Genomic DNA, 56652 nt, shown 5'->3' with positions numbered 1-56652 from the left:
CGTCTTGCGTCCATGCTTGCCGGCATGCTGCACGCAGACCTCGAAGCGATTCGCGAAAGCGGTGCTGACCCGGATGCGGAGCGTAACGGTGCGCGTAAGGGTGCGCGCGGCTATCTGCGCTCGCTCATTGAAGCGGTGCGGCAGCGGCCCGCCGCCATCGAGCCGCCCGTGCACGATCCGGCCGCCTACGACGTCGTGATCGTCGGCTCGCCCGTCTGGGCGCGCAGCGTGAGTTCGCCGGTGCGCGCGTGGCTCGTGGCGCACCGCGCGTCGCTGAAGCACGTGGCGTTCTTCTGCAGCCTGGGCGGCAGCGGCGCGGCGAACGCGCTCGACCAGATGCGTGTACTCGCGGGCAAACCGCCCGTCGCGCAGTGCGAAGTGACGGCAAGCGACCTGCATGCCGGCAAAGATCAACGGCTGATCGCGGAATTCGCCCAGCGCATCGGCCAGCGCCTGACCGTGCTCGACACGGTTGAATGGACCTTGTGACGAACTGAGGAGAACGCTCATGAAAGTCGAGGAATGCCACAGCGAGGGGACGGTTCACATCCCCATGTCGTGCAACCTTCAGGAAGCAGCCACACAGATGCGCGCGCAGCACGTGGGCGCGCTCATCGTGACCGACCCTGAGGGCGAGCGCATCGTGGGCATCGTGACGGATCGCGACATCGTGATCGAGTCCGTTGCCAAAGGCACATCGCCTACGGACACGCTAGTGGGCGAGGTGATGACGCCGCGCGTCGCGACGATCGACGAAAAGGCCGACCTTGCCGACGCGATGCAGACCATGGCGAGCCAGGGCGTTCGGCGGCTCGCCGTGACACGCGAAGGCGCGAGCATTGTCGGCGTGCTTTCGCTCGACGACGTGGTGGAAGCACTGGGCCGCGACTGGACGCTGCTTGCCAGCATCGTGCGCCACGAGCAGAACCGCGAGCGCACGGCGAGCGTGCAAACGCCGTTGCCGATGTGAGTGCCGCCTGTGAACCTGTTTATGTGAACGCTATTTCTGCGCCCTGAAGAAAGACCCGCTCCGGCGGGTCGTTTTTTGCCCGCGCCCGCTCATGCGTTCGCGCCTGTATCGCTTTCTGCTTTTTGCGCTGCTCTTTGCCGTGACCCCCAACCCGTTTCCGATCCGAGCCACGCACGCATCATGCAAAAAACCGAAGCCGTCGACGCCATGGGGCAGCGCAGTCTGTTGCTGCCCGCCTGGATTCAGCAGGCCCTCGCCGCCAACGAGCGCCTGAAGCTCTATCTGAGCGTGTTGCAGGCCGCGGCCTCGCACGCGGATCATCCCGAGCGCGAGGCGCTCGATTTCTCGGCCGAAATGGCCGCGGCGCAAACCGATGCAGCATGGCTGCGCAATCTGCCGGCCACCGCCTCGCGCGTGGACGACGCGTTGCTGCTGCCCGAACTGCCGCGCCTCGTGAAACGCCTGGCCGAAGAACTCGCGACGATGGCGCGCCCGCTGATCGAGACCGAGCCGGAACGCGAAAGCGCAGCAAACGCGTTCCGCGCGCGCGTCGCGCACTGGAGCGCATGGCTCGGCGCGCTGGAGGGGGACCAGCTCACCACGGCCCAATTGCGTGCGCTCACAAGCGGCGAACGTGGAGGCGAGCGCGACAGGCAGCACGGCGGCCCACACCACAACCAGCACGACAGCCAGCACGACAGCCAGCGCGACAGCGAAGACAGCCTGCACCTGCTCGTCATGGACCTGCACCGCCAGCTCAACCAGCTGGCCGCAGCGCTCGCGACCGAAGACGTCGATGGCGCGCACGTCTGGCAGGTGCTGCCCGACGACAAGCTGCGCATTGCCGCGTTCATGCGCGGCCTGAACCGCACGGCGCCGCTGCGCTTCGACCACCCCGGCCTCGGCACGGCGGCCACGCGCGACGGCACGCGGCTGCTGCTGCAAAACGACATCGGCGAAAACGACGTGCACGTGCTCGTCGTGCAGGTGGAGGGCCGCACCATCACGCTGCGCTATTCGGACCTGCATCGCGTGCGCTTCGAGTTCTTCCAGTCGCTGTTGCAGCCGTACGGGGCGCGCTGGGGCAATCTCGAATCGAAGATCGAGGCACGTTTGAACGAGGGCGACGCGTTCACCTTCGGCACCGCCTGGTTCGAATGCGCCGACGACGCCGCGCTCGACGCCACGCTCGAAGGCATCGGTTCGCGCATCGTGTTCTTGATCGACTGGAATCGCGCGCGCAAGCGGCTCTTGCCGTTCGTCGGCAAGGCCGGCGCGATCGCGGTGTTGAAAGAGGCCGCGCGGCTCGATGCGGGGCACATGGCGTGGCTCAAATGCGGCGGCGAAGCGCTCGTGTACGCAGCCATGCAGGACGTGGGGCAGGGCGCGTTCCGCACGTTTCGCATCGGCGACCGGCTCGACACCGTGCTGGGCGACGAAGACGCGCAAGCGTTTCTCGTCGAAGTGCTGCGACTCGCGAGCGCGGCGCTGCTCGCGGGGCAACCCGCTGCGCTCGTGGCCGACGAAACGCGTCTTTTGCTCGCGCGCAGCGTGCGGCATCGCAGCGAGGAGTTCGAGCTGCTCGAAGAGCACGCGGCGTATTGCCATGCGTTGGCACAGGCCGTGAGCGACGGGCTGGAACACGACGTGATGCAGCCGGTGGCCAGCGGTGCGGGCGCTGGCTCGTCATCTGCGCCGGCCAGCGCCGCGCAGGACCTCGCCGCACGCGCGAAGCGCTGGGAGCGTCAGGCCGACCACCTCGTCATGCGCGCCCGCGAAGAAGCGCAGCGTCAGCCGCGCTGGCAGCCCTTTGCGCGCGTAGCCGAACTTTCCGACGACATCGCCGACGCCCTCGAAGAAGCGGCGTTCCTGATGAGCCTGATTGCAGACGGCCACCAGCAAGGCTTTACGGGCGACGTGCGCGAGACGCTGTTGCAACTGGCGCGCACGGTGCTTTCGGCCATGCAGGAGCACATCAAGGCGCTCGCCATTGCGCGCGACCTCGGCTCCGGCGCGGACATGACCGACAGCGACGCCTTTCTCGCCGCTACCTGGAACGTGCTGCGTTCGGAGCGGCAATGCGACGAACTGCTGCGCCACGCCCGGCGCGCGATGCTTGCAAGCCTGCGCGACGCGCCCGCGCTGATGCTCGCCAACGATCTGGCGCAGGCGCTGGAACTCGCGTCGGACCGCTTGCTCGCCGCGGGCTATGCCTTGCGCGACGTCGTGTTCGGACAAACCGGAGAGCGCCGATGAGCGTGCAGACAATCATGCAAACCGCAGCACAGACCGTCGCTGCCGCGGACGAACGCAACGGCAACGGCAACGGCCAGTGGCCCGAGGACGTGCATCTGATTGGCTGCGGCGGGCCGCAACGTGGCGGCTTGAAAGCCGCGGGCCATGCACGCGCGCAACTGGGCGACGAACGCGCCGCAGCCCTTCGCACACCCGGACACACCGACACCGCGCTCGTCGCGCAGATCGGTTTCAAGGCTTATGGTCTCTCGCGCATGGCGGCGCTCGGCTTGCCGGTGCCGCCGGCCTTCGTGCTGGGCACGCGCTATTGCAGCGACGACAACGCCCGCCGTCGCGCCGTCGAACGCACGGTGTGGGGGCCGCCGCTGCAACAAGTGGAACAAGCCTGCGGTCAACGTTTCGGCGACCCGCGTAGGCCGCTTCTCGTTGCCGTGCGCTCGGGCGCGCCGGTTTCGATGCCGGGCATGCTCGACACGCTGCTCGATATCGGCCTGTGCGATGCCACGGTGCCGGGCTTCCTGCGGCAGACCGGCAATCCGCGGCTGGTGTGGGACACCTACCGCAGGCTGGTGGCGAGCTACGGCGAGTTGATCGACGGTATTTCGCCCCAGGTCTTCGCCGACGAATACGCCGCGCTCGCCAACGTGGCAGGAATGGCTGGCGGCAGCAGCGACGAACGCGACGCCCTGGACTTCGCGCAGTTGCGCCAGCTCACGCGGCGGTATCTCGCCGCCTACGAGCGCGCGGCGGGTCGTCCGTTTCCGCAGGCGCCGGAGGCGCAACTGGCCGGCGCCATCGGCGCCGTGCTGGCGAGCTGGCAGTCGGAGAAGGCCGCCGCGTTCCGGCGCCAGTGCGCAATCAGCGAGGACGTGGGCACCGCCGTCACCGTGCAGGCGATGGTGTTCGGCAACGGAGGCGGGCGTTCGGGCGCGGGCGTCGGTTTCACGCGCGACCCGTCCACCGGCGAGCGGGCGCCCTGGGTGGATTTCCTCTTCAACGCGCAGGGCGAAGACGTGGTGTCGGGGCGCCGCGAAGCGTTCGGCCACGATGAACTGGCGCGCGTGATGCCGGCCGTATGGGACGCGCTGCGCGATGCGGCGAGCCGGCTCGAACAGGCGTTCGGCGACATGCAGGACTTCGAGTTCACCGTGCAGGACGGGCGCCTTTTCCTGCTGCAGACGCGCAGCGGCAAGCGCACGCCGCAAGCGGCGGCGCAGATCGCGCTGGATCTGCTCGACGAAGGCGTGATCGACGCAGGCACCGCGCGCGAGCGTACCGCGGCGATCGCCGAGTCTGCTCTCGCGCGCACGCGCGTGGTGTCGGCGTGCAACGCAGGGCGCCATGCAGCGGGTGACGATGCGGGCGGCGCGCAGCCGCTCGGGCCGCTGGTGCCGCTGGTGTCGCTAGCCCGCGCGGCAAGCGCGACAAGCGGCGTGGCCACGGGCGAGATCGCGCTCGACGAACCCTCGGCGCGCGAGCGGCACGCCGCGGGGCGTCCCGTGATTCTCGTGCGACGCGACGCGGACACGCACGACCTCGTCGCTTTGCAGGCCGCGGCGGGGCTGCTGACGCGCCGCGGTGCCCGCACCTCGCACGCCGCGGTGGTCGCGCGGCAACTCGGCAAAGTTTGCCTGACCGGTTGCGAGGCGCTCCAGATCGACGACGCGGCCCGCACGGTGCAGATCGGCGGCCGCACGTTCAACGAAGGCGACACGCTGACGCTGGACGGCAACGAAGGCGCGATCTACGCCGGCGAGACGCGCACGGTAACGGAACCGCTGACGGAACTGAGAGCGCGGTTGGCGCGGCTGCGGTCGGCGTGAACGGGGTTCAGGCCGGACGACTGTTCTGTAGGCACGCGCCTACACGCCGTGCCTCGCGATTACGTGAATTTCCGCCGGCGCTGATTTAAGCCTTGGCCGTTGCTGCCGATACTGTAGTCATGGACGCGCACGCGACGGGGATGTCCCGATTCCCCGCCGCGAAGGCACGAATGAAGGAGCGGACCATGAACGGCAATGCACTCTCCCTGCGCGCACTGGCGAACAAGTGGGTAGCGTCCACGGCTCACTCGGCCCACGTGACGCACGGCAGACTGAGCGCGAGCCGGCGCCGCTACGTCTGCGTCGAGTACGGTTCGCAGAAGGGCCGGCTCGCCATCCTGTTCTTCCGTCACGACGACGGCTCGTGGAACGTTTTTCCGCCCACGAGCGACCTGCTCGCGACACGTTGCGCACCAACACACGCTTTGGCCGCCTAACCGGGAGCCCGCCATGAACGCGATTACCCGACACCTCAGACGCGCCCGCCGCGACAGCCGGACGTTCCGTTTCGCCATGCCGCGTGGGGCGGGCACGTCGTCCTGCCGCCGTCTGCGGCTCACCGGTTTTTCGCACGGCGCGCTCTGCCTGCTCGGCGCGCCGCTTGCGCGCCAGGCTTCGCGATGAGTTGTCTTCTCGCCCGCTCGATTGCGATGGCCTTGCGGCGCGGCATCGCGATGCCTCACGCGTGGCCAATGCGCGTGATGCACCTCGGGCACCTGAGGCCCCTGACGCTGGCTGCCGCGCTGGCGAGCCTCACCGCCTGCGCCAGTAACGCGGACGTCACCGCGTTGCGCCGCAACGAAATCCAGTTGCAGCAGGCGCGCGCCCAGGCGTCGGTGACCTGCGCGAGCGAGGCGCAATGCATTGCCGCCTGGCGGCTCACCCAGGACTACATTGCGAGCCACTCGGTAACGGACATGACGCGTGCCGACGCCAACGTGATCGAGACCGCGCAGCCGCACGGTTTCGGCAAGGTGTGGCTCGCTGCGTCGAAAGCCCCTGCGGATGGCGGCGGCTCGCTCATTCGCCTCAAGGCGATGTGCGACGGCATGTATCGCAGCGACGGCACGCCGGGGTGGTTCTATCAAACCTGCTCGGATGCGATCCGGCGCATCGACGAAGGGTTTCGCAGTTTTGTGGAAGCGGGCTTGAAGCAGAAATAACGCGCCTCAAGCGCACGAACTAAAGGTCCGCCCAGAACTGCTCCAGCATCGGATGCACTTCTTCCCGCCAGCGCGGGCCGAGAAACAGGTCGTAGTGGTCCGCGCCCGCAATCGTGCGCTGCATGCGCCGCGCTGCGGGTATCGCGGTGCACAGCGCCGCAGCCGCGTGCGTTTGTCCCGCGCCTACGATGTCGTCGCGGTCGCCCTCCACCGTGCAGAGCGCCGTCGACGTCAGCGCTTCCAGCGCGACGCGACGCCCCGCGACGTGCCAGGTGCCGTGCGGCAGCAACCGTTCCTGAAAGATCACGCGAATCGTGTCGAGGAAATAGCGCTCGGTCATGTCGAGCACGGACGCGTACTCGCTCAATTCGCGCAGCCGGCGCGTCATTGCGACCAGATCGCCGGTCATGCAACTCGCCCAGTAATGCGCCTGCAACTCGAGGTAACGGTGCGGATGCGCGGCCACGAGCGCGGCGTGCTGGATGAAGCCCGGATACACGCGCCGCCCTTTGCCCGCATACGGCGGCGGCACGACGTCGATGACGTGGCGCTTGAACCAGTCGATCTCGTGATCGTGCGCGAAGCGGTCGATGGGCGTGGGGTGCAGGCTCGCATCGATGGGGCCGCCCATGAGCGTCACGCTCAACGGCGCAAAACCGTTGCCCGCCTGCGCATCCGCGGCGATCAGCGCCACGGCGGCGAGCGCGGGCACGGTGGCCTGGCACACCGAGAGCACATGGACGGCGCCCGCCGCGCGAATGAAGCGTTCGAGCGTAAGCACGTAGTCGTCGAGTCCGAACGGACCGGCTTCGGCGGGCACGTCGCGCGCGTTGGCCCAGTCGGGCACATAGACGTCGTGCTGTTCCAGCAGCGTTTCTACTGTTTCGCGCAGCATGACCGCATGGTGGCCGGCGAGCGGCGGGCAGAGAAACACGGCGGGCGAGCCGGACACCGCGCGCGGCGCTTCGGCCGCGGCGTGGCGGGGGGCGGCAGGGGCGGCAGCAGAGGAGGCAGCGTCGGCCGTGTCCTCGTGGGCGGCGGAAGCGGTGTCAGGATCAACCGCATCGGACGCCACGCGACGGAAGCGGCGCAGCGTGCAGAACGGCACGCGCGCCACCACGTCCTCGACGACAGCGACCGGCGTGCCGTCCACCATCACGTGTTCGATGCCGAAAGGCGGCGGCTCGGGTGACGTGTAGCCCACGGCGGTGAGCCAGTCGATGCCTTCTGAAGCGTCCGTCGGCTCGGCTGGTGGTGCGTCGTGCAGCGTATCCGACGGTGCGCGCGAAGCGCTTCCTGCACCCGATGCGCCGCATGGCTCTCGTTGCGCGTTCGCATTTCGCGATGCGCGCGAGGGTGGTTGTGCCCACGGCTGCATCGTGCGTGCCATACCTCGCTGGGCTTCAAGCCACGCGTACCACATCCTGTCTCCCGTCAGTCCCTAGAACGCCACCTGGAGCACGTAATCGAAGGCAAGCACGCCGGCCGACACCAGCAGCCCCAACGTGAGATTGCCGAGCCGGTGTTCCAGGTCCGGATGCCGGCCCAGCCAGGTCCACGCGAGGAACGCGGCCTGCACGGCAAGCTGGATCGCGAAGGCCGTGAGCATCAGCAGATACTCGTAGCCCATTTCCTTGAAGGCGGCGAAGTGAAAACCCTGCATCGCGATCCATTCGCCCACACGATATATCTCGTAGAGCACGAAGAGAGCCGGAAAGACGTAGCTGACGATATAGGTCGGAATCGTCGCGTGGCGCAGTTCCAGATGGAAGGGGTGAGCGATTTGCATGACAGTCTCCTCACAGGGCGCCGAAGCGGCACCCCTGTCAGATTAGAGCTTAGATAGCGCGCTAAGGTCCGGCTTGATGCGTATCAAGCCGCGCATTGGGCAGAGCGGACTGAAGGGACAGAAAGAACGGAAGGGACAGAAGAAGGCCGTAGCACCAGAAGGGCCGTTGATGCCGAACACCGCAATGTGGCTTTTGATCGCACTGATTCGGACGATCGTCCTTCGTCGCGCGGCAACGTGCCTGCGATAGACTCGAACCGATCGTCTGCGGGTGCCGGCGCGTGGTTTGCGACGGCGCTTGTCCTGGCAAGGCGACAACGGCGACATCGGTTACGAAAGAGATACCGCTGCCGGCATCCGACCCGCGGACTCCACGCAAGAGGAACGAGCAAATGAAAGACGCATATGAACGACGCGCGCTGCTGCTTCATCTGGGCAGCGTGCTGCATGCCGCGAGCCAGATCGCGCAACGCAAACCCGGCGCCGTGTCCGCAAGCCATTGGCGTACCGCGGGCGACCTCGCGCAAGTGCTGCCCTGGCTCGAACATCTCTCGCCGCGCATCAGCGGTCCCGAGTTCGTGACGCGTGCATTGCAGGCGTTCCGCACGTGGCCCGAAGCGCTGCTCGCGCTGCCGCTCGATCACGCGAAGCTAGCCGAGCCGGTGCGCGAGCATCTGTTCGCGGGCAATCCGCGCGGATGGCAAGCCTATGTCGCGACGCTGCGCGCCGACGTGCCGTGGTTCGGCGAGGGCATAGGCGCTGAAACGTCGGGCGAATCCGGATCCGCGGCGCAAACACTCGATGAAGCGGATACGGGTGAGCGCGAAGACGAAGCCAACGAAGCCCCCGACAGCGGTGAAACCGAAGCCGCCGACGACGGCGCGGGCGGCGTGGAAGGTGCGGGCGGCGTGGGGTCGAAACGCGAAAGCATGGAAGGGACCGGTGAAGATGGCCAGAACGTAGAGCGCCAAAGCCCGGAAGGGCAGGCCCCGATCTATCCCTCCTGGCCGTGGAAGCCGGGCGTCTGAGGTGAATGAGGGGGCGAGGTCGCGGGCACCCGCAGCGCGCTCCGACCTTTGATCCCCGTCAAGCCCCGACCTGCCTGCAATGGCACGCTTGTCTGCACATTCGTAAGACAGGAGCGCGCCATGGCCACGCATACCACGCAGGTCGTCTGGTTCGAAGATCTGCGGCGCAGCGACGTACCGACCGTAGGCGGCAAGAACGCATCGCTTGGCGAAATGGTGGCTACGCTCGCCCCAAGCGGCGTGAAGGTGCCGCCGGGTTTTGCGACCACCGCCGACGCGTACTGGCATTTCGTCGAGGCGAACGGCCTGCGGCAGACGCTTGCCGTCACGCTGCGCGAACTCGCCGAAGGCAAGCTCACCCTTGCGGAGGCGGGCGACGCCATTCGCCGTGCGATTTTGCGCGGCGAATGGCCCCAGCAAACCGCCGATGCCATTCGCGCCGGCTACCGCGCACTGTGTGCGCGTGCCCATCGTGACGATCTCGACGTGGCCGTGCGCTCCAGCGCCACCGCCGAAGACCTGCCCGACGCCAGCTTCGCGGGCCAGCAGGAAACCTACCTCAACATCCGTGGCGAACGGGCGCTGCTCGACGCGTGCCGCCGCTGCTACGCGTCGCTGTTTACGGACCGCGCCATCGCCTATCGCGAAGCCAAAGGGTTCGACCATCTGAAGGTGGCGCTCTCGGTGGGTATCCAGCAGATGGTGCGCTCCGACGTGGGCGGCGCGGGCGTGATGTTCTCCATCGACACCGAAACCGGTTTCGACAAGGTCGTGCTCATCAACGCCGCGTGGGGCCTGGGCGAAAACGTCGTGCAGGGCGCGGTGGATCCGGACGAATACGAGGTGTTCAAGCCGCTGCTGGAAGACGAGGCGCACGTGCCGATCATCGGCAAGAAGCGCGGCGAGAAAGCGCAGAAGATGATCTACGCGAAGGCCGATACTTCTTCCCCGCTCGCCACGGCGCCCACCAAAAACGTGCCGGCGTCGAAGGCCGAGCGTGCCGCGTTCGTGCTCACCGACGGCGAAATTCTCACGCTCTCGCGCTGGGCCTGCATCATCGAAGGTCACTACGGCCAGCCGATGGACATCGAATGGGCCAAAGACGGCCTGACGGGCGAGATGTTCATCGTCCAGGCGCGGCCGGAGACCGTGCAGTCGCGGCGCGAGGCAAGTGCCGTGAAGACCTACCGCATCACGCAGGCGGGGCGCAAGCTGGTGGCGGGCGTGAGCATCGGCGAAGCGGTGGCGGCGGGCACGGTGTGCGTGATCGAGAGCCCGCGCGACATCGACCGCTTCGTGGACGGCTCAGTGCTCGTCACCGAGACCACGGACCCCGACTGGGTGCCCATCATGCGCCGCGCGGCGGCCATCATCACCGACCACGGCGGACGCACCTCGCACGCGGCCATCGTGAGCCGCGAGCTGGGATTGCCGGCCATTGTCGGCACGGGCAATGCCACGCATCTGCTGCACGACGAGCAGGAAGTGACGGTCTCGTGCGCCGAAGGCAGCGACGGCTTCGTCTACGAAGGCATCGCGCAATACGAAGTCGAGGAGATCGACTTCGGCAGCATTCCCGCCACGCAGACGAAGATCATGCTGAACCTCGCGAATCCCGCCGCGGCGTTCCGCTGGTGGCGCATTCCGGCCGACGGCGTGGGCCTCGCGCGCATGGAGTTCGTCGTGAGCAACCACATCAAGATTCATCCGATGGCGCTTGCGCGCTACGACACGCTCACGGACGAAGCCGCGAAAGCCACCATCGCGGCGCTCACCGAAGGCTACGAAGACAAGACCGAGTACTTCGTGGAGCGCCTCGCGCGCGGCCTCGGGCGCATCGCGGCGGCGCATTATCCACGGCCCGTCATCGTGCGCATGAGCGACTTCAAGACCAACGAATACGCGCATTTGATCGGCGGCGCCGAGTTCGAGCCCGCCGAAGAAAACCCGATGCTCGGTTTTCGCGGCGCGTCGCGCTATTACTCGCCGCGCTACCGCGACGGCTTCGCGCTGGAGTGTCGCGCCATCGAGCGGCTGCGCAACGAAATGGGCTTTGCCAACGTGATCGTGATGATCCCGTTTTGCCGCTCCACCAAAGAGGCCGACCGCGTGTTGCAGGTGATGGCAGAGAACGGACTCAAGCGCGGCCAGGACGGCTTGCAGGTCTACGTGATGTGCGAGATTCCGTCGAACGTGATTCTCGCGAAGGCCTTCGCGCAACGCTTCGACGGCTTTTCGATCGGCAGCAACGACCTGACGCAACTCACGCTCGGCGTGGATCGCGATTCGGCGGACCTGGCCGGCCTCTTCGACGAGCAGGACGAAGCGGTGAAGTGGATGATCGGCAGCGTCATCGCGCAGGCGCACGAGGCCGGCGCGAAGGTGGGGCTCTGCGGCCAGGCGCCCAGCGACCACCCCGAGTTCGCGGAATTCCTCGTAGCCTGCGGCATCGACTCGATTTCCGTGAGTCCGGACAGCTTCATCGCCGTGAAGCGCCGCGTGGCGGCCGCTGAATCGGCTGCTTCAAAGAAAACCACTCAATGACGCCAACGACGCCTCAATCGATGCAGACCACCTTCCACGCAGACCCATCGCCCACACGCGGGATTCTCACGGTCACGCTGAATCCCGCCGTCGATGTCGCGACCTCCGTGGAGCGGCTCGTGGAGTCGCACAAAATGCGCTGCACGCACGCGCAGCGCGACCCGGGCGGCGGTGGCATCAACGTGGCGCGCGTGATCCAGCGGCTATCCAGTGGTAGCGGCGACAGCGACAACAGCCGCAACTGTGTCGCGCTCTACCTCGCGGGCGGCGCAACGGGGCAGATGCTGCGCGAACTGCTGGACGCGGAGCACGTGAGCGGCGTGTGTATCGAGATTGCCGGCGAGACGCGCGAGAACTTCTCGGTGCGCGAAACATCGACGGGCCGCGAGTACCGCTTCGTGTTGCCGGGGCCCACGGTCACGGCGCACGAATGGCAAGCCTGTGCGGACTATCTGGCTTCTCTCGATCCGCCGCCGCGCTACCTCGTGCTGAGCGGCAGCCTGCCGCCAGGCCTGCCCGCCGATGCCTGGGCGCAACTCGCCAGAACAGCAAAGGCACGGGGCACGCGCGTGGTGGTCGATACGTCGGGGCCCGCGCTGGCGGCCGCGCTCGACGCCGGCGTGTATCTCGTCAAGCCGAGCCTGGGCGAATTGCGCGCACTCACGGGGCGGCCGCTCGACACGGAGCCCGAATGGCGCGAGGCAGCGCGGCAACTGGTGCGCGAAGGCCGCGCGCAGAGGGTGGCGCTCACGCTGGGCGAGCGCGGCGCGCTGCTGGTCAGCGAGGACCGCACGCTGAGCGCACCGGCGCTCGACGTGCCGGTTTCGAGTTCGATCGGCGCGGGCGACAGCTTTCTGGGCGCGATGGTCTGGGCGCTGAACCGGCAAGCCGACCTCGACGAGGCGTTCCGCTACGCGCTTGCAGCGGCCAGCGCCACGCTGCTCACCTCGGGCACGCGGCTTTGCAGTGCGGAAGAAGTGGCGCGGATGGTGGGGGAAATGGCGAAGGGGGGAGCGTCGGTAGGCTGATTACGCCGCCCGTTCCGCCGCATACACCGCCGCCTGCACGCGCGAGGTCAGATTGAGCTTGCGCAGGATGTGCTGCACGTGAATCTTCACCGTGGTCTCGGCAATCGCCAGCGAGCGCGCGATTTCCTTGTTCGTGGCGCCGCGTGCGATGTGCTGAAGAATTTCGGCCTCGCGGGCGGAGAGCGTATCGATCGGGTCGCGCTCCACTTCGGTCGCGGGCGCTGCGGGCGCAGCCTGCAACTGCTGGAACGCGCTCACGAGCTTGCCCGTCATCTCGGGACTGATCGTCGATTCGCCCGCCACGGCGCGCACGATGGCGTCGGCCATCACGTCGCTGTCCACCGTCTTGAGCAGATAACCGCGTGCGCCGCCGCGCAGGGCGGCCGCGAGATCGCGTTCGTCTTCGCTCACCGTGAGCATCAGCACGCCGGCGCGCGGCGCCGCTTCCTTGAGGCCCGCGAGCGCATCCACGCCGTTCACGCCGGGCAGGTGATTGTCGAGCAGGATGATGTCGGGCTGCGTATCCGCGGCGCGGCGGTAGGCTTCGCCCGCGTCGCCGGCTTCGGCCACCACCTCGAAGCGTTCGTCGGAGGCGAGCAGCGCGATCAGGCCGCGGCGAAAGAGCGTGTGATCGTCCACCACGAGCAGGCGCGCAGGCTTGCTCGCTGTAGTGGCCGGCAGGGTTGGCGTGTTCATGCGGCGAGCCTCCGCGGTTCGGGCAAGGTGAGCACAACGCGCGTGCCGGCGCCTCGCGCGGAAGTCACCGTGACGGTTGCGCCCACGCGCTCGGCGCGCTCGTGCATGATGCGCAGCCCCACGTGTGTCTGGTTGCCGGCGTGCTCTTCGGCGGCGAAGCCGCAGCCGTCGTCGCAGACTTCGACGCTCCACTGCGGCGCCTGCTTGACCTTCACCCACACCTGCGTGGCGTGCGCGTGCTTGCGCACGTTCGAGAGCGCTTCCTGCACCACGTGCAGCACCTGGACCTGAACGTCGGCGGGCAGCGGCACGCCGTCGTCGTTCACCGAAAGATGGGTGGCAAGGCCCGTCTGATGCTCGAACTTTTGCAGCGTGATGCGCAGCGCGGCCGCGATGTCCTCTTCGTTCGTGCGGGTGCGGAAGTGCACGAGCAGTTCGCGCACGTCGGAAAGGCTTTCGTGAATGCCTGCTTCGAGCTCGCCCACGGTGCGCGTCACTTGCGCGTCGTCGTCGCGGCGCAGCGCCGCGCGCAGCAGCGCGATCTGGATCTTCATGAACGCGAGGCTCTGCGCAATCGAATCGTGCAGTTCGCGGGCGAGCAGCCCGCGTTCCGCGGCCACCGCGGCTTCGCGCTCCAGTGCGCTCGCGCGCAAACCTTCGATCGCCACGGCCAGATGGTTCGCGAGCGTGTCGAGCAGGCCGCGGTCTTCGTCCGTGAGGGCGGCCTGGGTTTGATAGAACAGGTCCATTTCGCCGACCAGGCGGTCCTGCAAGCGCACGGGCACGCTGACTACGGTCCGGTAGCCGGCGCGCTCGCAATGGCCGAGCATCGCTTCGGCGCTTTCGGAGTGGATCGGGATGACGCGTGTGAGCGCCTCTTCCTGCGGCTGCGCGCAGAGGCAGTCGCCCGTCATCACGCAGTGTTCGTTGGCGGCCACCTCGGCGGGCAGGCCGTCGGAGGCCAGCATCACATAGCGGCGGTTCGCTTCGTCGGACCAGCGGATGGCGGCGGCATCGGCGTGGGCCGCGCGCCGCACGCGCTGGGCGAAGCCCTGGGCCAGTTCGTCGAGCGTCGCGGCGTGCGCGGCGAACGCGGTGGCCTGGTAGAGCGTGCTCAACCGTTCGTGCTGGGCGGCAAGGCGCACCGTCTTTTCCTCGACCTTGACTTCGAGGTTCTGGTAGAGCCCTTGCAGCGTTTCCGCCATGCGGTTGAAGCCCTCGGAGAGTTGGCCGAACTCGTCGCTCGAATCCACGGCGACGCGCGCCGAGAGGTCGCCTTCGCGGGCGCGGGCGAGCCCTGTTTGCAGCCGTTCGAGCGGATTGAACACGAACAGGTAGGCCGAGTAGAGCAGCGTGACGGCGCTTGCCACGGTCAAGGCCACCATGAAGAGTTGCAAGGCATTGAGAATGCCGGTGAGCGACGAAAGCCGTGTTTCCACCGAAGACACCAGCACGTCGATGTGTTCGACGAACGCCTCGGCCTGCCGCGCGGCCTCGGCGGCGCTGGGCGCCGCGGGGCCGGTCCATTGCGCGCGCAGCGTTTGCCAGTCGCGCTGGACGTCGAGAAAGGCTTGTGTGGAGCGGGCATCGTGGGGCAGGAACAACGGCCGGGCGGGGTCGCCGCTTTGCAGCAGCACAACGCTGCGGTCGAACTGCGCGACCTGTTGCGCGAGCTGTGCGGCATCGCCGCGGCCGAGCGTCTGGGCGATGCGCCAGGTTTGCATCCGCATGCGCCCGGCCTCGTTGACGGCCGCGGCGCCACCTTCGAGCTGCCAGCTCGCCCACAGCGTAAAGCTGATGGAGGAGAGGGCGACCAGCAGCAGCGTGCCGCCGATCAGGCCGAGTTTGGCCGAGAGGGTACGAAACCGGCTCATTGAAGTCCTTCTATTGCGCTTTCCAGGGTGCCTGGGTGCAGCAGGGTGTTGTGCTCGTGCCGCGAGTGCCACCGCGGGTGCCATATACCGCGTTTTTTGCCGGTGGTTCGCCCGTCGTCCGCCTGCCGCTGCTCCTGATGCCCTCGCGACCGGTCAGCCGGTGAAGGCGAGAGCGCGTCTCAGGACTCGGGCGGCCAGCGCACGCTGCGTCGCTTCGCCATCTCGCGGCCCATTTCGGTGCGGACGGTTTCGTCCATAGCGGCCTGCACGGCGGGATACGCCCCGCTTTCCTCCGCCTCGATGTGGGCGCGGTACAGCGTTGCAAAACCGGCCCAATCGGCAAAGGCGTCTGGTTCGGCATCGCGGCCTGCGGCACGTTGTGTTTTTACCGTCCCCTGGCCGTTGATCACTTGATCGAGGTCAAGCTTGATGGCCTGCCAGCGTCTGGACATCTCGACGTGATCCTGCTTCAGGCGCTCCACCAGGTGCTTCTGTTCGGGCGTCCCGTGGGCGGCCAGGGCGGGAAAGACGTGCCGTTCCTCGTCCTCGTGATGGGCGGGCGCCGCGATGTCGAAATATCGGACCACATCGCGGGCGGCTTGCTGCGCGGCTTCATCGCCCCCCGTTTCGGCAAGTCTTGCCGCGAGGCGTTCGAGCAGACGCAGCATGCGTTCGGCGTTGCCGTGGCAGGCGGCGAGCATCTCGAACGGCTCGTCGAAGCTGGCGGCGGGTCGGGAACCGGGAACGAGTAAGGGCGGCATGGCGGGGCTCGGTCAAAGGCGGCGTTGAAGGGGTGTGCAGTGTTGCGCGGAGGTCCGCTCGCTATGAACCAGTCCTTCCCGAACCTTCAACGCGCCCACAGGTAACTGAAGATCCCCGCCGGACTGTGCGTAATCGCGACGGAGGCGATGAACAGGTAGAGCGCAAGCGCGGTGCCATAGGCGGCGCCGCGCGCGGTGAGCGTTTTGCCGCGCTTGAGCGCGACCGACCCCGCCAGGATGTACGCCACCAGCACCAGCAGCTTGGTGCCGAGCCACGCGTCGTGTACGGGGTTCAAACGCAGCGTGGCCCACAAGGTGATGCCGGCCGCGAGCAGCAGCGTATCGATCACGTAGCTGGCCATGCGCCAATGGCGGCGCATGGGCCACGGCCGCTGCAGCAGCACGGCCGCGCCGCGCGTGGCGAAGAGGGCGCCGCTGCACGCGGCGAGTGTCATGTGCGCGTGCCGTAGCGCGGGCCACATTTCGATCAGGGACATGGTGCGGGAGAAAAGCGTCCGGTTGCGTCAGCGAGGAATCCACCCACGCAACCTTCGACGGAACCGCTATTGGACCAGCGGCGTAGGCACGCTGTCGAGATCCACGCCCGTGACGTCCGCCTCGCCTGCCAGCACGGTCACGTACTGGCGCAGCGCGGTGACGAACGCCTGCTGCCGCAGCGACTGCGCGGCGGCCTGGCTCACCGCCTCGAAGGGCGGCACGGTGCCCGGCTCGCGCGCCTGCACGTCCACCACGTGCAGGCCGAAGCGGCTGTGCACGAGTTGCGGCAGCACGCCTGTGTCGCGAATGCCGAAGATGGCGCGCGCGAACTCCGGCGCACATTCCTCGGCGCGCAGCCAGCCCAGCTGTCCGCCTTCGGCGGCGCTCGGGCAGTTCGACAGTTCGGCCGCGGCGCGGGCGAAGCTCTCGTCGGCACTGCTCGCGGAATCGGTGTCGTGGCAGCGCAGCTGGAGCAGGCACGCTTCCGCGCGCTGGCGCAGCAAGGTGATGTCCACGCCCGGCGTCACCGCGAACAGGATGTGCCGCGCGAGCAGCCGTTCGCCAATGGCGTAGCGGTTCGGGTTGGCGTCGTAGTAACGGCGGCACGCTTCGTCCGACGGCTCGGGCACCTTGAGCGCGGTTTCCAGCAGTGCCTCGATGGCCGCCGACGCGGCCGCGCTCGTGGCGCCCTGTACGGGCGCCGGGTCGTCGGCGGGGAGCAGGCCGGCGGCGATCGCGGCCTGGCGCAGCAGTTCGGTGCAGGCGCGCTGGCGCAGTTCGTCGGGGCTCAGCGCTTCGTCGGCCTGATGCAGCGGCACGCCGTTGACGGTAGCGACATCGACGAGGTCAGCGGGAGCCGCGACGGGCGAGTCCAGGGTGTTCATGGTGTTGTCTCCTTGCTGGGCGTTATGCCTTGCGGCGCGCCGAGGGCAAATTCATGCGGCGCGAGCGCACCAGCTGATAGGGGCGGAACAGATAGCCGACCGAGGCGAATCCGCTCCAGATATGCACGAGCCGGCTGAACGGAAACAGCAGGAAGATCGTCATGCCCAGCACGATGTGCACCTTGAACGGCCATTCGACAGCGGCGAGGAAAGCCGCATCGGGACGGAACGTGACGACGTGCTGCGCCCATTCGGCAAGCGAAAGCATGGTTGCGGCGTCGCCGCGGTCCGCGTACGAAAACGGCAGCGTGACGAGACCGAGGCACAGCTGGAACCAGAGGATCGCGAGAATCGCGAGGTCGGTGCGATGGCTCGTCAGGCGAATGCGCGGGTCGAACATGCGCCGGTGCAGCAGCAGCGTGAGGCCGATGAAGCAGATCACGCCGGCCGTGCCGCCCGAGAGAATGGCGAGCATCTGCTTGTGCTGCGCGCTGATGAACGGCGAGTAGATGAAGTGCGGCGTGAGCAGGCCCACCGTGTGCCCGAACAGCAGGAACAGGATGCCGATGTGGAACAGGTTGCTGCCCCAGCGCAGTTGCCCCGCGCGCAGCAGTTGCGACGAGTCGCTCTTCCACGTGTACTGGTCGCGGTCGAAGCGGGCGAGGCTGCCCATCAGGAACACCGCGAGGCAGATGTAGGGGTAGACGCTGAACAGGAAGGTATTGAGGGCGGAGTTCATGCGGACGCTCCCTGCGAAGAAGAAGGACTGGACGACGAGCGATGCGACGCCGCGGCGCCGCGCACGATGCGAATGGGTTGAGGCGCGCCGGCCTGCGCCGCCGCTGCTGCCTGGGTATCCGGCGAGATGCTCGCCGACGCGCAGGCGCCGAACGCCTCCGGCTCGCTCCAGCTTTCGTCGAGCGCGGGCTCGGCGGGCACGGCCACGGGCTGCGCCGGTTGTCCGGCCAGATCGAGCAGGGCGCCCAGCACGCTTGCGTAGTCGCTCTCGCGCTTGGTGAGCGCGCTGAAGATGGTCTGCACGATGTGCGCGACTTCGCCCAGCAGGCCCACCGCCGATTGCGCCGGCTGCGTCGACGCGTATTCGAGCAGCACGGTCAGGTGGTCGGGCAGTTCGTTCGAGGCGAGGTACATGCCCGCGGCCTCGTAGGTCTGGATGAGGTCGATCATCGCGGGACCGCGGTCGCGCGAATCGCCGTGCACGTGCTCAAAGAGATGCAGCGCCGTGCCGCGGCCGCGATCGAACAGGTCCACGTAGACCGCTTCGGATTCGAGGCCCGGGCGCGTGGTCAACGTGTCGATCAGCGTGTCGAGCGCCGCAAGCCGCGCCGCGCCGAGCACGGCCTGCGCATGCAGCGCTTCGCGCACGTCGGGTAGATCGGCGCGCATGGCGGCGTCCGGGTAGTCGAGCAGGCGCGCCAGCGCGCGCAGCGTCACCGGCAGGCCGTGGGAAGAAAGGGTGCGGGACGTCATGCTCAGATCTCCACCTTGATCGGAATGGTGCGTTTCTTTTCGCTGCCGAAGAGGCTCGTTTCCGTCGTGCCTTCCGAGCAGCCGTTGCCGAAGCTGAAGCCGCAGCCGCCGCGCACGTTGAACGCGTTCTCGGCGTACTCGCGGTGCGTGGTCGGAATCACGAAGCGGTCTTCGTAGTTCGCAATGGCCATCACGCGATACATCTCTTCCACCTGTGCGGGCGTCAGGCCCGTTTGCGTGAGCGCTGCGTGGTTTTCCACGCCGTCCACGTGCTTGCCGCGCTGCCAGGCGCGCATGGCGAGCATGCGTTCGAGCGCGCGCACCACCGGCGCCGTGTCGCCCGCCGTCAGCAGGTTGGCCAGGTACTTCACGGGAATGCGCAACTGGCGCACGTCCGGAATCTCGCCGTTCGCGCTCACGTGGCCCGCCTGCGCGGCGGACGTGATGGGCGAGAGCGGCGGCACGTACCAGACCATCGGCAGCGTGCGGTATTCCGGGTGCAGCGGCAGCGCCACCTTCCAGTCCACGGCCATGCGGTAGACGGGGCTCGAACGCGCGGCTTCCAGCCAGTTTTCGGGCACGCCGTCGCGACGGGCCTGCTCGATCACTTCCGGGTCGTTCGGGTCGAGGAAGATGCCGAGCTGCGCCTCATAGAGGTTGCGGTCTTCGGCCACGCTTGCCGCTTCTTCGATGCGGTCCGCGTCGTAGAGCATCACGCCCAGGTAGCGGATGCGGCCCACGCAGGTTTCCGAGCACACCGTGGGCTGGCCCGCTTCGATACGCGGATAGCAGAAGATGCACTTCTCGGCCTTGCCGCTCTTCCAGTTGTAATAGATCTTCTTGTACGGGCAGCCCGACACGCACATGCGCCAGCCGCGGCACTTGTCCTGGTCGATCAGCACGATGCCGTCTTCCTCGCGCTTGTAGATGGAGCCCGAGGGGCACGACGCCACGCATGCCGGGTTCAGGCAGTGCTCGCACAGGCGCGGCAGATACATCATGAAGGTGTTCTCGAACTGGCCGTAGATGTCCTTCTGGATGTCGTCGAAGTTGCGGTCCTTGCTGCGCTTCGAAAATTCACCGCCCAGAATTTCTTCCCAGTTCGGGCCCCACACGATCTTCTCCATGCGCTGGCCCGTAATCAGGCTGCGCGGGCGCGCGGTGGGCGCGGCCTTCATTTCGGGCGCGCTGTGCAGATGCTCGTAGTCGAACGTGAAGGGCTCGTAGTAGTCGTCGATCTGCGGCAGGTTCGGGTTCGCGAAGATGCGCATCAGGAGCTTCCACTTCGCGCCCTGGCGCGGGACGATGGAGCCGTCGGCCTGACGAATCCAGCCGCCGTTCCACTTGTCCTGGTTCTCCCATTCCTTCGGGTAGCCGATACCCGGCTTCGTTTCCACGTTGTTGAACCACGCGTATTCCACGCCTGGGCGGCTCGTCCACACGTTCTTGCAGGTCACGCTGCAGGTGTGGCAGCCAATGCACTTGTCGAGATTCAGCACCATGCCGATCTGTGCGCGTACTTTCATGTCTGGCTCCTTGTGATCGACGATGCTTCAGGGGTTCTCGCCCTGCGACTGGAAGGCTTTCGCGAGCTCGTCGCCGCGCGGCGTGTCGAGCCAGTCCACTTGTTTCATCTTGCGGACCACGACGAACTCGTCGCGGTTGGTGCCGATCGTTCCGTAATAGTTGAATCCGTAGGCAAGCTGCGCGTAGCCGCCAATCATGTGAGTGGGCTTGAGCACGATGCGCGTGACGGAGTTGTGAATGCCGCCGCGCACGCCCGTGATCTCCGAGCCCGGTGTGTTGATGATCTTTTCCTGCGCGTGGTACATGAGCACCATGCCCTGATTCACGCGCTGGCTCACCACCGCCCGCGCCGCAATGGCGCCGTTGATGTTGAAGAGTTCCACCCAGTCGTTGTCTTCGATGCCGGCGCGCTTCGCGTCGTCTTCCGAAAGCCATACGACGGGGCCGCCGCGGTTGAGCGTGAGCATCAGCAGGTTGTCGCTGTAGGTGCTGTGAATGCCCCACTTCTGGTGCGGCGTGATGAAATTCAGCACGATCTCGGGCTCGCCGTTCGAGCGGATGTTGTGAATCTCGCTCGTCGCTTTCAGGTCCACGGGCGGCCGGTAGCTCGAAAAACCTTCGCCGAACGCGATCATCCACGGGTGGTCCTGGTAGAACTGCTGCCGCCCGGTGAGGGTGCGCCAGGGGATCAGTTCATGCACGTTGGTGTAGCCCGCGTTGTAGCTCACCGTCTCGCTTTCGATGCCGCTCCACGTAGGCGAGCTGATGATCTTGCGCGGCTGCGCCTGCACGTCGCGATAACGGATCTTCTCGTCTTCGCGATAGAGCGCAAGGTGCCGGTGCTCGCGGCCCGTCGCCTTCGAGAGCGCGTCCCACGCCTTCACGGCGACGTGGCCGTTGGTTTCGGGTGCGAGTTGCAGAATCACCTCGCAGGCGTCGATGTCGGTGACGATCTTCGGCATGCCTTGCGTCACGCCGGGTTCACGCGTCACGCCATTGAGTTCGCCCAGTTGCCGCACTTCGGTTTCGGTCTGCCACGCAATGCCCTTGCCGCCGTTGCCCACGCGGTTCATGAGCGGCCCGAGCGCCGTAAAGCGCTTGTAGAGGTTCGGGTAGTCGCGTTCCACCACGTTGATCTGCGGCGCGGTCTTGCCCGGCACCACGGGGCATTCGCCCTTGTGCCACTCCTCTACGCCGAACGGTTGCGCAAGCTCGCCCGGCGAGTCGTGCATGAGCGGCGTGAGCACGACGTCTTTCTCGACGCCCAGATGCCCCACGCTCACTTCGCTTACGGCCTTGGCGAAACCCTTGTAGATCTCCCAGTCGGAGCGCGCTTGCCAGACCGGGTCCACCGCTGCGGAAAGCGGGTGGATGAACGGGTGCATGTCGCTCGTGTTGAGGTCGTTCTTCTCGTACCAGCTTGCGGTAGGCAGCACGATGTCCGAATAGAGGCACGTGGTGCTCATGCGGAAGTCGAGCGTGACGAGCAGGTCGAGCTTGCCTTGCGGCGCATGCTCGTGCCATTTCACTTCGGCGGGCTTCGCGTCGTCGCGGCCCAGGTCCTTGCCTTGCACGCCGTTTTCGGTGCCGAGCAGGTGCTTGCAGAAATACTCGTGACCCTTGCCCGACGAACCCAGCAGGTTCGAACGCCACACGAACATGTTGCGCGGCCAGTTCTGCGGCGCGTCCGGGTCTTCGCAGCTCATGCGCAGACTGCCGTCGGTGAGGCCTTGCACCACGTAGTCCTTCGGCTCCATGCCTTTCGCCGCTGCTGCTGCCGCGATATGCAGCGGGTTGGTTTCCAGCTGCGGCGCGCTGGGCAGCCAGCCCATGCGTTCGGCGCGCACGTTGTAGTCGATCATGCTGCCGCCGTACTGCTTGCGGTCGGCGAGCGGCGAGACGATTTCGTCGACGTTGAGCTTCTCGTAGCGCCACTGGTCGGTGTGCGCGTAGAAGAAGCTCGTGCTGTTGGTCTGGCGCGGCGGACGGATCCAGTCGAGCGCGAAGGCGAGCGCGGTCCAGCCCGTTTGCGGACGCAGCTTTTCCTGGCCCACGTAGTGCGCCCAGCCGCCGCCGCTCTTGCCGATGCAGCCGCACATCATGAGCAGGTTGATCACGCCGCGGTAGTTCATGTCGGCGTGGTACCAGTGGTTCATGGCGGCGCCGATGATGACCATCGAGCGGCCCTGCGTCTTGTCCGCGTTGGCGGCGAATTCGCGCGCCACGGTGACGATCTGCTCGCGCGGCACGCCGGTGATGCTCTCGGCCCAGGCGGGCGTGTAGGGCGCGTCGTCGTCGTAGCTCGCGGCGCCGCTGCCGAAGCCGCGGTCGATACCGTACTGCGCGGCCTGCAGGTCGAACACGGTGGCGACGATCGCTTCGCGCACTTCGCCGTCTTTGCCGAGCGGCAGGCGCACGGCGGGCACGCGCGCCATGTTGATGTCGCCTTGCTGCGCATTGGCCGGGAAGTGCGGCGAGGTGATGCCGCCGAAGTAGGGGAATGCCACGTCGACGATCTCGTGGGCCTGTTCTTCACCTTCGATCACGGAAAGCTTCAGGTGCACCGGCCCGCCGTGGCGCGCTTCCTTGTCTTCGAGGTTCCACTTGCCTTCGTCGTCGCGGCCCTCTGCGCCCCAGCGGAAGCCGATCGAGCCGTTCGGCAACACGGCGTGGCCCGCCATGTCGAACGCCATGGTTTTCCATTCGGGGTTGTTCGACTGGCCCAGCTTGCCGTTGAAGTCGCTCGCGCGCAGGTAGCGGTCGGGCACGAGCGTCACGCGGCCGTCGGCCAGCGTGTGCTCGCGCAGCAGCACGAGCATGGGCAGGTCGGTGTAGCGGCGCGCGTAGTCGTCGAAATAGGCGCTGCGGGTGCGGAAGTAGAACTCGTTGAGCGCGACGTGGCCCATTGCCATGGCGAGCGCGGCGTCCGTGCCCTGGCGCGGATGCAGCCAGAGGTCGGAGAGCTTGGCTACTTCGCTGTAGTCGGGCGTGACCGCCACCGTCTTCGTGCCCTTGTAGCGCACTTCGGTGAAGAAGTGCGCGTCCGGTGTGCGGGTCTGCGGCACGTTGCTGCCCCACGCGATGATGTAGCTGGAGTTGTACCAGTCCGCGGATTCAGGCACGTCGGTCTGCTCGCCCCACACCTGCGGGCTCGAGGGCGGCAGGTCGCAGTACCAGTCGTAGAAGCTCATGCAGACGCCGCCGATCAGGCTCAGGTAGCGGCTGCCCGCGGCGTAGCTCACCATGCTCATCGCGGGAATGGGCGAGAAGCCGACGATGCGGTCCGGGCCGTGCTGCTTGATGGTGTAGACGTTGGCCGCCGCGACGAGCTGGTTCACCTCGTCCCACGTGCTGCGCACGAAGCCGCCCATACCGCGCACCTTCTGGTAGTCGCGGCGGGCTTCGTCGTCTTCCACGATGGACGCCCATGCGGCCACCGGATCTTTGGCCACGGCAAGCGCCGCGCGCCAGCGCGAGAGCAGCCGGCCGCGCACCATCGGGTACTTCACGCGGTTGGCGCTGTAGAGGTACCACGAGTAGGAGGCGCCGCGCGCGCAGCCGCGCGGTTCGTGATTGGGCATGTCCCAGCGCGTGCGCGGATAGTCGGTCTGCTGGGTTTCCCACGTGACGATGCCGCCCTTCACGTAGATCTTCCAGGAGCACGAGCCCGTACAGTTCACGCCGTGCGTGCTGCGCACGATCTTGTCGTGCGACCAGCGGTTGCGATAGGCGTCTTCCCACGTGCGGTCCTCGCCCGTGGTGACGCCGTGTCCGTCCGAGAAGCTTTCCCTGGGCAACACGAAGTGCGTCAGGCGATCGAGGAAGTGACTCATGTAACGGCTCCGTTTGAAATCAGCAAGAATCAGCAAGAATCAGCAGGGCATAGGCGCGTTGCGGCGGGCGTAGTGCCACCAGGTCACGGCGATGCAGATGAGGTAGAAGGCGATGAACACGTAGAGCGCCGCTTCCGGGCCGCCCGTGAGCGCAATCGAGCTGCCGTAGCTCTTCGGGATGAAGAAGCCGCCGTAGGCCGCCATGGCTGCGGAAAAGCCGAGCGTGGCGGCGGCTTCGGTGTTGCCTTCCTTCGTGGCGCGCGCCACGGCGTCGCGGTCCTTGGGGTTCACTTCGCGCAGCTTCAGCGTCTGGAAGATCACGGGGATCATGCGGAACGTGGAGCCGTTGCCGATGCCCGTGGTGAGAAAGAGCACGAGGAAGCTCGAGAAGAAACCGCCGAACACGCCGCCCGAGGGGCCGGTGGGCAGGAAGTACAGCACGCCGCCCACGGCGCAGGCCATCACGACGAAGTTCCAGAGCGTGACGCGCGCGCCGCCCAGCCGGTCGGCGAGCCATCCGCCGAACGGACGCACCACCGCGCCGACGAGCGGCCCGAGCCACGCGTAGGCAAGCGGGTTGATGCCGGGGAACTGGCTCTTGATGAGGAGCGGAAAGCCTGCCGCATAACCGATGAACGAGCCGAAGGTGCCCAGATAGAGCACGCACATGAGCCAGTTGTGCTTGCGGCGAAAGATCACGGCCTGCTCGGAGAACGACGCCTTGGCTTCGGCCAGATCGTTCATGCCGAACCAGGCGGCAAGCGACGCAATGGCGATCCACGGCACCCAGATGAACGCGGCGTTCTGCGTCCAGACCTGGATCGTCTCGTGATTCTTGATGATGGTTTGCGGCGCGCCGCCGAAGATGCCGAAGACGCCGGCGGTCACCACGAGCGGGCTCAGAAACTGCACCACCGAGACCCCGAGGTTGCCGAGGCCCGCGTTCACGCCGAGCGCCGAACCCTTGCGCTCCTTCGGAAAGAAGAAGCTGATGTTGGCCATGCTCGAGCTGAAGTTGCCGCCGCCGAAGCCGCACAGCAGCGCGAGCAGCAGCATGGTGGGGTAGCTCGTGGTGTTGTCCTGCACGGCAAAGCCGATGCCGAGCGCGGGAATGAGCAGCGAGGCGGTGGAGATCGCCGTCCAGCGGCGACCGCCCACGAGCGGCACCATGAACGAGTAGAAGATGCGCAGCGTGGCGCCGCTCAGCGCGGGCGCGGCGGCGAGCCAGAATAGCTGGTTCGTCGAATAGTGAAAGCCGAGCGAGGGCAGGCTTACGGCCACCACGCTCCACACCTGCCAGATGGCGAAGGCGAGAAACAGCGCCGGCACCGAGATCCACAGGTTCAGTCGCGCGACGGCTTCGCCCTCGCGTTCCCAGAACGCCTTGTCTTCAGGCGTCCAGATTTCGAGCAGGCGGCCGCGCCGCGAGCCCAAGGGTTGGGAGTTCATTTGGATTCTCCTTGAGAGGGGCGCACATTTGCCACATTGAGCACGTTGGCCGTGCGCACTTCGGTCCAGTACATCCAGATCAGCGAGACCCAGACGATTCCGTAAAGCAGCATGAAGGCGCTGGAGCGGATGCCGGTGAGGTCGAGCAGCGCGCCGAACAGAATGGGCAGCAGGAAACCGCCGAGGCCGCCCGCGAGGCCCACGATGCCGCTCACGGCGCCGATGTTGTGCGAGAAGTCGTTGCTGATGTACTTGAAGACGCTCGCCTTGCCGAAGGCCCAGCAGATGCCGAGCAGGAACATGAGCGCGGTGAAGGTGTAGACGTTGAGGCCGACGTGGAAGGTCTTCGCGCCGGCCACCGTCGATACGGTGAACGAGGTTTGCGGGTAGCTCAGCAGGAAGAGGCAGACCCAGCTCACCCACATCACCCACCAGGTGACGCGGTGCGCGCCGTGACGGTCAGAGAGCACGCCGCCAATGGCGCGCAGCACGCCGCCCGGCAGCGAGAAGCAGGCCGCGAGCAGGGCGGCCACGCGAATGTCGAGCCCGTATTCGCCGACGTAGTACTGCACCATCCAGAGGCTCAGGCCCACATAGCCGCCGAACACGATGCTGTAGTACTGGCAGTAGCGCAGCACCTTCGGGTCTTTCAGCACGCGCAGCTGTTCGGTGAAGGTCGTGTTGGCGGGCACCACATGCTTCGGGTCGCTCGCGCTGCCCAGCCAGAAGACGATCAGCGTGCCGAGCAGCAGCGCGGCGTAGACCTTGGGCACGCTCGTCCAGCCGTAGGCCACGAGCAGCGCGGGCGCGAGAAACTTGTTGACCGCCGCGCCCGAGTTGCCGGCGCCGAACACGCCCATCGCCGTACCTTGCCGCTCCTTCGGGAACCAGCGTGCGACGTAGGGCGTGCCCACGGAGAAGGCACCGCCCGCCAGCCCCAGCACCATGCCGATGGCGAGGTAGTGCCAGTACAGCGTCGCATACGCCATCAGCCACACAGCGGGCACGACCACGGCGAGCAACACGGCCATGACGATGCGGCCGCCGAAGCGGTCGGTCCAGATGCCGAGCGGCACGCGGATCAGCGACCCGGAAAGCACCGGCATCGCGGTAAGCAGGCCGAACTCCGTCGCGTTCAGTCCGAGCGTCTTGCGGATGGGAATGCCGATCACGGCAAACATCATCCAGACCATGAAGCACACGGTGAACGCGAAGGTGCTGACCGCGAGTACGGACCAGGCCTTGCGGGGAACGGGAGTGGGAGAGCTGCGCACGGCGTACCGCCATCGTTGACAGGATGGCTCATTGTGGTTGGCGCGCCGGTGCCTGAATATCCGCCCGGTGGGTGCACGGGGCGAAGCGGAAGAACGATGCCGAAGGGGTCGGGGTAGTTCGAAAGAACTATGTCGTGGGGCGCGTGCCGATGAAAGACCAGGCGCGAATGGCGTCTTGCGCCGACAGGCATGCGGCGTGCGGCCCCATGCGAAAGCGTGCGCGCAAGCAGGGCATGCACAGGTCGCCGCGCAGCAGTTGCGTAGAAAGGCTGTGCGGAAAGATCCGCTTACAAAAACGCTACGGCGTTCGACAACGCAGGGGCGGGGCTTGTGGTCAAATGCGCATCGACCTTGAGTTTTGTGAAGCCATGTGTACCCAGCATTCGAGCATTAACCCCTCCGGCAGTCTGATGAATGGCGCGCGAGCGCGTGCAGCGGGCCTGCGCCGCATCGCGTTGCGAAGCGCGGCGGCGCTCGCCGTGCTGACCGTGGCAGGCTGTGCGGCGTATCCCTACAACACCTACGGCACCTACGACAGTTCGTATTACGGCGGCGCGGTGGACAACGGCTATTACTACGCGCCGTACGGACCGGCAACCGTCTATGACAACGGCCCCGTCTACTACGGGCCGGGCTACGGCGGCTGGTATGGCGACCGCGGTTACTGGCGCGATGGCGACCGTGATTGGGGACACGGGTCGTGGGGCGACCGCGGCCGGCCGCCGCAAGACCCGCGGCCGATGCCGGGCCACCGGCCGCCGGGTGGCGGCCCCCCGGGCGCGCGATCGCCGGCTCCCGCAGCGGCGGCCGCACCGGCGCCAGCGCCTTCTGCGGCTCCGGCTCCGGCACCGTCGGGGGCTCGCGGCGGTAACGGTGGCGGCGGTGGCGGCGGTGGCGGGGGAGGAACCCGGCGCGGCCCGCAATGGGGCCAGGGTGGTGGCTGGCATTGATGGACTCTAAGGGGTCCCGATGAAGCGCCGAATGAGTGCCAGGAAGCGCTCTGGCGAAAGGTAAATGAAACTTTGCGCGCCGCTTGCCCGTCTGCAGCGGTGCGCGCACATGAGCCTCGCGCCTCGCCTCCTTTGGGCGCTTGTCGGAAAACCCCTACACGCAACTCGTCCTGCGCTGATTTCTTCGAATCGGCGTGTTGTGGATACTGCACCTATGAATGCGGAAACCCTCGTGCCCTCCCTGAACATCTTTCTCGTGGAAGATTCGACGCTCGTGCGCAAGCGGCTTGCCGCTTTGCTCGAGGCGCTCGGTGGCGTGAAGATCGTGGGCGAAGCGGACGAACCGGTCTCGGCGCTGGCGGGCATTGCCGCTGCCGAAGACGTGGACATCGCGATCGTCGATCTGCAACTGCTCGAAGGCAGCAGCGGCCTCACGGTGCTCAAGGGGCTTGCGAGCCAGCATCCGGGCATCGTGCCCATCGTCCTCACCAACTCGGCTTTGCCGCAGTACCGCGACGCGTGTTTTGCCGCGGGCGCGCGCTACTTCTTCGACAAGGCCACCGAAATCGGCACGCTGCGCGACGTGGTGCGGCGCTTTGCCGAGGGCAACGAGTCTGTCTGATCCGACAGACGCCCGTCTGCTTCCCGCCTTACCTCCTCAGCGTTTCTCTTTCCACACCGACCGTCCCACGCTCCGCTTCGTCTGCGCGAGCCGGTTGACGCACGTCAATGCCGCGACCCCGCCGCGTTCTACGCTGAACACGCGCTTCGTCAATGGTCGTCGGAGGCAGACAAGAGGAATTGCATCATGCACGTCGGAAAAATCGTTACGCGTCCCGTGGAGACCTGCGGCGTCAACGAGAGCGCCTCGGCGCTCGCCGCACGCATGCGCCAGTCGCACGTGGGCAATCTCGTGGTCATCGAATATCGCAACGGCGAAGCGGTGCCGGTCGGGCTCGTGACCGACCGCGACCTCGTCGTGACCGTGCTCGCCAACAAGCTGGACGCCGAGCGCGTCACCGCGGGCGAGATCATGTCGCGCGGCGTCGTGGTCGCCAACGAGGGCGACGAAGTGAGCGTCGCGCTCGAACAGATGCGCCGCTCGGGCGTGCGCCGCCTGCCGGTGGTCGATGAAACCGGCAAGCTCACCGGCATCGTCGCGATGGACGATGTGGTCGAATATCTCGCCTCGATGCTCGTCGACGTGTCGCGCGTGGGCCGGCTGCAGGCGATCGAGGAGCAGCGCTTCAGGGGCTAGGGAAGTGTGGGCTGGCGCGTAGCCTCAGTGAAACTGAGCGGTGAAACCCGGCCGTGAAACCTGGCTGTGAAGCCCGGCTGTGAAGCCCGCGGCAAGAAAACCGCATGCTGCACTGCGGCGCTAAATCGGCAAACCCGATAAGCAAGTGAGAAATTGCTGGTAGGGCATCGCGCCCCGGGCTGTTCCAATGGAGGCTTTCGGCCCGTCCATTCGCCTTTGTGCGGGACGGGCGCGTCATTCCCCCGGTTCGAACTGCCATGCCGCTCACGTCGCCCAGGTCCATCCAGCAGTCAACGTCTTCAACGCCTCGCCTTCCTCGACCGCCCGATCCCGCACGCGTGCAGCGCATCGCCGACGATGCCGCCGCACTCGCCGCCGCCCGCACGCTGGCCAGCGCCGTCGCAGCAGGCGCTGCGGCGCGCGACCGCGAGCGCGCATTGCCGTGGGACGAACTCGACCAGTGGTCCGAAAGCGGACTCGGCGCCATCACGGTGCCGCGCGAATACGGCGGGGCCGACGTCTCGTACGCCACGCTCGCCGAAGTGTTCGTGACGCTGTGCGAAGCAGACCCCGCCCTCGGCCAGATTCCGCAGAACCACTTCGGCGTGCTCGGTCTGCTGCGCGAAGCCGGCACGCCGGAACAAAAAGCGCGTTTCTACGGCGAAGTGCTGGCAGGCCGACGCCTTGGCAACGCGGGACCCGAGCGTCGCGCCACCCCGGCCGGCGCCGTCGCGGCGCCCACCATCCTGCACGGCACCACGCGTTTGCAGACCACGCCCGACGGCCTGCGCCTCTCGGGCCGGCGCTTCTATTCCACAGGCGCGCTCTTCGCGCACCGCATTCCGACGCGCGCCACCGACGACGAGGGCCGCGCCGTGCAGGTCTGGGTGCCGCGCGACGCACCGGGCGTCACGGTTATCGACGACTGGAGCGCTTTCGGCCAGCGCATCACCGCGAGCGGGACCGTTGAATTCGACAACGTTCCCATTGACGCGAGCGACGTGGTCGCGGTCTGGCCGCTCGCCGACCGTCCCGGCCTGTACGGTCCCACCTCGCAGTTGATCCAGGCCGCCATCGATCAAGGCATCGCCCAGGCCGCTGTTGCCGACGCGCTCGGTTTCGTGCGCGAGCGCGCGCGGCCCTGGATCGACTCAGGTCTCGAGTATGCGAGCGACGACCCTTACATCATCGCGGACGTCGGCCGGCTGCAGATCGACCTGCACGCCGCGCACGAAGTGCTGATGGAGGCGGGCCGCACGCTCGACGACCTCGCGGCGCGACAACAGGCCCGGCAACAACAAGGCCCGCTCGATGCCGAAGCGAGCGCGCAGGCGTCGGTGGCCGTGGCCGAAGCGAAGGTGCTCACCACGCGCATCGCGCTCGAAGCGAGCGAGAAGCTCTTCGAACTGGCGGGCTCCGCGGCCACGCGCGCCGCGCACAACCTCGACCGCCACTGGCGCAACGCCCGCACGCATACGCTGCACGACCCGGTGCGCTGGAAGCTGCACCTGCTCGGCAACTATCACCTGAACCACGTGCTGCCTGCGCGCCACGCCTGGAACTGACAAGGAGCCCGACGATGACCGTCGAACTGACCGCGGCGCCCGATGCGGCCGCTACGACCTCGGTTGCGCACGCGCCGCAGCCAGCAGGACTGACGGCCCCCAGCGTGCCCGCTCGAATCGAAAACGACGCCCACGCCGTTCAGACCGCCGTTCGCCTCGCCGCGCAATTCGCGCCGCAGGCCGCGCTGCGCGACCGCGAGCGCCGCCTGCCGTGGGCCGAACTCGATGCCTTCGTCGCGAGCGGCCTGTGGTCCATCACCGTGCCGCGCGAGTACGGCGGCCCCGGCGTCAAGGCGGGCACGCTCGCCGAAGTGATCGCGACGATTTCCGCCGCGGACGGCTCGCTCGGCCAGATCCCGCAGAACCATTTCTACGCGCTCGAAGTGCTGCGCGTAGGCGGCAGCGCGGCGCAGCAGCGCTTCTTCTACGACCGCGTGCTGGCGGGCGAGCGCTTCGGCAACGCGCTCGCGGAGATCGGCCAGCGCGACTTCAAACGCCGCACGCGGCTCACGCGCACGAGCGCGGGCTGGCACATCGACGGCCGCAAGTTCTACTGCACCGGCGCGCTCTACGCGCACTGGATTCCGACGCTCGTCGTGGCCGAAGAAGATGGCCGCGATGTCTCGTATCTCGCGTTCGTGCCGCGTCACGCGCGCGGCGTCACTGTGATCGACGACTGGGACGGGTTCGGGCAGCGCGTGACCGGCAGCGGTTCGGTGCAGTTCGAGCACGTCGAGGTGGAGCCCGAATGGGTGGTGCCGTTCCAGGCGTCGTTCGATCGCGCGACCCCTATCGGGCCGCTTGCGCAGATCATGCATGCCGCCATCGACCTGGGGCAGGCGCGCGGTGCGTTCGCCGCCGCGCTCGAGTTCGTGCGCGAGCACGCACGCCCATGGATCGACGCGAAAGTGGCGCGCGCCGCGGACGACCCGCTCGCCATCGTGCAATTCGGCGACCTCGCCGCACGTCTGCGCGGCGCCGAGGCGTTGCTGCGCCGCGCGGGGCGCTTCGTCGATGCCGCGCAGGGCGCGCCCGACGAAGCCTCCGTTGCCGAGGCCTCCATCGCCGTGGCCGAGGCGCGCGCGGCGACCACCACCATTTCGCTCGACGCCGGCTCGCGCCTCTTCGAACTCGCGGGCACGGCGGCCACGCTCGACGGTCTCGGCCTCGACCGCTTCTGGCGCAACGCGCGCACGCACACGCTGCACGATCCGGTGCGCTGGAAGTACCACGCCATCGGCAACTTCTATCTGAACGGCACCCGGCCGCCGCGCCACGGAGCCCTGTAATGCCGAACACGCGCGCCCGCAAACGCCTCCTGCTCAACGCGTTCAACATGAACTGCGTGGGCCACATCAACCACGGTCTGTGGACGCATCCGCGCGACCGCTCCTCGGACTACCGGCTGCTCTCGTACTGGACGGACCTCGCCCGCACGCTCGAACGCGGCCTCTTCGACGGGCTTTTTCTCGCGGACATCGTGGGCGTCTACGACGTGTATCAGCGCAACGTGGACGTGACGCTGCGAGAGTCGATCCAGTTGCCGGTCAACGACCCGACGCTGCTCGTGCCCGCGATGGCCGCCGCCACGCAGCACCTGGGCTTCGGCGTGACGGTCAATCTCACGTACGAGGCGCCGTATCTGCTTGCGCGGCGCTTCTCGACGCTCGACCACCTCACGCAAGGCCGCATCGGCTGGAACATCGTGACGGGGTATCTCGACAGCGCGGCGCGTGCGATGGGGCAGCCCGCGCAACTGCCGCACGACGAACGCTACGACCGCGCCGACGAGTATCTGGAGGTGCTCTATCAACTCTGGGAAGGCAGCTGGGAAGACGGTGCCGTGCGGCGCGACAAGGCCGCGCGCGTCTACGCGGACCCGGCAAAGGTGCACCGCGTGGAGCACACGGGCCGCTATTACGACGTGCACGGCTACCACCTCGCCGAGCCCTCGCCGCAGCGCACGCCGGTGCTGTTCCAGGCGGGCAGTTCCGGCCGCGGCCAGCGCTTTGCCGCGCGCCACGCGGAATGCGTGTTCATTTCGCCGCCCAACCGCGAGGTGGGACGCGAAACGGTGCGCGCGTTGCGCGAGCAACTCGTGAAAGCGGGCAGACGGCCCGACGACGTGAAGGTATTCGTCGGCGCGGCCGTGGTGCCCGGCGCAACCGAGGCCGAAGCGCGCGAGAAGCACGCCGACTATCTGCACTACGCGAGCCGCGAGGCGGGCCTCGCGCACTTCGCGGCGAGCACGGGCATCGACTACGCGCAATACGACCTCGACGAGCCCGTGGACTACTCGCCGGGCAACGCCATCGAATCCGCGACGCGCACCGCGCAGGCACACGGCTGGACGCGCCGCAAGCTGCTCGACCTGTTCGCGTTGGGCGGCCGCTATCCGGCGATCGTCGGTACGGCGGACCAGGTGGCCGACGAGTTGCAGAAGTGGGTGGACGAAGCCGACGTGGACGGTTTCAATCTGAGCCGCACGGTGGTGCCCGAAAGCTACGAAGACTTCGTGGATCTCGTGGTGCCCGAACTGCAGAACCGCGGCATCTACAAGACGGCTTACGAAGCGGGCACGTTGCGGCACAAGCTGTTCGGCGAAGGCGACACGCTGCCCGCGCGGCATGCGGGAGCGTTGTTTCGCGTGGGGCGTGAGCATGCTTCGGAACCCGAAGTAGCGGCCGGCAGCGAACGAGGCGACTCGCAGCTGTTCGGGTTCGGGCCCGCGCCCGCGCCCGCGAAAAGCATATGAAAAAACGTTGCTTGGTGCGCTGCGGCGCGTTCGCTACGATGCAGCGGACTTGCCACCATCGCGCATAAGCGCCTCGTCCTCATGTCCACCGTTGCCGACGCTTCTAATCTTCCCACCGCCGTTTCCGTTGATGGCGTCGATGCCGCCGATGCGGTCCATCCACTACCGCACCACGACAGCACAGGAACGCTCGTCGTGCGATCCGCCGAAGACGTGGCGCGCATTGTCGGCACGGGCGCCGCGAAGGGCGGCAACGCGCGCTGGGTTATCGCGATTGCGCTGGGCGGCGTGTTCCTCGATGCCTACGACCTCACGTCGCTCGCGTATGGCGTGAAGGACATCGCCCGCGAGTTCGCGCTGAGTCCCGCCCAGGTGGGGCTCGTGTCGGCGGCCATTACGTTCGGCGCGATCTTGGGGGCGCTCGTGGGCGGCTATCTCACCGATCGTATCGGGCGCTATCGCGTCTTCATGGCCGACATGCTGTTCTTCGTGGTGGCCGCCATTGCGGCCGGGCTCGCGCCGAACGTCTGGGTGCTGGGTGGCGCGCGTTTTCTGATGGGCTTCGGCGTGGGGCTGGACCTGCCGGTGGCCATGGCGTTTCTCGCGGAGTTCTCGAAGGTGACGGGCAAGGGCAGCAAGGCCGCGAGCGTCGCGGCGTGGTGCCCGGCGTGGTACGCCGCCACGAGCACCTGCTATCTGCTCATTCTCGGGCTCTACGCGGTGCTGCCCGAGCATCAGTTGGGCTGGCTGTGGCGCTTCACGCTCGCGTTCGGCGCGGTGCCTGCGCTGCTCATCATCGCCGTGCGCAGCCGTTATATCAGCGAGTCGCCCGTGTGGGCCGCGAATCAGGGCGACCTGGAAGGCGCGGCGCGCATTCTCAAGCGGGCGTATGGCGTCGAAGTCGTCGTTCAACGCGATGCCGCGCCCGTGTCGAAACCGCGCGTGGCCTCGTGGCGCAGCTACGGCGCGCTCTTTCGCGGACGCTACGCGCGGCGCACCGTGCTGGCCGCGACGATCGGCGCGGCGTCCTCGTTCGGCTACAACGCGATCGTCTACGGCTTGCCCGTGATTCTCGCGAGTTTTCTCAAGCAGGGGCCGCTCACCACCATCGTCGCGGCCTTGGCCCTGAACCTGCTGTTCGCGTTCGTGGGCGGCTTGATCGGCGTGCGCTTCGTGTCGCGCTTCGGCGCCTGGAAGATGACGGCGTTGGGCCATGCGTTGCAGTTCGCGTCGCTGATCGGGCTCGCGCTGATCGGACGGCCGGGCAGCGGCCTCTTCGTGGTGCTCGCCATTCTGCTGCTGGGCGGGTATCTGCTGGGGCAGGGGTTCGGGCCGGGCGCGCACAGCATGAGCTTCGCGTCGCTCAGCTACCCGACTTCGTTGCGCGGCGTGGGCGTGGGCTTTAACCAGACGCTCGTGCGCACGGCGTCCACGGTCTCGCTGTTCCTGTTTCCGATTCTCGCGGCGGCGCTCGGCACCCAGGTGTTCTGGGTCATCGCGCTCGCGCCGTTGACGTCGCTCGTCGTGCTGCTGCTCATCCGCTGGGACCCGGCGGGCTACGACATCGACGCCGAGGACTACGGGCGAGGGGCGGCGGTCGGCGCAGCGTAGGCCGCTTCTTTTCTCCAGGGCTTCGAGCCGGGCTGCTCGCCGGCCCGAACGGTTCGCACAAGGAGGACTTCGCGAGGCACGAACAGGAATCGCCCTTGCGTTCCCCCTGCGTTCCCCTTGCGTTCCTTTGTGTCCTGATATGCGAGGCGCGGCTTCTGAGCCGCCCCTCGTGTGTCGTTTCGACAAGCACGTGACACGTCGCCGCACCTGGGTGCGGCGCGCGCTTTTCGTCGCCTTTAGTGGCCTTCAGTAGCCCTTCGCGGCTTTCCCTGACGCTCCCTCGCTTTCTCTGACGGATACCCGTCACCAGGCCTGGGGAACGCGGTCATTTCGGACTATCGTGGAAGAGTCAGCCTGCGTGTCGGTCCGGCTCATCGTCAAGCTATCGCGCCAGCCCGCCCGCAGGCCGCGCCCGAGAAACACAGCGCCGCGCGTCTTTGCGTTCTGCCCTTGATTTCTCCGCCACCGCGCGCACCTTGCAGAAAGCGCACAGGTGCGCGGTTTGCGCGTCCTGTGTTTTGCGGTCAATGGCTGCGCCGGCCCGGCGCGCCGTCACACAACGGGAACCCGATATGGCACGACAGACCTGTGAAATCTGCGGCGCGCGGCCCGCCGCCGTTCGCGTCGCAATCATCCAGAACGGCTACCGCCGTTTCCTCGACGTCTGCGACTACCACTACGCGCAACTCACGCGCCATCAGCGCACGCTTTCGCCGCTCGAATCGCTGTTCCTCGGCGCCATGGCCGACAACGGCGGTCAACCCGCGGGCTACGGCCAGCCGCAACCGGACACGCCCGCGGGCGTCGCGACCGGCGTGCCGCCCGAGGAAGGCCCCGGCCTCGAACGCTACTTCAGCGAAACCGCGCGCGAGTTGCTGCAGCGCGCCGCGGAGCGCGCGGTGCAGTGGGGCCGCCGGCAGATCGAGTCCGACCATCTGCTGTACGAACTCGCAGGCAACGACGTGGCGGCCGGCATTCTGGCGCGGCTCGGCGTGGACCCGAACCAACTGCGTGCGTACATCGATGCGAACGCGCCGAAGGGCGCGCCCAGCGACGTGCCCGAAAACGACGCGATTGCGGTCTCGCCGCGCGTGAAAAGCGCGCTGGACCGCGCCTTCCTCGCCTCGCGCCAGCTGGGCCAGGGCTTTGTCGGTCCGGAGCATCTGCTCGTGGGTCTTGCCGACGTGCCCGACAGCTTCGCGGGCAACGTGATGCGCAACTACGGCATTGACGCGCGCAAGCTGCTGGAACAGATGGTGCAGTCGGGCACGGTGCAGGCCGGGCGCGACCGCGCGGGTCCGCCCAGGGGACCGAGCACGCCGCATCTGGACCGCTATAGCCGCGACCTCACGGCACTCGCGCGCGAGGGCCGGCTCGACCCCGTGATCGGCCGCTCCAGCGAGATCGAAACGATGGTCGAAGTGCTCGCGCGGCGCCGCAAGAACAACCCGGTGCTGATCGGCGAGCCCGGCGTCGGCAAGACCGCCGTGGTGGAAGGGCTCGCGCAGCGCATCGTGGGCGGCGACGTGCCCGAGTCGCTGCGCGACAAGCGGCTCGTGGAGCTCAACGTGAACTCGCTCGTGGCGGGCTCGAAGTATCGCGGCGAATTCGAGGAACGCGTGAAGCAGGTGATCGATGAAATCACCGAGCACCGCGAGGCGCTCGTGGTGTTCGTCGACGAGATTCATACGATCGTAGGCGCGGGGCAGGGCGGCGGCGAAGGCGGGCTCGACGTCGCCAACGTCTTCAAGCCGGCCATGGCGCGCGGCGAACTGAACCTGGTCGGCGCCACCACGCTTTCCGAGTACCAGAAGTACATCGAGAAGGACGCCGCGCTCGAGCGGCGCTTCCAGCCCGTGTTCATCGCGGAGCCGAGCGTCGAGCAGACCATCACGATTCTGCGCGGCCTGCGCGACAAGCTGGAGGCGCATCACAAGGTGACGATCCAGGACTCGGCGCTGGTGTCCGCGGCCGAGCTGTCGAACCGCTACATCAGCGGCCGCTTCCTGCCCGACAAGGCCATCGACCTCATCGACCAGGCCGCGGCGCGCGTGCATCTGTCGGGCACTTCACGGCCCGCGCGCATTCTGGAACAGGAAGCACAGCTTGCTCAGCTGCGCCGCGACCAGGACTACGCGGCCTCGCGCAAGCAGTACGAAAAGGCCCACACGCTCGGCGAGGAGATCACCCAGGCCGAACGTGCGCTCGCCGAGGCGACGGACTCGTGGAAGCGCCAGATGGAGTCGAACACGTCGGACGTGCGCATCGAGCACATTGCCGAGATCGTCGCGAAGATCACCGGTATTCCGGTCACGAACCTCACCACCGAGGAGCGCGAGCGTCTGCTGCACATGGAAGAGCGGCTGCACGAACGCGTCATTGGCCAGCAACGCGCGATTGCCGCGGTGAGCGACGCGGTGCGCCGTTCGCGTGCGGGGCTGCACGACGTGCGGCGCCCCACGGCGGTGTTCCTGTTCCTCGGGCCCACGGGTGTGGGCAAGACGGAACTCGCGAAGGCGCTCGCGGAAGTCGTATTCGGCGACGAGAACGCCGTGGTGCGCATCGACATGAGCGAGTACATGGAGCGCCATTCGGTGGCGCGGCTGATCGGCGCGCCGCCGGGCTACGTGGGCTACGAGGAAGGCGGGCAGTTGACCGAACGCGTGCGGCGGCGGCCTTACTCGGTGATCCTGCTCGACGAGATCGAGAAGGCGCATCCGGACGTCTACAACGTGCTGCTCCAGGTGTTCGACGATGGCCGCCTCACCGACGGCAAGGGTCGCGTGGTGGACTTCAGCAACGCGCTCATCATCGCGACGAGCAACCTCGCGTCCGACGTGATCGCGGGTCAGCGCCAACGCGGCCCGGGCTTTCTGTCGGGCGGTGCGGCGTCCGTGGAAAGCGGCGTGATGGGCGAGTTGCGCCAGCACTTCCGGCCCGAGTTCCTGAACCGCATCGACGACATCATCATCTTCAATGCGCTCACGCAGGAGGAAATGCGCGCCATCACGACGTTGCAGCTCGACCAGGTGAAGCGCGTGGCGCGCTCGCAGAACGTGGAGATCGACTTCGACGAGAGCGTGGTGGACCGGCTCGCCACTCAGGGCTACCGGCCCGAGTACGGGGCGCGCGAACTGCGGCGTCTGGTGCGTCAGACCATCGAGAACGAACTGGCGAAGCGCATGCTGAGCGGCGACATTCGCGAAGGCGCGCACGTGCGATGTGCCATCGACGCGGCAACGGGCGAGGTAACGTTCGAGCCCGCGGCATCGGGCCCGGGTCGCGCGGACGGCGAGACGAAGGTGGCGAAAGAGGAGCCTTCGATCCCGCCGCTTCATGAGCGCAGTGCGGACGGCGCGGCGGGCGGACCCGCAGGCAGTGAAGCGCGACCGCCTTCGGCCGAGGGCAACTCGCAGCAGAGGGGTTCCGGGCCGCTGCACTGAGAAGGGACGCCCTCGCGTCACTTCACGTAGAACCGCAGAACGACGCGCGCGGCGGGGCAACCCGCCCGCGCGTCACTGCACGTCCTGCTTCAACGCGCCCGCCATCCACCGTTCTTCCGACGCCTTCAGGTGAGCGCGCATCGCGGTCTGCGCCGCGATGGGGTCGCCCGCCTGCAAGGCCTTCAGAATGTCTTCGTGCTCGCGCACGGCCACCGACCACGTCTGCGCGCTCTCGGCGTGCCCGCGCATGGCCGCGGCAATGGGGTCGTGCCGGCTGTCGAACAGTTCGCCCACGAAGCGCGCGAGCACCGAATTGCCGGTGGTCTCCGCAATGAGCATGTGGAATTGCCGGTCGGCATCCACCGGCGACTTGCCGGCCGCCGCCAGTTTTCGCATGCGTTCCACCACGCGGCGCAGGCGGTCCAGGGTCGCCGCCGTGAACTTGCCGGTGGCCAGCACGATCACGGTGCCCTCGATCGCGATGCGCGCCTGCATCAGCTCCGACGGGCTTTCGCCCAGCGCGGCGATGGCATGTTCGCCGCCTGCGCTGCCGCCGCCCGCCACGTCGCGAACGTACACGCCCGAGCCCATGCGAATCTCGACCTGACCGCCTATTTCCAGCGCGATCAGCGCCTCGCGCAGCGACGGACGCGATACGCCCAGCTGCTGCGCCAGCTCCCGCTCGGGCGGCAGACGTTCGCCCGGCGGAAATTCGCCCTGGCGGATCAATGCGAGGATCTGCGCAGCCACGGATTGGTAAAGCCGCTTGGGTTCTGTCTGTTTCATCGGAGGCTCGTTTCTGAGCGGTTTCACGCGCGAACGACCAGCGTCGCAAGCGGGGACGGAGTCTAGCATACGCGCCTCCTGCCCCATTCGGCGCGGGTTTGCGCGTTCCTCGGGGTTTTCACCAATGGTCAGGGCACTTATAAAAAAACGATATTGGCTTGACCAAACGGACGGCGGCGACACGAAATTCAGTTGAATTGATCGCAACCGGCCTGACCGGTGCCAACCCGGGCTGACGTAGAGATGGCGCGAGACTGCACGAAATTGCAGGAGCGGGCAGGTCCGCAGCCCGGGTTTTCGTCACACAGAACAACCATGGAGACGGGAATGGCAAGTCCCAGCGTCCAGCCGGCCGGCACGGCCGCGCCGGAGCAGTCGACGCTGCGCGAGATTCTGCGGCTGGAAGGCGTCGGCAAGCGCTTTCCGGGCGTGGTCGCGCTCGACGGCATCGACCTCGATCTGCGTTACGGCGAGGTGCATGCCATCTGCGGCGAAAACGGCGCAGGCAAATCGACGCTGATGAAGATCATCAGCGGACAGTACCGCGCGGACGAAGGCGCGATCCACTACAAGGATCAGCCGGTGCAGTTCCAGTCCACCACGCAGGCGCAGGCCGCGGGCATCGCCATCATTCACCAGGAGCTGAACCTCGTTCCGCACCTCTCGGTCGCGGAGAACCTCTACCTTGCGCGTGAGCCCAAGCGCGGCCCGTTCGTCGATTACCGCCGGCTGCACGAGAACGCGCGGCGCTGCCTTGTACGCATCGGACTCGACGTGTCGCCCACCACGCTCGTGGGCGCACTTTCCATCGCGCAGCAGCAGATGGTGGAGATTGCGAAGGCGCTGTCGCTCGACGCGCAGGTGCTCATCATGGACGAGCCCACGTCTTCGCTCACCGAGCAGGAGACGGTGCAACTCTTTCGCATCATCAAGGAACTGCGCGCCGCGGGCGTGGCGATTCTCTACATCTCGCACCGGCTCGACGAAATGGCCGAGATCGTGGATCGCGTCACCGTGCTGCGCGACGGACGCCACATTTCCACCCAGGACTTCGCCGCCACCACCGTCGATGAAATCGTCGCACGCATGGTGGGACGCCCGCTGCACGACGCGTATCCGCCGCGCCAGTCGGTGCCCACCGCCGAAATCCTGCTTGCCGTGAAAGACCTGCGGCGCGAGGGCGTGTTCGGCCCCGTGTCCTTCGAGTTGCGCCGCGGCGAGATTCTGGGCTTCGCCGGGCTGATGGGCGCGGGCCGCACCGAGGTGGCGCGCGCCATCTTCGGCGCCGACCACACGGATGGCGGCGCAGTGCTGCTCGCCGGCAAAGCGGTCACCATCCGCTCGCCGCGCGAAGCCATCAAACACGGCATTGCCTACCTCTCCGAAGACCGCAAGAAGGACGGCCTCGCGCTCGCCATGCCCGTATCGGCGAACGTGACGCTCGCCAACGTGCGGGCCATTTCGTCGCGCGCCGGCTTTCTGCGCTTCGACGAGGAAACGGCCGTGGCGGAACGCTACGTGCGCGAACTCGGCATTCGCACGCCGGGCGTCGGGCAGACCGCGCGCAATCTCTCGGGCGGCAACCAGCAGAAGGTCGTGGTGAGCAAGTGGCTGTACCGCGGCTCGAAGATCCTGTTCTTCGACGAACCCACGCGCGGCATCGACGTGGGTGCCAAGTACGCCATCTACGGGCTCATGGACCGGCTTGCCGCCGACGGCGTGGGCGTCGTGCTGATCAGCTCGGAGTTGCCCGAACTGATGGGCATGACCGACCGCATCGCCGTGTTCCACGAAGGCCGCATCACCGCGGTTCTCGAAACGAAACAGACTTCTCAGGAAGAAATCATGCACTACGCGTCGGGGCGCACTCATGCTTGAAATGACATCGGATCGAAGCGAAGCGGTCGACAAGGCCGCACGGCAGCGGCGCCGTGACCTGATTCAGAAGTTCGCCGCATTGGGCAGCCTCGTCGTGCTCGTGATCGCGTTCTCGCTCACGAGTGCGGCGTTCTTCTCGGTGGGCAACCTGATGACGGTCTCGCTGCAGGTGACCTCCATCGCCTACCTGGGCGTGGCTGCAACCTGCGTGATCATCACGGGCGGCATCGACCTTTCCGTCGGGTCGGTGCTGGCGCTCGCGGGCGTGGTCGCCGCGTTGCTCGTGAAGGCGGGCGCGCCCGTGCCGGTCGCGATGCTGGGCGGCGTGCTGGTGGGCGGGCTGTGCGGCTTCGTCAACGGACTGTGCGTGACGCGCATGGGCCTGCCGCCCTTCATCGCGACGCTCGGCATGATGCTCGTGGCACGCGGCGTCGCCTTGCAGATCACGGGCGCGCGGCCTGTCTCGGAACTGGGCGACGCGTTCGGCGCACTCGGCAACGGCGCGCTCTTCAAGATTTCGCACATCGGCGCCGATGGTTTTCCGGACACCACGTTCCCCGGCATTCCGTATCCCGTGGTGATCATGGTTGTGCTGTTCATCGCGGCGTCGATCTTGCTGTCGCGCACGGCGCTGGGCCGCCACATCTACGCGGCCGGGTCGAACGCCGAGGCCGCGCGGCTCTCGGGCGTCAACGTGCGCGGCGTGCAGCTTTTCACCTACGTGCTCTCGGGCCTGCTGGCGGGCGTCACGGGCTGCGTGCTGATGTCGCGGCTCGTCACCGGCCAGCCCAACGAAGGGGTGATGTACGAACTCGATGCGATTGCGAGCGCCGTGATCGGTGGCACATCGCTGATGGGCGGCGTGGGCACGATCTCGGGCACGGCCATTGGCGCGTTCGTGATCGGCGTGCTGCGCAACGGCCTGAACATGAACGGGGTATCGAGTTTCATCCAGCAGATCATCATCGGCGTCGTGATTCTGGGCACCGTGTGGATCGATCAGTTGAGAAGCAGGAAGCGGTAAGCCATCACAGGCGCAATTCCAACAACACGTCCCTAACCACGGGCATAGGAGCGAGACATGAAAAAGCTTTCCATCCTGGCCGCGGCCGCCACGCTGTGCGCCGCGTTCACCACTTACGCACAGGCTGCAGGCGGCGAGATCGCCGTGATTGTGAAGACCGCCAATTCGAACTACTGGCAGAACGTGCAGAAGGGCGCCACCGCCGCCATGGCGAATGCCAAGGGCTACACCATGACCTTCCAGGGTCCGGCCGCGGAATCCGACATCGCTGCCGAAGTGAACATGGTGGAGAACGCCGTGAACCGCCACGTGGCCGGCATCGTGCTCGCGCCGTCCGACCCGGACGCGCTCGTGCCCGCCATCAAGAAGGCCTGGGAAGCGCACATTCCGGTCGTGCTGATCGACTCGATGATCTCCGACGCGGGCAAGCAGTACTACCAGTCGTTCCTTTCGACGGACAACAACAAGGCCGGCGAACTCTGCGCGAAGGCGATGATCGCGAAGCTCGGACAGACGGGTAAGGTCGCGATCATGTCGTACGTGCCGGGCGCGGGCTCGGAAATCGGCCGCGTGGGCGGCTTCCGCAAGTACCTCGCGGCGCATTCGAAGCTGCAGATCGTGGGGCCGTTCTACTCGCAGTCGCAGATGGCCACGGCGCTGAACCAGACCACCGACGTGCTCTCCGCGAACCCTGACCTCAAGGGCATCTTCGGCGCCAACGAGCCCACGGCGATCGGCATGGGCCGCGCGCTCGCGCAGTCGGGCAAGGCCGGCAAGGTGGTGGCGATCGGCTTCGACGGCAACCAGGACCTGCAAGGCTTCGTGCGCGACGGCACCATCCAGGGCATCGCCGTGCAGAGCTCGTATCAGATGGGCTACAAGGGCATCCAGACGCTCGTCAACGTGATCGACCACAAGCCGGTCGAAAAGGTGGTGGACACCGGCGTCGTGATGGTCGACAAGCAGAACATCGACACGCCTGAGGCGAAGAACGTCCTCTATTGATTCCGCTTTGAAGCAGTCGTATTGAACCCGACCGGCCGCGCCCCGCTGTATGGCGCGGGAAGCGTTGCGCGTTGCCAGGCGCGGCCGGTCCACTGGAGAAGAAGTCACATGCTGAGCGTCATTTGCGAATCCCCGGGCGTGCTGCGTTCCGAGCAACGCGACACGCCGCTGCGCGGCGCGGGCGAGGTGTTGCTGCGCGTATCGCGCGTCGGCATCTGCGGCACCGACCTGCACATCTTCACGGGCAACCAGCCGTACCTTTCGTATCCGCGCGTGATGGGACACGAGCTGTCGGGCATCGTGGTAGAAGCCGAGCCGCAGACGAAGCTCGCCGCGGGTGACGCCGTGTACGTGATGCCGTATCTCTCCTGCGGGCAATGCGTGGCGTGCCGGCAGGGCAAGACGAATTGCTGCGTGAACATCAAGGTGCTGGGCGTGCATCGCGACGGCGCGCTGGCCGAATACCTGAGCGTGCCCGCGCAGTTCGTGCACAAGGCCGACGGCGTGACGCTCGACCAGGCCGCGATGCTGGAATTTCTCGCCATCGGTGCGCACGCCGTGTGCCGTGCCGACGTGCAGCCGAAAGAGCGCGTGCTCGTGGTGGGCGCGGGGCCTATCGGCATGGCCGCGATGATCTTTGCGGGGCTGCGCGGCGGCGAGGTGACCTGCCTCGATACGCGCGCCGACCGTCTCGCGTTCTGCGCGAGCCACCTCGACATCCAGGCCACCGTGCAGACCGGCGCGGGCGACGTGGAGGCACTCTCGAAGCGCACGAACGGCGAGTTCTTCGACGTGGTGTTCGACGCCACCGGCAACGTGAACGCGATGAACCGCGGCTTCGAGTTCATCGCGCACGGCGGCAAGTACGTGCTCATTTCCATCGTGCCGGGCCAGATCACGTTCTCCGATCCCGAGTTCCACAAGCGCGAGGCGACGCTGCTGGGCAGCCGCAACGCGACGGCGCAGGACTTCGAAACCGTGCTCGCGGCGATGCGCGAGGGCAAGATTCCGGACAAGGCGCTCAACACGCACCGCATGCGGCTTGCCGACGTGCCCGAGGAATTCCCGAAGCTGCTCGATCCGCAGCAGACGGTGGTGAAGGCGCTTGTCGAATGCTGAGCGCCGGGTATGGGTTGCCTGCCTTTCTTATTCTTGAACGTCGTCGTTACGCATGAGCGAACCCATTCGCGAACCTATTCGGGCACCCATCCGGTCGCCCATTCTTCAGTTCGGCACCAGCCGGTTCTTGCAGGCGCATGCTGCGTTGTTCGTTTCGGAGGCGCTCGCGCGCAATGAGGCGCTGGGCGGCATCGCCGTCGTGCAGACGACGAGTAACCCCGTGAGCCGGGCGCGCATTGCGGCGCTCGCGTCGGGCGAGGGCTACCCCGTGCGGATTCGCGGCATGGAAGCGGGCGCCGCCGTGGATCGCCTGGTGATGGGGCGTGCCATCCGCGAGGCGTGGATCGCCGACGATGACTGGCCCGCTATCCGCCGTGCGGCGATTGAAGACATGCGCGTGATCGTCTCGAACACGGGCGATACGGGCTATCGGCTCGACGAGCGCGACGCCGCTTCGCTACTCGCGCAGACCGACCACGTGCCGCGCAGTTTCCCCGCCAAGCTGCTCGTGCTGCTGCACGCTCGCTGGACCGAACGCGCCGAGGCGCCGGTGTCCCTCTTTCCCTGCGAGCTGGTGGCGAACAACGGCGACACGTTGCGCGACATCGTGATCGGCCTTGCGCGGCAATGGCGGGCGGACCCCGCGTTCGTATCCTGGCTCGCAACGCATTGCGTCTGGGCCAATTCGCTGGTGGACCGCATCGTTTCCGAGGCTATCGAACCGGTGGGCGCCGTGGCCGAGCCCTATGCGCTCTGGGCCATCGAACGGCAGCCCGGACTCGAGCTGCCGTGCACGCACCCCGCCATCGTGCTGACCGACGACCTGAACAGCTTCGAACAGCTAAAGCTGTTTTTCCTGAACCTGGGCCACACCTGGCTTGCCGGGCAGTGGCTCACGCAAGGCCGGCGCGCGGACGAAACTGTTTTCGAGGCCATGAACGACGAGGCCATGCGTGCTTCTGTGGAAGCCGTCTGGCAAGAGGAGGTCATGCCCGTGTTCGTGGCCATGGACCTCACCGAACGCGCCGAGGCGTACGTGGCCAGCGTGCGGGAACGGTTTCTGAATCCGTTTCTGCGGCATCGCCTTGCTGACATTGCGCAGAATCACGCGGAGAAGGTGAAGCGGAGGATGGCGCCGCTCGTGGCGTTGGCACAGGAACGCGGAGTGGGTGCCGCGCAAGCGCGATTGAAGGCGGTGATCGCGCGGCTAGAAAACGCTTGAACGGCAGTACCGCCTCCGGCTGGGTGGCGTCGCCTCGGGCTTACTGGACCACCGCAGCCGTATCCACGCGGTAGCAGGTGGGAATCGTGTTCTTCTTCGGGCGCTGATAGATCAGCTTGTAGCCGCCCGCCGACACGCGCGACTGCGGCGAACTGAACGTCACCACCTTGCCGAGGTCGCCGTCCGTGGTGCTCACCTGGCCGATGACGAGCGGCGCAACCACGGGATCGGTGCGCGCGGAGTCCGCGTCGATGACGCGGCGCTCGTGCGAGAGTGGCTGCACGTACCAGTCCGCCTTCATTCAGGCCGCCGGAATCACGAACGGACGGCACGCCTCGCCCGCGAAATGGCGGTCGATGATCATCCACGGGGCTTTGCCGGCGCTGCTCCGCCGTGGCGGGATCGTAGAGGCTGCCGCCCGGACCGTTTCCCAGATCGCTGAAGTGCTTGCCCCTCCCCATGATGACGGGCGAGACGATGTAGCCGTTCGCATAGGTTCGGTAATTCACTCCGATGAACGGGTGAAGGTTGGAGTGTCTGAAAATGGGGGCGTCTCGCTGATAAATAGCGGCAGGATCATAGCCGGTATCGTGACGTGGATGGTTTATAAAAAACTTTGAGAAAACGTCAGGGCGGATTATCGAAAAATGCGCCCGGATACAGTAAAAATCGCTGGCAGGATCAAATTCCATTGACCGCCGTGAAGTTATTCAACCCCACTGGAGACGGCCGAGCCGGATAGCCGGCAAAACGGTCGCCGCCAACTCCGCGAAACCTAACTGTGGCTGCCTTGCGGCCTTATCGGGGCCCCAGCGTTCGCCCTTCGAAAAGTCCTAAAGAATCCCTTTGCGATGCCGTTTATGAGTTGTTTCGCGCTGGAATCTTTACTTCGCAAAAAGAGATCGCCCAATAAAAGGGAATAAAAATGCGATCGCACAACAATGGCGCCGGGTTGCATTGATTTGGTGCGATCTGTCGCCCAGGAAGGGCGAATTTAAACCATAGGTCGAGGGGAAGTCATGGCGGATGCCAATGAGATTGTCGATTTGACGCGAGAAGTTCACCGTATTGCGAAGGGCAACGTATCGGATATCAACGACATCAATCGTGAAACCACGTTCCTCGCCATCAACGCGCTGATCGAATCGGCCCGTGCCGGCGACGCCGGGCGCGGTTTTGCCGTGGTCGCGAATCAGGTCAAGGTGGTGTCGCAACGCATCGGACAGTTGACCACCGAGCTGGGCCGCGAACTCACGGCCCTGGGCGACCGGATGATCACGCAGCTCGAGCAGCAGGAAGCGCAGCGTCTCACGGATCTCGCACTCAACATGATCGAGATCATCGACCGCAATCTCTACGAACGCTCCTGCGACGTGCGCTGGTGGGCCACCGATTCCGCGATCGTCGATTGTCTCGCGCACGACAGCCCCGAACACCGCGCGTTCGCCTCGGAACGTCTGGGCGTGATTCTCGACAGCTACACCGTGTACCTCGATCTGTGGGTGATCGACATGGCAGGCAACGTCGTCGCCACCGGCCGGCCCGGCCAGTTCGCGGCGGCAGGGCACGAGAACGTGGCGGACAAACCGTGGTTCAAGGCGGCGGCGAAGTCGGCGTCGGGCGCCGAGTACGCCGCTGCCGAACTCGAGTCGATGGAGGCGCTCGGCGGTGCCGCCGTGGCGACCTACGCCGCGGCCATCCGTGAAGGCGGCGCCAACAGGGGGCGTCCGCTCGGCGTGCTCGCGGTTTTTTTCAACTGGGCGCCGCAAGCCTCGACGGTGGTCAAGGGCGTGCGTCTGTCAGCCGAAGAGTGGACGCGTACGCGCTGCCTGCTCGTCGATGGGCGCAAGCGCGTCATCGCCAGTTCAGACGGCAAAGGCGTGCTGCAAGAAGTGCTGCCGCTCAAAGTGAGCGATCCGAAGGCCGGCGCGTACCGACCGGACGCGGACACATTGGTCGCCTACGCGCTCACGCCGGGCTATGAAACGTACGAGGGGATGGGGTGGTACGGCGTGATCGTGCGCAAGCGGGCGGGGCGGTGAGGTGAAGGGAAGTGAAGTGAAGGGAATTGCATGCACCATCCACGGTTTGAGCGGATGGATGGTGCATTTATCAGCGCGCCGGTTATCTAGATTTCCGCGGTAGCCGTGGCCGGCAAATGGGTACGCAAGATTTCCAGGCTTCGTTGCTGGTCGGCCCGCGACATTTCATAGAGCGATAACCGGGCTTTACGCACTTTGCTACGGGCATCGTCCGGCCGGGTATAGCGGATGACCAGGGTAAACCAGCCGCGTTTCAGGCTGATGATATTTTTGTAGTGAATGACCGATTTTTCGACTTGACAAAACTCGTCATAAAATCTGGCGCGAGTCATGAAAATCAGCCAAACGAGCATGATGGTAGGCAAAATAAAAATTTTCCAGAGATCGCTAAAATCCAGACCGGAAAACGGACCCGAGAAAAAGTACATGACCACTGGAAGTACGACGACCCAGAGTATGATCAGAGAGGGTATCGCAAACCGGTTTCCGCGTACGACAAATTGCGGCTCGATGATGGCCGGATTATCGGGTGAAGTGGGTTGTGTCATTGGTTTTCTCGTCAAAATGGATTGTGCGTGAAAATGACGGTGGGATGCCGTAAATCCCGTGAATTCCGTAAATCCCATAAATCGCTACGCAGCGGCGATGCCATCTTAGGCACCTGCCGCCCATAAATCAATCTCGAATCCGGGTTGACGGATTATGTTTATCTATTCTGCATATTTGAGAAAAACATAATCGGATTCTGGTCATTCCCTTCATTTCCTGCGCAGTCGCGCCCGGGAAATCACGCCAGGCGTCCGAAGCCACGGCGGCATCCGAACCTGAAACGCATCGCGCGCGGCCGAGCACAGCGACCCGCTGCCAGGTCAGCTCGTAACGTGTCAAAGCGTGTCAAAAGCGCGCCGCCGGCCACCATCCATGCCCGTTGAGCGATAATCCGGTGTTCGCCTTCTTGCTGCCTCAACTTCTTCGAAACGTCCAATGAACCGCTGGCGCGTGCTGTTGCTGATTCTGCTGCTGACCGGGGCAAGCCTGCTGCTTCGCCCTGCAGCGGCAGCGTGGGCGCGTGCGGCCATGCCCTGCGCGGCGCAGCAGTGCAGCGCGCCGGCCTTGTCTTCGTCAATGGCACACGACGAGGCCCACATGGCCGCGCCCGAGGCGCCGGTCGGGCGTCCTCATCACGCGCTCGCCGCCACGGTAATCGGTGATTCCGCCAGCGCGGCTCATGGCGGTTGCGGCGTGAGCGGCCATTGCCACGTGGCGGGCCAGTGCGGCGGGATGGCCGCCGCCTGTTGTACCGCGGCAGCGGCGCCCGGATTCCTGTTTTGCGCCGGCCTCACGAAAGTCGCGATGCTGCGCGCCTTGCCGCCCCGCTCCGACGCAGCCGCCCATTTCCTCACGGACGGTATCGAACGTCCGCCCCGGCTTTTCCTTGCCTGAGTGTCCCGGCCGTTGCTGACGGCCTGTCGCTTGTGGGCTGCCCGATCGTCGGGCTGCCCGGCCCATTCATGTCAAGGAAAGCATCATCATGAAGCGCTTCAACGACGCGCACGTTGCGTCTCTCCACACTCCCGGCTCCGCCAGCGAGCCCGACAAGACCACGAGCCGCCGACGGTTCGTGACCAGCGCACTGGCCGGCGCCGCCGCGCTCGCGCTTTACCCCGTGCGCCTGCCGCGCGCGTGGGCGGCCGAGGCCCCGGCGGCTGCCCCCACTTCTGCCGGAACGGCAGCGGCAAAGCAACTGGCCGTCGTACGCCGCACGATCGAGGTGAACGGTCGCGCCGCGAGCGTCTACGGCGTCGTGCAGCCGAACGGCGCGCAAGGCATCCGGTTGACTGCGGGCGACGCGTTCGACGTCGCGCTGCGCAATGAAACCAGCGACGCCACGCTGATCCACTGGCACGGCCTCACGCCGCCCTGGAACCAGGACGGCGTGCCCGACGCTCCCATGCCGCTGCTCGGGGCGCACGCTCAGCAGCGCTACCACTTCCCGGTGAACGCGCCCGGCACCTACTGGATGCACGCGCACACGTTGCAGGAGCAGCAACTCCTCGCGGCGCCGCTGATCGTGGCCGATCCGGCCGATGGCCGCCGCGACGAACAGGAAGTCGTCGTCATGCTGCACGACTTTTCGTTCAAGTCGCCCGAAGAACTGCTGGCAGGCCTGACGAAGGGCGGCCAGCACGGCGCCGCGCCGGATGCCCACGGGAGCCACGGCGCCATGAGCAGTCAAGGCGCCATGGGAAGCGCGCACGCGGCGGGCGACATGAACATGAGCGGTATGAAGATGCAGAAGCCTTCATCGGCCCACGACGCGATGGCCGGCATGGACATGAGCGGCATGAACGACAACACGCACGACATGAGCAGCATGGCCGGCAGCATGCCCATGGACCTCAACGACATCGACTACGACGCCTATCTCGCCAACGACCGCACGCTCGCGGACCCCGAAGTCGTGAAGGTGGAGCGGGGCGCACGGGTGCGCTTGCGCATCATCAACGGCGCGACGGCTACGGCGTTCACGGTGGACCTCGGCGGCCTCACCGGGTCGCTGATCGCCGTGGACGGTCAACCCGTGCAGCCCGTAACGGGCCGTCGGTTCCCGGTCAGCATGGGGCAGCGCATCGACGTTCGTCTGCAGTTGCCCGACGATGCACGCGCATTCCCGGTCCTCGCGCTGCGCGAAGGCGCAAGGGAGCGCACCGGCATCGTTCTGCAACCCGCCGGCGCTCCGGTGCGCAAGATTGCCTCCACGGGCGCTGCCGCAGGGCCCGTGCTCGACCTCGCGCTGGAATCCCGGTTGCGCGCCGCTTCGCCGCTTGCGCCACGGCGCCCGGCCCAAACCTTCCGGATGACGCTCATGGGCGACATGGCCGCTTACCGCTGGGCGCTCGCCACGCAGCCGCGCATCGAGGTGGACCGCGGCGAGCGCGTCGAAGTGACGATGCGCAACGCGAGCATGATGGCGCACCCGATGCATCTGCACGGCCACCACTTCCAGGTGGTCGCCATCGACGGCCATCGCGTCAATGGCGCGGTGCGCGACACGGTGCTGCTGCCGCCGGGACGCTCGGTGACGATTGCCGTCGATGCGAACAACCCCGGGCAATGGGCGTTTCACTGCCATCACCTGTACCACATGGCGGCGGGGATGATGACGACCTTCGCGTATCGCGCGTAGCCGCAGTAACGAACGCGGCCCCGGGCGAATCCATCAAGCCAGGGGCGGCGGCCACTTTCTTCCGCCCAAAACAAAGCCGGCCTCGCCAGGAGCAGTTCCTGGGAGGCCGGCGTACTGTCCGGTCAAGACGGCATCGACTTCGCTCGCCTTATCGGCGAGCCCGCCGTGCTCAGGCCGTAACGTTGATCATCGTGCCGATGGTCTGGCCGCTCGCGTTGACGACGGGCGGTTGCGTCTGCGGTTGGGCCTGCACCGCTTTGGCGCCGCTGTCGTCGGCATCGCCGTCGATATCCGGGCCCACTTCCTGTGCTTCGTTCCCCGTAGAAGCGTAGCGTGCCGACTGCTGGGTAGCCTGCATCGACATGGCGACCTGGTTGCCAATTGAAGAGATGGTCATTGCGCACCTGTTTTATGAATGGAAAATGACCAACCGCGCCGGAGCCACCTTCACTTCGATCACCACAACCGGACGGCCCACGCGCGAGTGGCCGCCTGCATCTTACGCGCCCGCTGCTGAAGGGAGCCTTAAGGACGCACTTAAGGACGCGCGCGCCGCGCCGCCTGCTGCCCCGCGCCGGCCTTTGTCCTCGTCTGCTCACCATGCCGCCGCCGCGCCGCGAGGCAGTGTTCCACCGCCTCGCTCACGGTCGCGAAGAACGGCGTGCGGCTGCCGAACCGTCCAAACATGCCGTAGGCGCGCAGCCAGTCCTTGACCGGATCCTTCATCTCGGCAAAGCCGAGCCGGATGCCCTCGGCTTCCAGTTCGTCGCGCAGGGCGTCGAGCACGTCGGCGGCGGTCACGTCGATGTCGGTAATCGGCTCGGCGGCCACGATCGCCCATTCCACCCGGGTCGGCGAATCGGCAATGGCGCGGCGCAGATGGTCCGCGAAGATGTTCGCGTTGGCGAAGAAAAGCGGCGCGTCCCAGCGGAACAGCACGAGCCCGGGCAGTTGCTGTGCCTCGGGATGACGGCTCACGTCGTGATAGCCGCGCATGCCGGTGACGCGGCCCAGCACGGCGTCGTAGGGGTGCCACGCGCGCCACACGAACGAGAGCAGCGCGAGTCCCACCGACAGAAAAATGCCCTGAATCACGCCGAGCAGCACGACGCCCGCGAAGCACAGCATCGACACCGCGAACTCGCTGCGCCGGGTACGAAAAAGCCGCGCCACGTTGCGGATTTCGACAATGCCCACCGACGCGCAGATCACGATGGCCGCCAGCGCCGAGTACGGCACGTGGGCCAGCAGCGCGGGCGCGGCGAGCAGCAGCGCGGCCATGCAGGCGGCGGCCACGAGCCCCGTGACCTGCGTCTGCGCGCCGGCCGCCTGCGCCACCGGCGTGCGCGACGAACTGCTGCTCACCGGGCATCCCTGGAACAGCCCGGCCAGCAGGTTCGCCGCGCCCAGCGCGATCAGTTCCTGGTTGCGGTCGGCCTCGGTGTCCGTGCGCGGTGCAAACGCGCGCGACAACACGCTGATGTCGGCAAACGAAACGAGCGCGATGGCAATCGCGCCGCCTGCGAGTCCGCCGATCTCGGCGAATGTCAGCGTTGGCCATTGCGGCCGGCCCCCGCCGGACGGCAGCGCCCCGATCACGGCGAGCGGCACCTGGCGTTGGTCGTGCAGCCACCAGCCGGCAAGTGCGGCCACCGCGCAGACCACCAGCATGCCCGGCAGCGACGGCGCGACCCGCCGCAACACCATGATCGCGACGATGCACGACACGCCGATAGCCGCCGCGGCCACGTTGGCCTCACCGTCGGCCACGCCATGCGCCACGTGCAGCAGCGAGCCGGCGAAGGTGTGGCTGCTGCCGTCGAGCCCGAGCAGCCGCGGCAACTGGCTTGCCGCGAGCGTCACGGCAATGCCGTTCAGATAGCCATAGCGGATAGGCTGGGAGAGCAGGTCGGAGACGAAGCCGAAGCGCAGCAGGCCGAACAGCACGCAGACGGCGCCGGCCATGATGGCCAGCATGGCGGCCAGCGCCACGGTGTGGCCGGCGTCGCCGTGCGCGAGCGGCAGCACGGTAGCGGCAATGAGCGCGGCGAGGGCGGAATCGGGGCCGAGCACGAGGATGCGGCTCGGGCCGAACACGGCGTAGCCCACGAGCGCGGCGATCGTGGCATAGAGCCCGGCCATGACGGGCAGGCCCGAGGCCTCCGCATAGCTCATGCCGACCGGAATCAGCACGGCGGTCAGCGCGAGGCCGGCGAAGAGGTCCTTGGCGAACCACGCGCGCTGGTAGCCGCGCAGCATCGCGACGCCCGGCACCCAGCGATCGAGACGCGACACACCACGTGCGGCGCCGGAGGGCAAGGGCGGTTCGGGACTGGACATGGTGAGCTGGGGGGGGCGGATGGTGTGATGGAGCGACTGGATGAGACGTCGGGGATATCCCCACATTAGTTCACTCGCGCCCCGACCGCGGTTTGACGTGGGTCATCCGTGGCGGGGTGCGCGTGCATTGCACGCCAGCGGGGCACTCGGGGGCACTCGTCCGGAAACTCGCCGCGCCGCTCGCTCAAGCCTCGGTCGCCGAGAACTCCTGGAACGCCTTCAGCGCGTGCGCGGCGTACATCATCGACGGACCGCCGCCCATGTACACCGCGGTGCCCAGCACGTCGTCCAGTTCCGCGCGCGTGATGCCGAGCTTCACCAGCGTTTGCACGTGAAAGCCGATGCAGTCGTCGCACCGGCCGGCAATCGCGATGCCGAGCGCGATGAGTTCGCGCGTCTTCCTCGTCAAGGCGCCGTCTTTCGTGCCCGCCGCCGCAAGCTGGCTGAAGGCGGTCATGAGTTCGGGCTGGGTCTCGCGCATGGCGCGCATCTGGCCGGAAACCGCGGTGACTGTGTCCTTGAAGCTGGGGATGCTGCTCATGCTGGTCTCGCTGTTGAATCGACGGGGCTTTAACGATACGAAGGTTCGTGCCGACATCGTTTGATCTGCTGCAATAGACGGTTGAGCGCCTTCACCGGCGCGCTGGCGCCGACGGCCCCGTGTGCGAACCGTCCCCGGCGCATGACCGGAATAGCGTCTATGATCACGTTTTCAGCCACGTATTTGCGCGACCGCACACGGCGCACACGGAGCACTCGCATGCATCGCATCGGCTATCTGTTGTCGGACGGGTTTCAGATCATGGCGCTCGCCACCCAGGCGGTGTTCGAGTACGCCAACGACACCGCGGGCAGCCCCTTCTACACCATGGCGCACTACTCGGCCGAGGGCGGCGAGGTGCGTTCGTCGGTCGGGCTCGCGGTCGGCACGCGGGCCGCGGGGCCGCGCACGCAGGCGGACACGTGGATCGTGGCGGGCGTGAGCGACCCGCTCGCCGTGCCCGCAGAGCCCGCCGCGCTCGCCTTCATCCGCAAGGCCGCAGGCCGCGCGCGCCGCGTCGCGGCCATCTGCACGGGCGGTTTCGTGCTGGCGCAAGCCGGCCTGCTCGACGGACGCCGCGCCACCACGCACTGGGCCTTCGCCCGCGAGATGCAGAAGCGCTTTCCCGGCATCCGCGTGGAAGAAGACCGCATCTTCATCATCGACGGCCCGCTCTGGACGTCGGCCGGCATGACGGCGGGGCTCGACCTCGCTCTCGGCATGGTCGAGAAAGATCTGGGCGCGGACGTGGCGCGCACGGTCGCGCACAAGCTCGTCATGCATCAGCGGCGCGCGGGCGGCCAGTCCCAGCATTCGGAGATGCTCGATCTCGCGCCGAAGTCCGACCGCATCCAGAACGCGCTCAATTACGCGCGCAAGAACCTGACGCGTCCGCTCACGGTGGAAGAGCTGGCCGCGGCGGCGCATCTGAGCGCGCGCCAATTCAGCCGCGTGTTCACGATGGAGACGGGGCAGTCGCCCGCGAAAGCCGTGGAAGGGCTGCGGCTGGAAGCGGCCCGGCTCATGATCGAGCAGAGCCGGCATTCGCTCGACGTCATCGCGAAGGAGACCGGCTTTCGCGACCGGCGCCACCTGCGCGAGGCGTTCGTACGCGGCTTCGGCGTGCCGCCGCAGGCGGTGCGGCGCGAAGTGCGCAGCGGGGCTCACGCCACCGCCACCTCCGCGTAGGCCTCGCGGCTTGCCACCCGCAACGCTTCCACCATCACCTCCGCCGCCGGCGAGAGTAGCCGGTCGGCCCGCGTGATGATGCCGAAGTCGTCCATCTGGCAATTCATCTGCAGCGGCAGGATCTCCACCATGCCGTGGCCCGCGTAGTAGCGGCCCACGTCTTCGGCGATCACCGCGATCATGTCGCTCTGTTCCAGCACCCGCGTAATGAAGAGCAGGGCCGAGGTCTCCACCACGTTCGACGGCGGCGCGAGGCTCGCGCGCTGGAACATCATGTCGAAGCGGTGGCGCAGCACGCTGCCCGCGGGCGGCACGACCCAGGCGAAGCGCTCCACGTCGGGCAGTGCGGCCGGCGCGCGGGCCAGCATGGGGTGGCCGGGCCGCACCACGGCGCAGATCGGCTCGCCGGCGAGCGGCTCGTAGCGCAGTTGCAGCGCGTCGTGGTCGGCGGAAAGACGCCCGAGCACCACGTCGAGCTTGTCCTGCGCGAGCCGCTCCAGCAGCACGTTGCTCGCTTCGATTTCCACGGAAACACGCATGTTCGCGTGCGTGCGCTTGACCGCTGCCACGGCCGCGGGCAACACGCGCACGCTGGGCGAGGTGATGGCGCCCACGGCCACGTGGCCGAGCCGCCCGGCCTTCAGCGCCGTCAGTTCCTCCTGAGCCTGGTCGAGGCTCTCCAGCACGGCGCGGGCATGGCGGATCAACGCGTCGCCGTAGAGCGTGGGCCGCATGCCGCGCGGCATGCGCTCGAACAGCACCGCGCCCAGCAGTTCCTCCAGTTCGCGCAGCACCTTCGAAGCGGCCGGCTGCGTCATGTTCAGCGTGGCCGCCGCGCGATGGATGTTGCCGGTTTCCGCCAACGCCACGACCAGCAGCAACTGGCGTGTTCTGAGGCGAGTTCGGACGTAGGAAGGGCTCGTTTCCAGCATGGCGTAGGTATTTACACTAATGTCGAAATAGATATCGGAAACGTCTGGATTTTCATTGGAAGGTTATCAGACTTGTCCTTAAACTGTGCCGCATATTTCGCCTTGAGAACAAACAGAGACGATGTCGGCTTCGAAACCCAAACTGCGCTCCCAACAGTGGTTCGGCACCACGGACAAGAACGGCTTCATGTACCGAAGCTGGATGAAGAACCAGGGCATTCCAGACCACGAATTCGACGGCCGGCCCATTATCGGCATCTGCAATACGTGGTCGGAACTCACGCCGTGCAATGCCCATTTCCGCAAGCTCGCGGAGCACGTGAAGCGCGGCATCTACGAAGCCGGCGGTTTCCCGGTGGAATTCCCCGTGTTCTCGAACGGCGAGTCGAACCTGCGGCCCACCGCCATGCTCACGCGCAACCTGGCGAGCATGGACGTGGAAGAGGCCATTCGCGGCAACCCCATCGACGCCGTCGTGCTGCTCGCCGGCTGCGACAAGACCACGCCGGCGCTCTTGATGGGCGCGGCCAGCTGCGACGTGCCGGCCATCGTCGTCTCGGGCGGCCCGATGCTCAACGGCAAGCTGGAAGGCAAGGACATCGGCTCCGGCACGGCCGTCTGGCAACTGCACGAGTCGCTGAAGGCGGGCGAGATCGACCTGCATCATTTCCTTTCGGCCGAAGCCGGCATGTCGCGCTCGGCCGGCACCTGCAACACGATGGGCACGGCCTCCACGATGGCGTGCATGGCCGAAGCGCTCGGCGTGACGCTGCCGCACAACGCCGCCATTCCCGCCGTGGACGCGCGCCGCTACGTGCTCGCTCACATGTCGGGCATCCGCATCGTCGAGATGGCGCTGGAAGGGCTCACGCTCTCGAAGCTGCTCACGCGCGAAGCGTTCGAAAACGCGATTCGCAC

General features: G+C 66.8%; 49 protein-coding genes (2 of these 49 running past the window's edge). 28 read left to right on the top strand and 21 right to left on the bottom strand.

Annotated elements, in window-relative coordinates; all coding sequences use genetic code 11:
• The 7 genes from PKKP23_RS21160 to PKKP23_RS21135 form a co-directional block, all read left to right on the top strand.
• Positions 1–489, top strand: the 3' portion of a protein-coding gene (locus PKKP23_RS21160; RefSeq protein ID WP_126878294.1) for a flavodoxin family protein. 54 nt of this gene lie to the left of the window's left edge; 489 of the gene's 543 nt are visible here — the last part of the coding sequence; the start codon falls outside the window, past its left edge; its stop codon occupies positions 487–489.
• 19 nt (positions 490–508) lie between these two features.
• Positions 509–970 (top strand): CBS domain-containing protein, encoded by a 462-nt coding sequence (locus PKKP23_RS21155; protein ID WP_026121659.1) that lies wholly within the window; start codon positions 509–511, stop codon positions 968–970.
• A gap of 180 nt (positions 971–1150) precedes the next feature.
• Complete coding sequence (locus PKKP23_RS21150; RefSeq protein WP_126878293.1) at positions 1151–3226, top strand: phosphate transport regulator; 2076 nt, start codon at positions 1151–1153, stop codon at positions 3224–3226.
• Positions 3223–5049 (top strand): PEP/pyruvate-binding domain-containing protein, encoded by a 1827-nt coding sequence (locus PKKP23_RS21145; protein ID WP_126878292.1) that lies wholly within the window; start codon positions 3223–3225, stop codon positions 5047–5049. Before PKKP23_RS21150 ends, PKKP23_RS21145 begins: the two co-directional genes overlap by 4 nt.
• Before the next feature lie 185 nt (positions 5050–5234).
• Entirely contained in the window at positions 5235–5486 is a 252-nt protein-coding gene (locus PKKP23_RS21140) for a hypothetical protein (RefSeq protein ID WP_017775770.1), read from the top strand.
• 13 nt (positions 5487–5499) lie between these two features.
• On the top strand, positions 5500–5673 hold the full coding sequence (locus tag PKKP23_RS33785; RefSeq protein ID WP_161978125.1) for a hypothetical protein: 174 nt from the start codon (positions 5500–5502) through the stop codon (positions 5671–5673).
• Positions 5670–6212 carry a hypothetical protein gene (locus PKKP23_RS21135; protein WP_240659083.1) on the top strand — a complete coding sequence of 181 codons (543 nt, stop codon included), beginning with the start codon at positions 5670–5672 and terminating at the stop codon, positions 6210–6212. The genes PKKP23_RS33785 and PKKP23_RS21135 overlap by 4 nt, the downstream gene beginning before the upstream one ends.
• 19 nt (positions 6213–6231) lie before the next feature.
• Here PKKP23_RS21135 and phaZ read toward each other — a convergent pair whose 3' ends face one another.
• On the bottom strand, positions 6232–7602 hold the full coding sequence (gene phaZ / locus PKKP23_RS21130) for a polyhydroxyalkanoate depolymerase (RefSeq protein ID WP_126878291.1): 1371 nt from the start codon (positions 7600–7602) through the stop codon (positions 6232–6234).
• A gap of 51 nt (positions 7603–7653) precedes the next feature.
• Positions 7654–8001 carry a hypothetical protein gene (locus PKKP23_RS21125; RefSeq protein WP_126878290.1) on the bottom strand — a complete coding sequence of 116 codons (348 nt, stop codon included), beginning with the start codon at positions 7999–8001 and terminating at the stop codon, positions 7654–7656.
• 392 nt (positions 8002–8393) lie between these two features.
• Between PKKP23_RS21125 and PKKP23_RS21120 the strand changes: the two genes are divergently transcribed.
• The 3 genes from PKKP23_RS21120 to PKKP23_RS21110 all read left to right on the top strand — a co-directional run bounded on the left by PKKP23_RS21120 (position 8394) and on the right by PKKP23_RS21110 (position 12601).
• Entirely contained in the window at positions 8394–9029 is a 636-nt protein-coding gene (locus PKKP23_RS21120; protein WP_126878289.1) for a hypothetical protein, read from the top strand.
• A gap of 120 nt (positions 9030–9149) precedes the next feature.
• Positions 9150–11573 (top strand): phosphoenolpyruvate synthase, encoded by a 2424-nt coding sequence (gene ppsA, locus PKKP23_RS21115; RefSeq protein WP_126878288.1) that lies wholly within the window; start codon positions 9150–9152, stop codon positions 11571–11573.
• A gap of 20 nt (positions 11574–11593) precedes the next feature.
• Complete coding sequence (locus tag PKKP23_RS21110) at positions 11594–12601, top strand: 1-phosphofructokinase family hexose kinase (RefSeq protein WP_126878311.1); 1008 nt, start codon at positions 11594–11596, stop codon at positions 12599–12601.
• Here the strand turns inward: PKKP23_RS21110 and PKKP23_RS21105 are convergent, their stop codons facing one another.
• The 11 genes from PKKP23_RS21105 to PKKP23_RS21055 all read right to left on the bottom strand — a co-directional run bounded on the left by PKKP23_RS21105 (position 12602) and on the right by PKKP23_RS21055 (position 26888).
• Positions 12602–13297: a response regulator gene (locus PKKP23_RS21105; protein WP_126878287.1), complete on the bottom strand. Its 696-nt coding sequence runs from the start codon at positions 13295–13297 to the stop codon at positions 12602–12604. It abuts the gene before it with no gap.
• The gene (locus PKKP23_RS21100) at positions 13294–15171 is read right to left on the bottom strand and encodes a type IV pili methyl-accepting chemotaxis transducer N-terminal domain-containing protein (RefSeq protein WP_126878286.1); all 1878 of its coding nucleotides are present in this window, start codon (positions 15169–15171) and stop codon (positions 13294–13296) included. The genes PKKP23_RS21105 and PKKP23_RS21100 overlap by 4 nt, the downstream gene beginning before the upstream one ends.
• Before the next feature lie 179 nt (positions 15172–15350).
• The gene (locus PKKP23_RS21095) at positions 15351–15872 is read right to left on the bottom strand and encodes a hemerythrin domain-containing protein (protein WP_240659082.1); all 522 of its coding nucleotides are present in this window, start codon (positions 15870–15872) and stop codon (positions 15351–15353) included.
• A 146-nt stretch (positions 15873–16018) separates the two neighbouring features.
• Positions 16019–16414: a SirB2 family protein gene (locus tag PKKP23_RS21090; protein ID WP_275094581.1), complete on the bottom strand. Its 396-nt coding sequence runs from the start codon at positions 16412–16414 to the stop codon at positions 16019–16021.
• Positions 16415–16495: 81 nt separating this feature from the next.
• Positions 16496–17314 (bottom strand): peptidylprolyl isomerase, encoded by an 819-nt coding sequence (locus tag PKKP23_RS21085; RefSeq protein ID WP_126878283.1) that lies wholly within the window; start codon positions 17312–17314, stop codon positions 16496–16498.
• 22 nt (positions 17315–17336) lie between these two features.
• Positions 17337–18053, bottom strand: coding sequence for a respiratory nitrate reductase subunit gamma (narI, locus tag PKKP23_RS21080; protein WP_017775783.1), 717 nt, complete (start codon positions 18051–18053; stop codon positions 17337–17339).
• Entirely contained in the window at positions 18050–18805 is a 756-nt protein-coding gene (narJ, locus tag PKKP23_RS21075; RefSeq protein ID WP_126878282.1) for a nitrate reductase molybdenum cofactor assembly chaperone, read from the bottom strand. The genes narI and narJ overlap by 4 nt, the downstream gene beginning before the upstream one ends.
• 2 nt (positions 18806–18807) lie before the next feature.
• Complete coding sequence (gene narH, locus PKKP23_RS21070) at positions 18808–20331, bottom strand: nitrate reductase subunit beta (protein ID WP_017775785.1); 1524 nt, start codon at positions 20329–20331, stop codon at positions 18808–18810.
• Between the two features lie 27 nt (positions 20332–20358).
• Entirely contained in the window at positions 20359–24165 is a 3807-nt protein-coding gene (locus PKKP23_RS21065) for a nitrate reductase subunit alpha (protein ID WP_126878281.1), read from the bottom strand.
• 39 nt (positions 24166–24204) lie between these two features.
• Complete coding sequence (locus tag PKKP23_RS21060) at positions 24205–25614, bottom strand: NarK family nitrate/nitrite MFS transporter (protein ID WP_017775787.1); 1410 nt, start codon at positions 25612–25614, stop codon at positions 24205–24207.
• On the bottom strand, positions 25611–26888 hold the full coding sequence (locus tag PKKP23_RS21055; protein WP_126878280.1) for an MFS transporter: 1278 nt from the start codon (positions 26886–26888) through the stop codon (positions 25611–25613). Before PKKP23_RS21055 ends, PKKP23_RS21060 begins: the two co-directional genes overlap by 4 nt.
• Before the next feature lie 410 nt (positions 26889–27298).
• Here PKKP23_RS21055 and PKKP23_RS21050 point away from each other — a divergent pair, with 410 nt between their 5' ends.
• From PKKP23_RS21050 to PKKP23_RS21025, 6 genes are all read left to right on the top strand, one after another.
• A complete protein-coding gene (locus tag PKKP23_RS21050) occupies positions 27299–27838 on the top strand; it encodes a hypothetical protein (RefSeq protein ID WP_126878279.1) in 540 nt (179 codons plus the stop codon).
• Between the two features lie 214 nt (positions 27839–28052).
• Complete coding sequence (locus tag PKKP23_RS21045; RefSeq protein ID WP_126878278.1) at positions 28053–28460, top strand: response regulator; 408 nt, start codon at positions 28053–28055, stop codon at positions 28458–28460.
• 186 nt (positions 28461–28646) lie between these two features.
• Positions 28647–29096, top strand: coding sequence for a CBS domain-containing protein (locus tag PKKP23_RS21040; protein ID WP_017775792.1), 450 nt, complete (start codon positions 28647–28649; stop codon positions 29094–29096).
• Between the two features lie 257 nt (positions 29097–29353).
• A complete protein-coding gene (locus tag PKKP23_RS21035; protein ID WP_126878277.1) occupies positions 29354–30661 on the top strand; it encodes an SfnB family sulfur acquisition oxidoreductase in 1308 nt (435 codons plus the stop codon).
• 14 nt (positions 30662–30675) lie between these two features.
• Positions 30676–31950 (top strand): SfnB family sulfur acquisition oxidoreductase, encoded by a 1275-nt coding sequence (locus tag PKKP23_RS21030; protein ID WP_176048935.1) that lies wholly within the window; start codon positions 30676–30678, stop codon positions 31948–31950.
• A complete protein-coding gene (locus tag PKKP23_RS21025; protein ID WP_126878276.1) occupies positions 31950–33416 on the top strand; it encodes an LLM class flavin-dependent oxidoreductase in 1467 nt (488 codons plus the stop codon). The genes PKKP23_RS21030 and PKKP23_RS21025 overlap by 1 nt, the downstream gene beginning before the upstream one ends.
• A gap of 33 nt (positions 33417–33449) precedes the next feature.
• Here the strand turns inward: PKKP23_RS21025 and PKKP23_RS34845 are convergent, their stop codons facing one another.
• Positions 33450–33575, bottom strand: coding sequence for a hypothetical protein (locus PKKP23_RS34845; protein ID WP_275094579.1), 126 nt, complete (start codon positions 33573–33575; stop codon positions 33450–33452).
• A gap of 36 nt (positions 33576–33611) precedes the next feature.
• On the opposite strand from PKKP23_RS34845, the gene PKKP23_RS21020 reads away from it, so the two are divergent.
• Both PKKP23_RS21020 and PKKP23_RS21015 read left to right on the top strand, forming a co-directional pair.
• Complete coding sequence (locus tag PKKP23_RS21020; RefSeq protein ID WP_126878275.1) at positions 33612–35027, top strand: MFS transporter; 1416 nt, start codon at positions 33612–33614, stop codon at positions 35025–35027.
• A 572-nt stretch (positions 35028–35599) separates the two neighbouring features.
• A complete protein-coding gene (locus PKKP23_RS21015) occupies positions 35600–38470 on the top strand; it encodes an ATP-dependent Clp protease ATP-binding subunit (RefSeq protein ID WP_126878274.1) in 2871 nt (956 codons plus the stop codon).
• A gap of 72 nt (positions 38471–38542) precedes the next feature.
• On the opposite strand, the gene PKKP23_RS21010 is transcribed toward PKKP23_RS21015, so the two are convergent.
• Entirely contained in the window at positions 38543–39256 is a 714-nt protein-coding gene (locus PKKP23_RS21010) for a FadR/GntR family transcriptional regulator (RefSeq protein ID WP_126878273.1), read from the bottom strand.
• A gap of 327 nt (positions 39257–39583) precedes the next feature.
• Here PKKP23_RS21010 and PKKP23_RS21005 point away from each other — a divergent pair, with 327 nt between their 5' ends.
• The 5 genes from PKKP23_RS21005 (at position 39584) to PKKP23_RS20985 (ending at position 45504) form a co-directional block, all read left to right on the top strand.
• Positions 39584–41134, top strand: a complete 1551-nt coding sequence (locus PKKP23_RS21005) for a sugar ABC transporter ATP-binding protein (protein ID WP_126878272.1) — start codon at positions 39584–39586, stop codon at positions 41132–41134.
• Complete coding sequence (locus PKKP23_RS21000) at positions 41127–42158, top strand: ABC transporter permease (protein WP_017775800.1); 1032 nt, start codon at positions 41127–41129, stop codon at positions 42156–42158. The genes PKKP23_RS21005 and PKKP23_RS21000 overlap by 8 nt, the downstream gene beginning before the upstream one ends.
• Positions 42159–42215: 57 nt before the next feature.
• Entirely contained in the window at positions 42216–43163 is a 948-nt protein-coding gene (locus PKKP23_RS20995; protein WP_017775801.1) for an ABC transporter substrate-binding protein, read from the top strand.
• Positions 43164–43271: 108 nt separating this feature from the next.
• Positions 43272–44282: a zinc-binding alcohol dehydrogenase family protein gene (locus PKKP23_RS20990; RefSeq protein ID WP_126878271.1), complete on the top strand. Its 1011-nt coding sequence runs from the start codon at positions 43272–43274 to the stop codon at positions 44280–44282.
• A gap of 88 nt (positions 44283–44370) precedes the next feature.
• On the top strand, positions 44371–45504 hold the full coding sequence (locus PKKP23_RS20985; RefSeq protein ID WP_126878309.1) for a mannitol dehydrogenase family protein: 1134 nt from the start codon (positions 44371–44373) through the stop codon (positions 45502–45504).
• Between the two features lie 40 nt (positions 45505–45544).
• Here PKKP23_RS20985 and PKKP23_RS20980 read toward each other — a convergent pair whose 3' ends face one another.
• Positions 45545–45805 carry a hypothetical protein gene (locus tag PKKP23_RS20980; protein WP_126878270.1) on the bottom strand — a complete coding sequence of 87 codons (261 nt, stop codon included), beginning with the start codon at positions 45803–45805 and terminating at the stop codon, positions 45545–45547.
• 718 nt (positions 45806–46523) lie between these two features.
• On the opposite strand from PKKP23_RS20980, the gene PKKP23_RS20975 reads away from it, so the two are divergent.
• Positions 46524–47546 carry a methyl-accepting chemotaxis protein gene (locus PKKP23_RS20975; RefSeq protein ID WP_126878269.1) on the top strand — a complete coding sequence of 341 codons (1023 nt, stop codon included), beginning with the start codon at positions 46524–46526 and terminating at the stop codon, positions 47544–47546.
• Between the two features lie 86 nt (positions 47547–47632).
• Here the strand turns inward: PKKP23_RS20975 and PKKP23_RS20970 are convergent, their stop codons facing one another.
• Positions 47633–48094: a hypothetical protein gene (locus PKKP23_RS20970; RefSeq protein ID WP_017775807.1), complete on the bottom strand. Its 462-nt coding sequence runs from the start codon at positions 48092–48094 to the stop codon at positions 47633–47635.
• 436 nt (positions 48095–48530) lie between these two features.
• Here PKKP23_RS20970 and PKKP23_RS20965 point away from each other — a divergent pair, with 436 nt between their 5' ends.
• Both PKKP23_RS20965 and PKKP23_RS20960 read left to right on the top strand, forming a co-directional pair.
• Positions 48531–48989, top strand: coding sequence for a hypothetical protein (locus tag PKKP23_RS20965; protein ID WP_126878268.1), 459 nt, complete (start codon positions 48531–48533; stop codon positions 48987–48989).
• Between the two features lie 88 nt (positions 48990–49077).
• Positions 49078–50733 carry a multicopper oxidase family protein gene (locus PKKP23_RS20960; RefSeq protein ID WP_126878267.1) on the top strand — a complete coding sequence of 552 codons (1656 nt, stop codon included), beginning with the start codon at positions 49078–49080 and terminating at the stop codon, positions 50731–50733.
• Between the two features lie 169 nt (positions 50734–50902).
• On the opposite strand, the gene PKKP23_RS20955 is transcribed toward PKKP23_RS20960, so the two are convergent.
• From PKKP23_RS20955 to PKKP23_RS20945, 3 genes are all read right to left on the bottom strand, one after another.
• Complete coding sequence (locus tag PKKP23_RS20955) at positions 50903–51130, bottom strand: hypothetical protein (RefSeq protein ID WP_233411611.1); 228 nt, start codon at positions 51128–51130, stop codon at positions 50903–50905.
• A 140-nt stretch (positions 51131–51270) separates the two neighbouring features.
• Complete coding sequence (locus tag PKKP23_RS20950) at positions 51271–53073, bottom strand: SulP family inorganic anion transporter (protein ID WP_240659080.1); 1803 nt, start codon at positions 53071–53073, stop codon at positions 51271–51273.
• A gap of 184 nt (positions 53074–53257) precedes the next feature.
• On the bottom strand, positions 53258–53614 hold the full coding sequence (locus tag PKKP23_RS20945) for a carboxymuconolactone decarboxylase family protein (protein WP_126878266.1): 357 nt from the start codon (positions 53612–53614) through the stop codon (positions 53258–53260).
• 219 nt (positions 53615–53833) lie between these two features.
• On the opposite strand from PKKP23_RS20945, the gene PKKP23_RS20940 reads away from it, so the two are divergent.
• Positions 53834–54802 carry a GlxA family transcriptional regulator gene (locus PKKP23_RS20940; RefSeq protein WP_126878265.1) on the top strand — a complete coding sequence of 323 codons (969 nt, stop codon included), beginning with the start codon at positions 53834–53836 and terminating at the stop codon, positions 54800–54802.
• Here PKKP23_RS20940 and PKKP23_RS20935 read toward each other — a convergent pair.
• Positions 54778–55734 carry a LysR family transcriptional regulator gene (locus PKKP23_RS20935; RefSeq protein ID WP_026121666.1) on the bottom strand — a complete coding sequence of 319 codons (957 nt, stop codon included), beginning with the start codon at positions 55732–55734 and terminating at the stop codon, positions 54778–54780. The genes PKKP23_RS20940 and PKKP23_RS20935 overlap by 25 nt on opposite strands.
• Before the next feature lie 121 nt (positions 55735–55855).
• On the opposite strand from PKKP23_RS20935, the gene PKKP23_RS20930 reads away from it, so the two are divergent.
• Positions 55856–56652: the 5' end (the start) of an IlvD/Edd family dehydratase gene (locus PKKP23_RS20930; protein WP_126878264.1), read on the top strand. The gene runs 955 nt beyond the window's last position; the window shows 797 of its 1752 coding nt (coding positions 1–797); it begins with the start codon at positions 55856–55858; its stop codon lies beyond the right edge, outside the window.

Source organism: Paraburkholderia kururiensis JCM 10599 = LMG 19447 (assembly GCF_003986935.1).
Lineage (GTDB): Bacteria > Pseudomonadota > Gammaproteobacteria > Burkholderiales > Burkholderiaceae > Paraburkholderia > Paraburkholderia kururiensis.
This window is presented reverse-complemented; position numbering and strand designations above follow the sequence as displayed.

What these genes read in the sequence shown, in the direction of transcription:
- PKKP23_RS21155 (WP_026121659.1), top strand. Translation starts at nt 509, where the DNA reads ATGAAAGTCGAGGAATGCCACAGCGAGGGGACGGTTCACATCCCCATG.
- PKKP23_RS21150 (WP_126878293.1), top strand. Translation starts at nt 1,151, where the DNA reads ATGCAAAAAACCGAAGCCGTCGACGCCATGGGGCAGCGCAGTCTGTTG.
- PKKP23_RS21145 (WP_126878292.1), top strand. Translation starts at nt 3,223, where the DNA reads ATGAGCGTGCAGACAATCATGCAAACCGCAGCACAGACCGTCGCTGCC.
- PKKP23_RS21140 (WP_017775770.1), top strand. Translation starts at nt 5,235, where the DNA reads ATGAACGGCAATGCACTCTCCCTGCGCGCACTGGCGAACAAGTGGGTA.
- PKKP23_RS33785 (WP_161978125.1), top strand. Translation starts at nt 5,500, where the DNA reads ATGAACGCGATTACCCGACACCTCAGACGCGCCCGCCGCGACAGCCGG.
- PKKP23_RS21135 (WP_240659083.1), top strand. Translation starts at nt 5,670, where the DNA reads ATGAGTTGTCTTCTCGCCCGCTCGATTGCGATGGCCTTGCGGCGCGGC.
- phaZ (WP_126878291.1), bottom strand. Translation starts at nt 7,602, where the DNA reads ATGGCACGCACGATGCAGCCGTGGGCACAACCACCCTCGCGCGCATCG.
- PKKP23_RS21125 (WP_126878290.1), bottom strand. Translation starts at nt 8,001, where the DNA reads ATGCAAATCGCTCACCCCTTCCATCTGGAACTGCGCCACGCGACGATT.
- PKKP23_RS21120 (WP_126878289.1), top strand. Translation starts at nt 8,394, where the DNA reads ATGAAAGACGCATATGAACGACGCGCGCTGCTGCTTCATCTGGGCAGC.
- ppsA (WP_126878288.1), top strand. Translation starts at nt 9,150, where the DNA reads ATGGCCACGCATACCACGCAGGTCGTCTGGTTCGAAGATCTGCGGCGC.
- PKKP23_RS21110 (WP_126878311.1), top strand. Translation starts at nt 11,594, where the DNA reads ATGCAGACCACCTTCCACGCAGACCCATCGCCCACACGCGGGATTCTC.
- PKKP23_RS21105 (WP_126878287.1), bottom strand. Translation starts at nt 13,297, where the DNA reads ATGAACACGCCAACCCTGCCGGCCACTACAGCGAGCAAGCCTGCGCGC.
- PKKP23_RS21100 (WP_126878286.1), bottom strand. Translation starts at nt 15,171, where the DNA reads ATGAGCCGGTTTCGTACCCTCTCGGCCAAACTCGGCCTGATCGGCGGC.
- PKKP23_RS21095 (WP_240659082.1), bottom strand. Translation starts at nt 15,872, where the DNA reads ATGCTCGCCGCCTGCCACGGCAACGCCGAACGCATGCTGCGTCTGCTC.
- PKKP23_RS21090 (WP_275094581.1), bottom strand. Translation starts at nt 16,414, where the DNA reads ATGTGGCCCGCGCTACGGCACGCGCACATGACACTCGCCGCGTGCAGC.
- PKKP23_RS21085 (WP_126878283.1), bottom strand. Translation starts at nt 17,314, where the DNA reads ATGAACACCCTGGACTCGCCCGTCGCGGCTCCCGCTGACCTCGTCGAT.
- narI (WP_017775783.1), bottom strand. Translation starts at nt 18,053, where the DNA reads ATGAACTCCGCCCTCAATACCTTCCTGTTCAGCGTCTACCCCTACATC.
- narJ (WP_126878282.1), bottom strand. Translation starts at nt 18,805, where the DNA reads ATGACGTCCCGCACCCTTTCTTCCCACGGCCTGCCGGTGACGCTGCGC.
- narH (WP_017775785.1), bottom strand. Translation starts at nt 20,331, where the DNA reads ATGAAAGTACGCGCACAGATCGGCATGGTGCTGAATCTCGACAAGTGC.
- PKKP23_RS21065 (WP_126878281.1), bottom strand. Translation starts at nt 24,165, where the DNA reads ATGAGTCACTTCCTCGATCGCCTGACGCACTTCGTGTTGCCCAGGGAA.
- PKKP23_RS21060 (WP_017775787.1), bottom strand. Translation starts at nt 25,614, where the DNA reads ATGAACTCCCAACCCTTGGGCTCGCGGCGCGGCCGCCTGCTCGAAATC.
- PKKP23_RS21050 (WP_126878279.1), top strand. Translation starts at nt 27,299, where the DNA reads ATGAATGGCGCGCGAGCGCGTGCAGCGGGCCTGCGCCGCATCGCGTTG.
- PKKP23_RS21045 (WP_126878278.1), top strand. Translation starts at nt 28,053, where the DNA reads ATGAATGCGGAAACCCTCGTGCCCTCCCTGAACATCTTTCTCGTGGAA.
- PKKP23_RS21040 (WP_017775792.1), top strand. Translation starts at nt 28,647, where the DNA reads ATGCACGTCGGAAAAATCGTTACGCGTCCCGTGGAGACCTGCGGCGTC.
- PKKP23_RS21035 (WP_126878277.1), top strand. Translation starts at nt 29,354, where the DNA reads ATGCCGCTCACGTCGCCCAGGTCCATCCAGCAGTCAACGTCTTCAACG.
- PKKP23_RS21030 (WP_176048935.1), top strand. Translation starts at nt 30,676, where the DNA reads ATGACCGTCGAACTGACCGCGGCGCCCGATGCGGCCGCTACGACCTCG.
- PKKP23_RS21025 (WP_126878276.1), top strand. Translation starts at nt 31,950, where the DNA reads ATGCCGAACACGCGCGCCCGCAAACGCCTCCTGCTCAACGCGTTCAAC.
- PKKP23_RS34845 (WP_275094579.1), bottom strand. Translation starts at nt 33,575, where the DNA reads ATGGACCGCATCGGCGGCATCGACGCCATCAACGGAAACGGCGGTGGG.
- PKKP23_RS21015 (WP_126878274.1), top strand. Translation starts at nt 35,600, where the DNA reads ATGGCACGACAGACCTGTGAAATCTGCGGCGCGCGGCCCGCCGCCGTT.
- PKKP23_RS21010 (WP_126878273.1), bottom strand. Translation starts at nt 39,256, where the DNA reads ATGAAACAGACAGAACCCAAGCGGCTTTACCAATCCGTGGCTGCGCAG.
- PKKP23_RS21005 (WP_126878272.1), top strand. Translation starts at nt 39,584, where the DNA reads ATGGCAAGTCCCAGCGTCCAGCCGGCCGGCACGGCCGCGCCGGAGCAG.
- PKKP23_RS21000 (WP_017775800.1), top strand. Translation starts at nt 41,127, where the DNA reads ATGCTTGAAATGACATCGGATCGAAGCGAAGCGGTCGACAAGGCCGCA.
- PKKP23_RS20995 (WP_017775801.1), top strand. Translation starts at nt 42,216, where the DNA reads ATGAAAAAGCTTTCCATCCTGGCCGCGGCCGCCACGCTGTGCGCCGCG.
- PKKP23_RS20990 (WP_126878271.1), top strand. Translation starts at nt 43,272, where the DNA reads ATGCTGAGCGTCATTTGCGAATCCCCGGGCGTGCTGCGTTCCGAGCAA.
- PKKP23_RS20980 (WP_126878270.1), bottom strand. Translation starts at nt 45,805, where the DNA reads ATGAAGGCGGACTGGTACGTGCAGCCACTCTCGCACGAGCGCCGCGTC.
- PKKP23_RS20975 (WP_126878269.1), top strand. Translation starts at nt 46,524, where the DNA reads ATGGCGGATGCCAATGAGATTGTCGATTTGACGCGAGAAGTTCACCGT.
- PKKP23_RS20970 (WP_017775807.1), bottom strand. Translation starts at nt 48,094, where the DNA reads ATGACACAACCCACTTCACCCGATAATCCGGCCATCATCGAGCCGCAA.
- PKKP23_RS20965 (WP_126878268.1), top strand. Translation starts at nt 48,531, where the DNA reads ATGAACCGCTGGCGCGTGCTGTTGCTGATTCTGCTGCTGACCGGGGCA.
- PKKP23_RS20960 (WP_126878267.1), top strand. Translation starts at nt 49,078, where the DNA reads ATGAAGCGCTTCAACGACGCGCACGTTGCGTCTCTCCACACTCCCGGC.
- PKKP23_RS20955 (WP_233411611.1), bottom strand. Translation starts at nt 51,130, where the DNA reads ATGACCATCTCTTCAATTGGCAACCAGGTCGCCATGTCGATGCAGGCT.
- PKKP23_RS20950 (WP_240659080.1), bottom strand. Translation starts at nt 53,073, where the DNA reads ATGTCCAGTCCCGAACCGCCCTTGCCCTCCGGCGCCGCACGTGGTGTG.
- PKKP23_RS20945 (WP_126878266.1), bottom strand. Translation starts at nt 53,614, where the DNA reads ATGAGCAGCATCCCCAGCTTCAAGGACACAGTCACCGCGGTTTCCGGC.
- PKKP23_RS20940 (WP_126878265.1), top strand. Translation starts at nt 53,834, where the DNA reads ATGCATCGCATCGGCTATCTGTTGTCGGACGGGTTTCAGATCATGGCG.
- PKKP23_RS20935 (WP_026121666.1), bottom strand. Translation starts at nt 55,734, where the DNA reads ATGCTGGAAACGAGCCCTTCCTACGTCCGAACTCGCCTCAGAACACGC.